Genomic DNA, 54,954 nt, shown 5'->3' with positions numbered 1-54,954 from the left:
CAGGCGCGTGGCCTGCGCATCGCCGACGGCCCCGACGAAGTGCATCGCAACCAGATCGCCCGCCTCGAACTGGCGACACATTGAAAGGATTCCCCCTCATGTACATGCCGCCCGAAACCTGGCTCAAGCTGGACCCACGCGACGAATACACGCACCCGCCCGAGCCGGTGGGCAACTACAACGAGAGCATGTACTTCAATGCCTTCGATTCCGCGCGCCGCATCGGCGCATGGGTTCGCGTCGGCAACCGGCCCAACGAGGGCCATGCGGAGATGACCTGCTGCGTGTACCTGCCCGACGGCCGGGTGGGCTTCATGTTTGCCCGCCCCGGCATCACCGGCAACGAGCGGATGGAAGCCGCGGGCATGAGCTTCGAGGTGATCGAGCCGTTCAAGCGGCATCGCGTGCGCTACGAAGGCGACCTGCTGGTGATGGACGATCCGCTGGCGATGGCCGATCCGAGCGCAGCGTTCAAGCGCTATCCCAAGCGGCCCGCTTCGATTGCGCTGGACTTCGAAGGCGTCTCGCCGATGCATGGCGGCGAGATCGTCGACATGCAGGGGCGCCCGATCGAACTCGACCCCGAGCGCGCGGTGTATCGCGGGCATACCGAGCAGAACATGGCGGTGAACGGGCACATCACCGTGGACGGCGTGAAGCACGATCTCATCGGCGGGACCGGGTATCGCGACAAGTCCTGGGGGCCCCGGCATTGGCACAGCTTCTTTTGGTACAAATGGCTGCCCGTCACCTTCTCGCGCGACTTCGGCATCCTGCTGTCCATCAAGGGGCGCCCCGAGGGTGGGCCGAACCGCATCAGCGGCAACGTGCTTCGCGACGGTGTCTACGAGTCGGTGATCGACGGACGCATCGAGACCGAGTACGACGAGGCATGGATTCCGAAGGGCCTCACCGCATGGGTCACGACCGAGCGCAAGACCTACGTGATGAAGGGCCGGACCGTGACCACCGTGCCGCTGCGGCACCGGAAGGTCGGGGCCAGCGACTTCAAGACCTACACGCGGATCACGGAAAGCATGACGGAGTTCACCTGCGAAGGCCGCACCGTGCTGGGAATGACCGAGTACTGCGACCTGATGAACGACGGCGTGCCGATTTCGGAGCAGCGAGCGGACGCACCGCGATGAGCGTCTTCAACGGCCTCAGGGTCCTCGACGTCGCGAGCTTCATCGCCGGCCCTGCTGCGGCGACGATCCTCGCCGACTTCGGCGCTGATGTGATCAAGATCGAGGTGCCCGAGGGCGACGGCTTTCGCAAGACGGTCCTCAATCCGAATCTCGCGTACTCCGAGCACAACTATCTCTGGATGCAAGGAGCGCGCAGCCGGAGAGCCATCGCGCTCGATCTCAAGAAGCCAGAGGGCCAGGCGGTGCTGCATCGCCTCGTGCGCGAGGCCGATGTGCTCATCACCAACTACCCGCTGCCTGTGCGTGCCCGTCTGGGCCTGGCCTGGGAGACGATTCGCGAGCTCAATCCGCGACTCGTGTATGCATCGCTCACCGGCTACGGAGAAACCGGCCCCGAGGCCGGCAAGCCGGGCTTCGATGCCACCACCTACTGGGCACGCAGCGGTCTGGCAGACCTGACGCGGCCCGACCCCGAAGGGCCGCCCGCGAATCCGGCCAATGGCCTGGGCGACCAGCCCACTGCAGTCACGTTGTTCGCGGCGATCGTCACCGGCCTGTATGCGCGCGAGCGCACCGGCAGAGGCGGCATGGTGAGCACCTCGCTGCTGGCCAACGGCGCGTGGGCCAATGCGATGGCGATCCAGGGCATGCTGGTCGGCGGACGGCTGGTGTACCGGCAACCGCGCAGCCAGCCGCGCAACGCGCTCACCAACTTCTATCGCTGCCGCGACGGCCGCTGGTTCATCCTCAGCCTCGTGACCGAAGAGCGCGACTGGGAGGCCTTTCTGCGTGCGATCGAGCGTCCCGCGCTTGCGCAGGACCCGCGCTTCGCCGCGACGCCGGCGCGACGCGAGAACGCACCGACGCTCGCCGCGCTACTGGACGATGTCTTTCAGGCGCGCGACAGCGCGGAGTGGACCTCGCGCTTCGGCGACGAAGGGCTCACGGTCGGCGTGGTCGCGCGCAGTGGCGATGCGCTTGGTGACGAACAGATGCGCCTCTGCGGCGCACTGGTGCCGGGCGAAGGGATTCCGGGCACTGGACTGACGGTCAGCAGCCCTTTCCTGGTCGAGGGCGCGGACAAGACCTATCCGCGCCATGCGCCCGGCATCGGCGAGCACACCGACGAGGTGTTGAGTGAAGCCGGCTATGCGGAGGACGAGATCGCGCGCCTGCGCACGGGCGGAGCCGTGAAATGAGCGTCGTGCTGCGCGAGCACCACGACGGCGTCGCGCTCATCACGATCAACCGGCCCCAGGCGCGAAACGCGATCAATCGTGGCCGAGGTCGAGCGCGACGCTTCGGTGCAGGTTGCGATCCTGACCGGTGCCGGCGACAAGGCCTTCTGCGCCGGTGCCGATCCCAAGGAACTGGCGAGCGGCTCCGCGCCCGGCGGACGCTCCACATCCGAAGGCGGTTTCGCTGGCTTCGTGCATGCCCGGCGCGAGAAGCCGCGGATCGCGGCGGTGAACGGCGCGGCGGTCGCCGGCGGGTTCGAGCTCGTGCTGGCCTGCGACTTCGCGATCGCATCGGTCGATGCAGTGTTCGCCCTGCCGGAGGTCAAGCGCGGTCTGGCTGCGACCGCAGGTGGCGTGTGGCGGCTGCCGCGCAGCATTCCGCGCGGCGCGGCGCTGGAGATGATCGCCACCGGCGAGCCGATCGACGCCTCCGAGGCACTGCGCCTCGGCCTGGTCAATCGAGTGATGGCGCCTGAACACCTGATCCCCGAAGCGATGCGTATCGCTGCGCTGGCGGCAGCCAATGCTCCGCTGGCGTTGCGCGCCAGCCTTGCGCTCGCGCGCCGCGCCTTCGACCTGAACGATGCCGTCTTGCGGGCCGAAGCCGATGCGGCGGGCCGCCGCGTCGACCCGAATGGCGCACTGGTCGAGCGGGTTCCGATGCCGGATCGCTCCACCACCAACATCTGCTTCGGTGGGGCCGACGGGTGCGACGCGTACATCACGTTGTCGCGCTCGGGGCGCCTGGCCGGCAGGCGCTGGGCCCGCGAGGGCCTTCTCACTCCATCGTGATGCCGGTCGCCTTGATGGCGTCGGTCCAGCGGGTCGTCTCTTCCTGCACGAAGCGGCGGGCGGCGTCGGAGCTGCCGCCCTCGGGCTGGAATCCGTAGGCGAAGATTCGCGCCGATATCTCGGGTGTCTGAGCGATGCGGGTGATCTCGGACGACAGCCGGTCCACGATCGGCTTGGGCGTGCCCGAGGGGACCGCCATCACCGACCAGCCCGAGAGACTCACCGCGGGAAAGCCCAGCTCACCGAAAGTGGGCACGTCCGGAGAGTCCTTCAGCCGGTTGGGCAGCGCGACGGCCAGCAGCTTCATCTGACCCGCCTGTGCCTGGGCGGCGAGGGTGCCGGCCGCGCCGATCACCACCGCGATCTGTCCACCAAGTGCCGCCTGTACGGCCGGCGCCTCGTGTAGCCGTCCGGCGGCGCCTTGGCGACCACGCCATAGGCGATGGTGCCGTTGGCCCCGGCACGGTTGTCGACCACCACCGGCTGGCCGAGTGAACCTGCGAGGCGCTCGGCGATCAGGCGCGCGGTGCCGTCCAGTGCGCCACCCGGCGGCGTGGGGATCACGATGCGCAGCGGCCTGTCGGGCCAGCGGGTGCTGTCCTGCGCGCTGGCAGCGCCGGCGAATGCGAGCGAGGCAGCGGCCAAGGCACACAGGGCCCTGCGTCGGGTGGTGTTATGCATGCTCTGTCTACTTGGAGTTCACGTGCGTTCGGCGGTCCAGGCGGGGTTGTCGATCGCCAATGCTTCGCGCAGGCTTTCGCGCAAATGCCGGACCAGCGCGTCGTCAGTGAGGTCCGCTGCGCCGGACTCGATGCGCCGTGCCAGTTCCGCGCGCAGCGCCGGCAGGTCTTCGTCGTCCGTGTCGAGCAGCGCCTGCAGCCGCGCGTGCTCGGCAGCATCGGCCGCATCGCCCAGCGTGAGTTCGCGTGTGAGCAGTCGCAGCACGTTCACGATGACGCGCGTGCGAAAGCGCGGGAATCCGGCGAGTGCCGGCAGCACATTGCGTTCGAGGTCGTCGGCTGCGGCCTGCAGCAGTGTCGAGGCGGGTGGGACGAAGGCGGGCATGGGGTCGTTCTCCTCAGTCCTTGGCGGTGGCGAGCGTCATGAAGTCCCACAGCGGCTCTTCCAGCCGCCGTCCGATGGCGGCAAGTTCGCTGCTTGCCGGCCGCCCGTCCGCACCGCGCGCCAGTCCGCGCCGCACGCACGAAATGGCCCACTTGAGGTTGGACATGGCCTCCCAGAAGCGCACGCGCCGTGGATCGACCGACACGCCCGAAGCCCGCTCGTAGGCCGTGTACAGATCCTCGCGCGAGCCGAAGCCGCCGACTTCGCCCCTGCCGCCGAAGCGCCAGCTGCGCATGCACAGTACGCCGAGGTCATGCATCGGATCGCCGATGCGTGCGATCTCCCAGTCGAGCACGCAGCGCACCCCGTCTGCCGGATCGACGATCAGGTTGCCGGTGCGGAAGTCGGCGTGCACCACGCGCGCCTGGTCGTCCGGCGGAAGGCGTTCGCCGATCCAGCGCAGCGCGTACGAAAACGCGGGATGCACGAAGGCATGTTCCTTGAGCAAGCCGGAATAGATCGCGAGCTCGTCGGACGGGCTCAGCCGCGACAGAAAAGGAAGCCTGTCCGCGGGTATGCGGTGGATGGCCGCGAGGATCTCGCCACACTGTGCAGCTAGCCGCGGGCGCACGCCGTCGAACTCGGCATCGGCCACGATGCGCTTGCCGAGTGCCTCGCCCTCGATGCGTTCGGTGATGTAGCCGCCGCCCAGTCCGTCCTCGGGCGCGAGCACATGCATGACGCGGGGCGCGGCCACGCCTGCTTCCCGCGCGACGATCATCAATGCGGCGTCCTCCTCGCCCGGGAGTTTGGGCAGGCGGCGCGCGGAGGTCTCCGCGTCCTGCATGCGCCCGGGCGTCTGCTGAAGGATGAGCGAATGACGGCCTTCGTCGTCGACCCAGTCGAAGGACCAAGTCGTCTTGGTCGCGCCGCCGGTGAGCCGCGTCAGCGACTGCACCTCGCCGCGCCGGCCGTTGCGCGCGAGCAGCGCCGCGAGGGCGTCGCGCGTCTGCTCGACGTTCATGCCGCTGCCAGGGCCGCGGCAGCCGCGAGCCGCGCGCGGCACTGCGCGACCATGCGCTCGATCAGCTCGCCGCACGAAGGAATGTCGTCGATCAGTCCGGCCACCATGCCGGCCCAGATCACGCCGTTCGTGGTGTCGCCGCTTTCCAGCGCTGCACGTCCACGCTGCCCGTTGACCAGCGGCCGCAACACCTCGAAGGCGGCGCCGCCCGGACGATGCTCCAGCTCGAGCACTTCCTCCGACACAGGGTTGAGCAGCACGCGCGAGCTGTTGCGCAACGTGCGCATGATCAGGCGAGTCTCGTTCTCGCGCGCCTTGACCAGTGCCTGCTTGACGTTCTCGTGCACCGGTGCCTCGCGCGTGGCGACGAAGCGCGTGCCCATGTTCACGCCCTCCGCGCCGAGCGACAGGGCCGCCGCCATGCCGCGCCCATCGGCGATGCCCCCAGAGGCGATCACCGGAACGTTCAGCGCCGACACCGCGGCGGGAATCAGCACGAGGCCGGGCACGTCCTCTTCGCCGGGATGGCCCGCGCATTCGAAGCCATCGATGCTCACGATGTGCACGCCGCGCTTCTCGGCCGCCAGCGCGTGGCGCACCGAGGTGCACTTGTGCACGATCACGATGCCGGCGGCACGCAGCCGATCGAACACCGCCGCGGGCACGTTGCCGGCCGTCTCCACGATGCGGATGCCGCTTTCCACGATCACGTCGAAGATGCGCTCGTAGGGCGGCGGGTTCACTGTCGGCAGCATGGTGACGTTCACGCCGAAGGGCTTGTCGGTCATCGCGCGGCAGCGCTCGATCTCGCGGGCGAGGTCCTCGGGCGTGGGCTGGGTCAGCGCGCCCAGCGTGCCCAATCCGCCCGCGTTGGACACGGCTGCGGCCATCTCGGCACGGCCGACCCATTGCATGCCACCCTGGACGATCGGGTAGCGGATGCCAAGCAGTTCGGTGATGCGGTTCTTCATGTTCGTGTCAGTCCAGGCGGATGTCGTTCTCGCGCGCGATCCGGGTCCAGCGCTTCAGGTCTTCCTGAAGGAACTGCGCGAACTCCGTGTTGGTGTTGGCCACCGGCTCGTAGCCGAGCTGATAGATCTTTGCCTGCACGTCGGGCATCGCCGTGATGCGGCGGATCTCCTGCACGTACTTCTCCACGATCGGCGCGGGCGTGCCGGCCGGCAGGAACATCGCGCCCCAGCCGGGCAAGTTGATGTCCGGATAGCCGAGCTCGGCGAAAGTGGGCAGGTCCGGAAAGGTCTTCAGGCGATTGGGCGAGGCCACCGCGATCAGCTTGACCTTGCCGGAGGTGATCTGGTTGGCATAGAAGCCCACCGAGCCATAGGCCAGTGCAATCTCGCCGCTCGCCACGTCGGTGAAGGACGCGGCCTCCCCCTTGTACGCCGCATGCTTGATGCGGATGCCGGCGGCCTTGTTGAGTCCTTCGCCGATCAGGTGGGCGCCGGAGCCCACGCCGTAGCTGCCGAAGGTGTATTTCTCCGGGTCCTGCTTCGCGAGACGGATGACGCCCGCCAGGTCGTTGGCGGGTAGCGCGGCGTTGGCCGCGAGGGCGATCGGGAAGCTCGCCACCAGCGACACGGGGGCAAGATCGCTCATCTTGTATTGAGGGTTGGACTGCAACACGAGGTTCTGGATGAAGCCGCTGATGGTGAAGAGCGCGGTGTAGCCATCGGCCGGCGACTTGGCGACGTACGAGGTCGCGAGGATCGTGTTGGCGCCCGGCTTCGGCTCGACGATGACCTGCTGCCCCCAGGCCTCGGTGAGCTTGGCCGCGTAAAGGCGTGCCAGCGCGTCCATGTTGCCGCCCGGTGCCGTGGGGATCACGATGCGGATCGGCTTGTTCGGGAAGGGCGCGTTCTGCGCCGCTGCGGGCAACACCGCGCCAAGCGTCAGGGCGGCGGCAAGGAACGCGCGTCGCGCGCGCGTGAAATGCTTCGGCATGCTTGTCTCCTTGTAGGACCGGGGAAATTCACCAGCTCGGCCGGGCGACGCCCTCGCCGAAAGGCTCGTCGCGCTTGCGCACCGCAGCCTTGAATCCGAACGCGGCGACCTCGGCGTCGAAGTCCTTCTTCGCGCGCGAGAGATGGGCGCGTGCATCCATCTCGGCTGCCAGACGGGGCAGGGTGCCGGCACCGGCCAGTTCGAGTGCGAGGTTGACGATGCGCTTCTGGGTCGCCAGCAGATCGGGGTCGACAGTGGCGAGGCGATTCGCGAGCGTCGACACCTCTTCCTCCAGCCTAGCCGCAGGTGCACTCGCAACCACCAGGCCGATGCGGGCCGCGTCGGCGCCGCTCACCACGTCGCCGCTCAACAGCAGGCGCTTGGCCCACTGCGGGCCGACGTTGTAGATCCACATGTGGTTGGGCGGCGAGCCCATGGCGCGCGTCGCGGGGAAGCCGATGCGCGCGTCGTCTGCCGCGATCACCATGTCGCAGTAGAGCGCGAGGTCGGTGCCGCCCGCCACGCAATGGCCGTGCACCTTGGCGATCACCGGCTTGTGCACCACGAAGGCGGTGTGCAGCAGTTCCTGGAAGCGCTCGAGCTTCCAGACGTCGTCGTCGAAGGAGCCGCTGCCGCTGCGGTAGTCGAGCGCAGCATCGCCTTCGGCGGCGTAGCGTGCGTAAGCCGACTTCATGTCGTAGCCCGCGCAGAAATCGGGACCGGCGCCTTCGAGAACGATCACGCTCACACTGCGCAGGTCATCCGCTTCGAGCAGCGCGGCGCGCAGCTCGGTAAGCAACTCCCACGACAGCGCATTGCGCCGGTCCGGCCGGTTGAGGGTGATGCGCGCGACGCGCTCGCGCACCTCGAACACGAGGTGTTCACTGGATTGCAGCCACTTGCCCATGGACCTGCCCTCAGATCCTGCGCCCGGCGTTCTGCCAGAACGGGTCGCGCAATCGCCGCTTGAAGATCTTGCCGCTGTCCTCGCGCGGCAGCGAGTCGTGGAAGTCGATCCGTTTGGGCACCTTGAACTTCGCGAGCCGTTCGAGCAGGTAGGCGCGGATGTCCTCCGGCGTGACCTCTGCGCCGGGCATGCGCTCGACCGCGGCTGCGAGCGATTCGCCGAAGTCGTCGTCGGGAATGCCGAACACGGCGCAATCCTTCACGCCGGGGCATTGGGTCAGCACCATCTCGATCTCGGCCGGGTAGATGTTGGTGCCGCCGAAGATCACCATGTCCGATCGGCGATCGCACAGGTAGAGGCGGCCTTCCTTCATGTAGCCCACGTCGCCCAGGCTGATGAGGCCGTCCCGCTCCACGCTCTTGCGCTTCTCCTCATGGTTGAGATAGGTGAAGTCGGCATAGGCGGGGACGCGGGCGAAGATCTCGCCGGTCTCGCCCTCGGCCAGGCGCTGCCCCGCCTCGTCGTAGAAGGCCATGCGCGTGCCGGGCGTCGGCATGCCGACGCAGCCGGGATGTTCCAGCCAGTCCTGAGGCGTGGCGAGCGTGGCGGTGCCGACTTCGGTGCCGCCGTAAGTCTCGTAGACCACCGGGCCCCACCAGTCCATCAGCTCCTTCTTGACTTCGCGCGGACACGGTGCGCCTGTGTGCGTGACCCATCGCAGCGAGCGCACGTCGTAGCGGTTGCGCACCTCGGGCGGCAGCTTCAGCATGCGCACGAACATCGTGGGCACCATCACCGCGTTGTCGATGCGGTGCTTCTCGATCAGCGAAAGCGTCTCTTCCGGATCGAACTTGGACTGCAGCACCAGCACGTCTGCTGTCATCAGCGCCTGCCGGCCGTAGGCGTTGGGGGATGCGTGGTAGAGCGGGCCACTCACCAGCGCGCGTACCCCGGGCTTGAGTCCGTACACGCTGGCGAACAGCTCGACATAGGCCTTGCTTTCCTCGGGCGTGGCGGGCTCGCGCTTCACGCCTTTGGGATGCCCGGTGGTGCCGGAGGTGTAGATCATCGTCGCGCGGGCGCGGCGCGGCGGTGCCTGCAGCGGCTCGAAGCGCTCGGCCCATTCGCGCCACACCGTGTCGCCCGGCAGGGGCCGCGCGAGTTCGGCCGGGACGCCATAGCGCTGCTGGATCTCTTCGGGTGTCGGCACCACGAAGACCCGGATGCCTGCGGGCACGAGTGCGCGGATCGGTGCAAGCAGGTCGGCATGCGCGACCAGCACCTTCGGCTTCGCGTCTTCCAGCACGTAGATCACCTCTTCCGTGCGGCCATGCCAGTTGAGCGGCACGCCGTAGGCGCCGACTGCTGCTGCGGCCTGCTGCACTTCGAAGAAGGCGAAGTCGTTGCGCAGCAGGAGGGCGACGGTGTCGCCCTCGCTGACGCCAAGCTCGTCGAAGCCGGTGGCTGCCTGCTGCGCCACGCGCAGCACCTCGTCGCGCGTCACGCCGCGGCCGTCGAGGTAGATCATGGGAGTGATGCTCATCGGTGTAGATCTCAATGGAAGGCTGCCGCGAGGCGCGCGGCATGGGCGTCGGCGTCGCCGAACATTTGATCGAGCACGTGGATGCGCCGCAGGTAGTGCCCGACGGCGTATTCCTCTGTCATGCCGATGCCGCCGTGGAGCTGGATTGCGCCGTGCGCCACGTTGCGTGCGTTGCGGGCGACGGACAGCTTCGCGCGGTGCAGGTCGAGGGCGCTGTCTACCGCGCCGGCATCGTCTGCCGCGACGGCCGCCGCCATGGCCATGCTGCGCGTCATTTCGAGGCTGACCAGCATCTCGGAAGCGCGGTGGCGCAGCGCCTGGTTCTCGCCGATCAGGCGGCCGAACTGCTTGCGCGTGCGCAGGTAGTCCATCGCGAGTTCGAAGGCCGCCTGTGCGGCCCCGCTCATGTCGGCGCACACTGCGGCGATGCCTGCGGCCACGGTGCCTTCGATCGCAAGACGGGTGCGAGCCGAGTCTTCGTGGTTGGCCAACGGTTGTGCTGCGGCCTGCTTCAGCACCAGTTCGCTCGCCATCGTGTCATCGACCAGGCGGAACTCGCGCAGCGCGACGCCCGCGTCCTTCGCATCCACGAGGAACAACGCGCAGCCATTCGCGTCGGCCGGCGCACCGGCGACGCGCGCGCTCACGATGAGGTGCCTCGCCAGTCCTCCGGCCAGCACGTTCGACTTGATGCCATCGAGCTTCCAGCCGCCGTCCTTGCGTTCAGCACGCGTCTCCACCCACAGCGGCGCGTGCCGGCCGGCGGGTTCGTCATGCGCCCAGGCCGACACGAGCTCGCCGCTGGCCATGCGGGGGAGCAGTTGTGTCTGTATCGCCTCGTCGGCACCGAGGCGCAGCGCGGTGCCTGCGAGCACGGCGCTGGCCAGGAACGGCTCCATCGAGAGTGAGCGGCCGAAGGCCTGCATCACCGGCAGCAGGTCGCGCGCACGGCCGCCGAAGCCGCCAAGTGCCTCGGGTACCGGCAGTGCCGTCAGGCCCAGCTCGGCCAATCCAGCCCAGGTCTTCTCGTCATGCGCCGCGCCCGAGGCCGTGAGCGCACGACGCTTCTCGAAGCCATAGCGGTCGGTCAGCAGGCGCGCAAGGCTCTCGGTGAGCGCCGCCTGTTCCTCGTTCAGTTCGAAATTCATGTTTGCCTTATCCGACGATGGCCTTGGCCAGGATGTCCTTCTGCACTTCGGTCGTGCCGCCGTAGATGGACGCTGCGCGCGAATAGAAATAGCGCGGTGTGATCGGACCGTGTGCGACCTCGTCCGCGGAACGGCGCTCCAGCCCGCCCGGCCCGGCGATGCGTGCGAGAAGCGCATTGATCTCCTGCTGCAGCTCGGTGCCCTTGAGCTTGAGCACCGACGCGAAGGCGGGCAGGCGCCGCTGTTCGCTGTCGGTGAGCAGGAAGCGCCAGTTGGTGATCTCCAGTGCGCGCGTCTCGGCCTCGAGCATGGCGATGTCCGCGCGCAGCTTGGGGTCGTCGAGCAGCGGCTTGCCGGCCTGCGTGTAGCGTCCGGCGAGTTCGCGCGCGTAGTCGAGTCGTTCGCGGCAGAGGCCGACGTTGGCGATGCCGGTGCGTTCGTTCGACAACAGGAACTTCGCGCAATCCCAGCCTTTGTTTTCCTGGCCGACCAGATTGGCAACGGGCACGCGCACTTCGTCGAAGAAGACTTCGTTGAGATGGTGCTCCCCGTCGATCGAGTAGATCGGCCGGATCGTGATGCCGGGGGTTCGCAGGTCGATCAACAGGAACGAGATGCCCTCCTGCTTGCGGGCTTCGGGATCGGTGCGCACCAGGGCGAATACCCAATCGGCGAGATGCGCGGTGGTGGTCCAGATCTTCTGGCCGTTGACGAGGTAGTGATCGCCTTCGCGGCGCGCGGCTGTGCGCAGCGACGCGAGGTCGGAGCCGGAGCCGGGCTCCGAGAAACCCTGGCAGAACCAGATATCGAGATTTGCCAGTCGCGGCAGGAAGTAGTCGCACTGTGCGGGCGTGCCGAACTTCATCAGCACCGGCCCCAGCATGCCGACGTTGAACACCTGCGGCAGCGGAGCGGGGGCGCGATAGGTTTCGTCGAGCAGGATCAGCCGTTCCATCGGGCCGAGGTCGGCGCCACCGTAGCGTTTGGGCCAGTGGGGCGCGGCCCAGCCGCGCTTGTTGAGGATGCGCTGCCAGGTCACGGTGTCCTGCTTGCGCGGCGGATGGCCGGCGCGCAGGCGTTCGCGGATCTCCGAAGGCAGGTTTTCGCGGATGAAGGTGCGCACCTCGTCACGGAAGGCGCGCTGTTCAGGTGTGAGTTCCAGGTCCATGGCGAATCATCTTATGGTTCAACCAATGAATATGCAATACTGCGGAACCCTCAAAAGGATCTTTCATGACAAACGAATCGCTCTTCCAACCCGTGCGCACGCGCCGTGGCTTCGAGGCCGTGTGCGACCGCATTCGTGAACAGTTGATGAGCGGCGAACTGAAGCCGGGCGATCAGCTCCCCGGCGAGCGCGAGCTGGCCGAGCGCTTCGGCATCGGCCGCGCGGCGGCACGCGACGCGTTGCGCAGCCTGGAGGTCTCGGGCGTGGTGGAGGCGCGCAAGGGCATCCAGGGCGGCTTCTTCATCAGGAACGGCGGCAGCGGCGGGCTTGCACAGACGGTGCAGGACATGGTGTCGCTCGCGCAGGCCTCTCTGGAGAACGTGATGGAGGCGCGCACCGAGATCATCTGCGTGGCGATCCGTCTCGCCTGCCCGCGCGCGACCAACGAGGAGTTCGACGCGATCCAGCGCGACATCGACCTGCACGCCGATCTGTTTCGCCTGGGGCGCGCGTCGCGCAATACGCAGTCGGTGATCGAGTTCTACCGGCTCATCGCGCAGGCCACGCACAACCCGCTGGTGCTGATGATGGTGGATGCCCTGTCGGAGGTGTACCGGGGGATGCTGGCCACCGTGGACCCGCGCCCCAACAAGGACATCATGGTGGTGCGCCAGCGCGTGCTCGACCTCATGCGAAAGCGCAATGCGCAGGCAGCCTCCGACGCTATGGCAGAGCATCTGCGAAGGGTGACGGAATATCTCATCAGCGAGCGCGACAAGAAACACAAGCGCCCCCCGACGCGAGCTGCCAAATAGCGGTCAGCCGGTGACCAGCACCACCTTGCCGGTGGTGCCTCGCGAGGTGATGCTGCGCATCGCCTCCACTGCGCGTCCTAGCGGGTAGCTGCCAGAGACAAGTGGGCGCACGCAACCCTGCTCGTAGTAGTCCAGCACCTGCTGCAGGTTGGCGCGCGCCTCGGTCCAACTGCCGTCGCGCCACACGTCGTAGCGCACGCCGAGGATGTCGAAGCCCTTCACCAGCGGGTAGTTCACCTTGATGTCGGGGATGCGGCCGGAGGTGAAGCCGATCACGAGGTAGCGCCCGTCGAAGGCCATGCAGCGCACCGCCTCATCGAAAGCATCGCCGCCCACCGGGTCGTAGGCCACGTCCACGCCGCGTCCGCCGGTGAGCGCCTTGACCTCTTCGCGCCAATCGGTCCGTGTGTAGTCGATGGCGTGTTCGGCGCCGTGCTTGAGGCACAGGGCGCGCTTCTCGGGCGTGCTGGCGGCGGCGATCACACGCGCGCCCATGGCTTTGCCGAGCTGCACGGTAGCGAGGCCGACGCCGCCGGCCGCGCCCAACACCAGAAGCCATTCACCGGGGGCGAGGCGACCGCGTTGCTTGAGCGCGTAGAGCGTGGTGCCGTAGACGACTGGCGTCGCAGCCGCTTCCTCGAAGGTCATGGCGGAGGGCAGCGCGAACACGCGTGCCGCATCGAGCACGATCTGTTCGGCGAAGCCGCCGCCGCGTGCGTCGGACACGCCCATCACGCGGTCGCCGGCCTTGACCGATCGGACGTCCGCGCCGACTGCCTCGACCACGCCACCCGTCTCGCTGCCGGGCACCCAGGGCAGCGGCGGCTTGATCTGGTGCAGGCCCTCGACCTTCAGCGAATCGGGGAAGTTGACGCCAGCGGCATGCACGCGGACACGCACTTCGTGCGGCAGCAGCGGGCGGGCGGGGATCTCGGCGTAGTCGAGCTGGTCGACAGGCCCGAAATTGCGGCAGACGATGGCTTTCATGGCTGGCATTGTGATGTAAATGGTAGAACCATACAATAATGCGACCAAAATAGGCCGCCAGTCATGTCGACTCACATTCTTTGCCTCGCCGGCGACGCCGCCGTTCACGCCGCATTGCCTCGCCTGCCGGATGCGCAGGCGCACATCTACCGCGTGCTGCGGCACATCCCGACCGATTCGGTGACCGAGGACCAGGCGCGTCGGCCTATCGTGCCGGACGCCGAGCGCATCCACACCATCGTCGAATCCAGCTTTGCCGATCCGGCCGCCCAGGCCCGGGCGCAAGCCGGAGCGCAATGGCGCGCTTTCATGGCCGCAGTCGAAGAGTCGGGCGAGCGCCTGTATGCGTTCGATGCTTGCTCCAACGTGCCGATTGCACCGGTGCATGGCGCAATCGAAGGCGGCTTCCGCCGCTGGATGCTGCTGCGCCGTGCGGCGGCCAGGCCTGACGCCTTCCGCGACGCGTGGTTCGGACGGCATGCCGATCTGGTGAAGCAACTGCCGCGGGTCGATGGCTATGTCCAGAACCTGGTGACGGCACGCTTCGGCGCCGACGGCCAGCCAGCGGAATATGACAGCCTGCAGGTCGACGGCATCGCCGAGGTCTGCTTCGCCGGCGAGCGCGCGATGCTGGAATCCTATTCGACCGACGCGCGTCTGCCGCTCCGCGACGATGGCCGTGCGCTCCTGGCGGGCATCGTCACGCTGCTGGTGCAGGGCACCCGCGCATCATGAATGAGCATCTCGACGAAGTGGACGTGGTGGTGGTCGGCAGCGGTGCCGGCGGCCTGGCCGCAGCCGTGGCCGCGAAGAAGCTCGGGCTGGAAGTGCTGGTCATCGAGAAGGAGCCCTGCTACGGCGGCACGACGGCGCGATCCGGCGGTGTGCTGTGGATTCCGAACAACCCGATCTCCACCTTCAGGCCGGAGCCGGATTCGCCGGAGGATGCGCGCACCTATCTTCGCCACGAGTGCGGTGCGTACTACGACACCCCGCGTGTGGATGCCTTCCTGACGCACGGTCCGCGCATGGTGGACTTCTTCGTGCGTCACACGGACGTGCAACTGATTCCGCTGCCCGATTACCCGGACTATCACGCCGAGAGCCCGGGCGGCCGCACGGCGGGGCGCTCGATCATGGCGGCGCCGATGGATGGCCGGGAGTTGGGCGATCGCGTCCGGCAGTTGCGGCCGCCGCTACGCGAGATCACGTTCGTCGGGATGATGTTCAACTCCAGCGCGGAGATCTCGCACTTCTTCAACGTGACCCGCTCGCTGCACTCGGCCGCGTACGTGGCCCGACGTCTGCTCACGCATGCGAAAGAGATGCTGGTGCACGGCCGTGCGATGCGGCTGACCAATGGCAACGCGCTCGCCGCCCGCCTGGCCAAGAGCGCGTTTGCACTGGATATCCCGCTGTGGCTGCAATCGCCTGCCGTCGCGTTGCTTCGCGACGGCGAGCGCGTCAGCGGCGTGATGGTGGGGCGCCGCGACGGACAGCAGGTGCAGGTGCGCGCGCGCCGCGGCGTAGTGCTCGCAGCCGGCGGCTTTCCGCAAGACGTGGCTCGCCGGGCCGAGTTGTTCCCGCATGCGCCCACCGGCCACGAGCATCATTCCCCCGCACCGCCCGGCAACACCGGCGATGGCCTGCGGCTTGCCGAATCGGTCGGCGGACAAGTCGCGCGCGACCTGCCGAACGCAGGGGCATGGATTCCGGTTTCGCGGGTGCCGCACAGCAATGGCATCACGGGCGTGTTCCCGCACCTCATCGATCGCTACAAGCCGGGCGTGATCGCGGTCAACCGCCGTGGCCAGCGCTTCGTCAATGAAGCCGACTCGTACCACGACGTGGGCGTACAGATGCAAAAGGCCTGTGCAGACGGGGCCGAGGTGGAAGCGTGGCTGATTGCGGATCACCGCACGATCCGCCGGTATGGGCTGGGCTTCGTGAAGCCCTTCCCGCTCCCGCTCGGTTCGCACCTGCGCTCGGGCTATCTGCTTCGCGGCGCCACGCTGGCCGAGCTGGCGGCAAAGGCGGGCATCGATTCGGCGCAACTGCAGGAGACGGTGGCCACCTACAACGCCGGTGCCGTCGACGGCAAGGACCTGCAGTTCCGCCGTGGCTGGCGCGTCTACAACCGCTTCCTCGGTGACCGCACACATCAGCCCAACCCCTGCGTGGCACCGGTCGTAGAGGGGCCGTTCTATGCAGTGAAGATCGTGATGGGCGACCTGGGCACCTTCGCCGGCATTCGCACCGACGCGCATGCACGGGTGCTCGACGGGCAGGGCCGCCCGATCGAGGGCCTATTCGCTGCAGGCAACGACAACGCCAGCGTGATGGGCGGTGGTTACCCGGGCGGCGGCATCACGCTCGGTCCGGCAATGACCTTCGGCTTCGTCGCTGCCGAATTCATGGCGGGACGCACCGGCGCGTCAACGGTGGCGCCGGGCGAGGCCGCGGTGCTCAGTCCATCGTGATGTTGTTGTCCTTCACCACCTTGGCCCACAAGGTGTGGTCGGACACGATGATGTCGCCCAGCGCCTTCGTGCCGCTCTTCGGGACCACGTAGACCGCGCGGAACTTCTCCTGCATGTCCGGCTGCGCGAGCACCTTGGCGATTGCGTCAGCCATCTTCGAGATCACTTGCGGCGGTGTGCCGGTACGCGCGACAAGGCCGAACCACGTCTGGGTGTCGTAGCCCGGAACCACTTCCGAGATGCTGGGCACGTCGGGCAGCAACGGACTGCGCTGGGCGGTCGACACGCCAAGGATGCGCATCTTGCCGTCCTTGACGAACCCGGAGGTCACGGACGACGGGGTCGAGAGCATGTATTTGGTCTGGCCGGCGAGAAGCGCCTGGGCGGACGGCCCCGCGCCGGGGTAGGGCACCATCACCATCTTGTGGATGCCGGCTGCCTCGTGGAAGGCCTCCATTGCAAGCTGGCCGACGCCGCCCAGCGCCGAGGCGCCCCACTCGAGGGAACCCGGGGTGGCACGAGCCTGCTGCACGAATTTCGCAAGTGTGTCGGGCATTGATGGATTCGTCATCAGCACCATTGGCGAGGTGCCGAGCAACGTGACCGGCACGAAGTCCTTTAGCGCGTCGTAGCTCGGTTTGCGCTGCACGAGAGGGACCGTCACGAGGCCGCTGCCATGCAGGAGGAAGGTGTAGCCGTCGGCCGGTTGCTGTACGACATACTGCGAGGCGATCGCGCCGCCGGCGCCGGGCTTGTAATCCATCACCACGGGTTGGCCGAGCAGCTTCTGCAGGGGCTCCTGGATATAGCGGCCGAGCACGTCGTTGGTGCCGCCCGCGGCGGCGGGCACGATGAACTTGATGGGACGATCCGGCCAGCGATCCTGGGCCAGTGCGGGCGCGCTTGCGGCCACGGCGGCGAGCAGGGCGCCCGCGATGAGGGTTCGGCGATACATGACTCAGTCTCCTTGTGGGGCGGGATGATCGGCCGAATTGGCCTAAATGTCTATAGGTCTTACCAAAAGACCACGGGCGGCGTATGATCGAGCCGATGAATACACCCCCCGCCACCCGCACCGTGGCTGAGCGCCAGTTCGATGTCGAGGACGCGCGCGGCCGGACCTACCGTGTGACCCGCTACGTGTGGGAGGAAGAACGCGACGGCGCCTGGATCGAGCTGTGGGACATGCTGCTCACCGCGACCGGCGGCCTGCTGGATGAGCTGCCCGATGGCGGCTATTGCGTCGACGGCACGGGCACTTTCGTGCGCGAAGTGCCGGGCAGCACCCGCACCCGCGCGTCGCGGCAGATGGAGACCATCGTGCCGGCCGGCGCCACCGGGGCGCATTGATGGCGGTCGCGCGACAGGGCCCCCTGGCAGGCTTGCGGGTCGTGGAAATGGCGGGCCTCGCGCCCGGCCCCTTCGCCGCGATGATGCTGGCCGACATGGGCGCAGAGGTGCTGCGCATCGATCGGCCCGACCCTGCCGCGCGTCCCATGCCGCAGCAGTATTGGTTCACCGATCGCAACCGGCGCTCGATCGCGCTGGACCTCAAGACCGAGGATGGGGTGAATCTGGCGCGGCGGCTCATTGGCGGGGCCGATGCGCTGATCGAAGGATTTCGTCCCGGCGTGATGGAGCGGCTGGGGCTGGGGCCAGACGAATGCCTGGCACTCAATCCGCGCCTGGTCTACGGCCGCATGACCGGCTGGGGGCAGGAGGGCCCACTCGCGCAGGCGCCGGGCCATGACATCAACTACATCGGACTGGCCGGCGTGCTCGGTGCCATCGGCCCTGCCGATGGCCCACCCGTCTTGCCGCTGAACCTCGCGGGCGACTTCGGCGGCGGCGGCATGTACCTCGCCTTCGGCATTGCCTGCGGACTGATCGAGGCCGCGCGATCGGGCAAGGGCCAGGTCGTCGATGCCGCGATGGTCGATGGCGCCGCTTCGCTGATGACCTACTTCTACGGCTACATGGCCGGCGGCAAGTGGCCAGGCCGCGGGCGCTCGACGCTCGGCGGCGCGGCGCCGCACTACGGCGTGTACGAGACAAAAGAGGGCAAGTACGTTTCCGTCGGCTCGGCCGAGCCGAAGTTCTATGCGGAGCTGCTGCGTCTCACCGGACTGGACCGGGACCCGGTGCCGGACCGCGCGGATCCCGCGAACTGGCCCGAACTGCGCGAGCGGTTGGCCGCCATCTTCCGCACACGCACCCGCGACGAATGGAGCGCGCTGCTGCAATCGGCCGAGGTCTGCTATGCGCCCGTGCTCGACCTGCGCGAGGCCGCGGCGCATCCGCACAACGTGGCGCGTCGCACCTTCATCGAGATCGATGGGCATGTGCAGCCTGCGCCTGCCCCGCGCTTCTCGCGAACGCCGAGCGCCACGCCGGAGGCTGGCGTCGCGCCAGGGGTGGACGCAAAGGCTGCGCTTCGGGGCTGGGGCCTGTCGGCGGAAGAGGTTGATGCGCTGGTTGCGCGCGGCGTGATTTCCTGAGGCGCCTCAGTCCGTATCGAGCCAATCAGGCGTTGCCTGCCGTTGGCCCTTCAGGGCCGGCGGCTGCGATGCATCGACAGGATCGATGCGCAGCCGGGTGAGGCGCAGGAAGCTGATCTTCCATTCGCCGTCGACCTCGCGGTACTCCTCTTCGTAGTGACCGTAGCCGCGAAACCCGCGGCTGCCCGGCGCCTCCTTCACGGTGCTGCCGTCGGTCCAGTCGACGTAGTCCTCCATCGCCCAGATCACCCGCGCATGAGCGGGCCCCAGCAGGCGGATCTCCGGCATGTGGCAGTGATGCACGGAGATCGTGTTCGCGAGCCGCGTCGACACGCCCTGCACGAATGTCGCCACGTCCGCGCCGGCGGGGGCGGAGCCAAGTCCTTCGAAGCGGCAGTCGGGCATGAACAGCGAGGCGAGCCGCGACCACTGCTTGGTGTCGATGTACCGGCAATAGCGTGCCTTGGTCTCTGCAATGGCCTGCGCGGCCATCAGGCGTTGAAGCGACGGATCGGTCTCTGGCATGCGTGCTCCTTCGATGAATGCGATGAATGCGTTGACGCTTTGAGAATTGCGTAAGTATAATGGTCTTACCAATGATACTTTAGGGTCGCCCTCATGTTCGAACGCCTCGAAAACGACTTCCCGGTTCACACGCCACGCCCTGCCGATGCGCCCGTGGCGCTGGAGGGCATCCGCGTCATCGACTTCAGCCACTTCCTTGCAGGTCCTTTCGCCACCATGATCCTTGGCGACATGGGCGCGGATGTCATCAAGGTGGAGACGCCCGGACGCGGGGATGAATTCCGCCACTACCCACCGGTTCCCGCCGAGGCACCGGCGCAAGGTGCGCCCTATGCATGGGGCAACCGCAACAAGCGCAGCGTGGCGCTCAATCTCAAGAGCCCGGAAGGCGTGGCCGTCGTGAAGGAACTGATCGCGCAGGCCGACGTGCTGTGCGAGAACTTCTCGACGGGCGTGATGGAACGTTTCGGACTCGACTACGCCAGCGTGAAGAAGATCAATCCACAGATCATCTATTGCTCGGTCTCGGCGTATGGCCGCGAGGGCGCCTTCAGCGATCGCCTGGGCTTCGATCCGATCGCGCAGGCGGAAAGCGGCTTCATCTCGATGAACGGCTATCCCGACCGCCAGGGCGTGCGCACGCTGTCGCCGGTGGTCGACATCAGCACCGCGATGATGGCCTGCAATGCCATTCTGGGCGCGTTGCTGGCCCGTGCGCGGACGGGGCAAGGGCAGCAGATCGAGATCGCGCTGTTCGACAACGCGGTGCTGATGACGGGCTACGCCGCCATGCAGCACCTCTACACCGGCGCGCATCCGCAGCGCCACGGCAACACCAGCCCTGACACTTGCCCCTCGGGCGTGTTCATGAGCCAGGACAAACCCTTCTACATCAACTGCGGCAACGACAAGATCTTCCATCGCCTCGCGGCGCAGGTGCTTGAGCGGCCGGACCTGGCGAACGACCCCGTCTACTCGGATCGCAACGGCCGCATGGGCAAGCGCGACGAGATCTTCAAGCTGCTGGAGGAACTGTTCGTGCAGCATCCATGGTCGTACTGGCAGCCGCGCATGCGCGCCGCGCAGATTCCCTGCGGCGAGGTGCGCAGCGTCGGTGATGCACTGCGCTCGCCCGAGGCGAAGGAGCGCGGCCTCGTCACGCGCGTCGAGCATCCAACGCTGGGTTGGATTCCCAACGTACGCCTGCCGATCCTCTACTCGGGCACACCACTGGCGGACCCGAAGGCCGCGCCCGCGGTGGGCCAGCACACGAACGAGGTGCTGACTGAAGTGCTCGGCTACGACGACGCGCGCATCGCGGCGTTGCAGGCCAGTGGCGCGCTGGAACCTGCCGTGGCGCGCCGGCCCGCGCCGGCTACCGCGGAGGCGACCGCGGGATGAAGCAACTCTCACCCGCAGCACCGCGCGCATTGCTGCACACGCGCCGGGTGGAGTGCACGGGGTGGGAGCGCGAGGACGGCCTCTTCGACATCGAGGGTCGCCTGTCGGATGTGCGCGAGTTCGCCCAGGACGGTTCTCGTGGCAATGCGCCGCGCCAGGCTGGCGATCCGGTTCACCTGATGTCGCTGCGCATCACGCTGGACGATCGCTTCACCATCGTGGCGGCGGAAGCCTGCTCGCATCAGGTGCCCTATGCGGACTGCAGCGGCATCAATGCCGCCTACAAGCAATTGGTCGGGCTGCAGATCAAGGGCGGCTTCACCAAGGCGGTGAAGTCGTTGTTCTCAGGCGAGCAAGGCTGCACGCACCTGACCGAACTGCTCGGCCCCATGGCCACGACCGCATTCCAGGCGATCAATCCGGCGCTCGAACGCCGCCGCGTGCAGCGCGGAGAGCCGATCGAAGACCCGAAGTCCGCCGATCGCCTGTTGGGTTCCTGCCACGGCCTGCGCCGCGGTGGTGAGCCCGCGATCATTCGCTGGGGCGACCGCGGCGCCTGAGCGCCGCGGGCCGCAGGTCTCATTCCGGCTGGATGCCCTTCGCTTGCAGCAAGGCCCCGAAGCGTGCGCCTTCCTTGTCGACCAGCGCGCGGAACTGCTGCGGCGTGCTGAACTTCGGTTCGTTGCCCGAGCGCTGCAGGGCTTCGCGGACGGCGGGGTCCTCCAGCGCCTTGCCCATCGTCTCGTTGAGCTTCATCACCACTGCATGGGGTGTTCCGGGCGGCGCCACGAGACCGAAGAACACTTCCGTCGTCATGCCGGGGTAGCCTTGCTCGGCCATGGTCGGTACTTCGGGAAGTTCCTTCTCGCGCTGGGGTCCGGTCACGGCCAGCGCCTTGAGCTTGCCCGAGCGCACGAGCGGAATGTTGGACGACAACGCGTCGAACAGGAACTGGATGTTGCCGCCCAGGATGGCGCTCGCCGATTCCGCCCCACCCTTGTAGGGCACATGCAGCGCGTCGAAGCCGGCCTCGCTCTTGAGCAACTCGGCCAGCAGATGCAGGCTGCCGTTGACGCCGTTGGAGCCGAAGCTGAGTTGTCCGGGATGCGCCTTGCCGTAAGCCACGAGTTCCTTCACGTTGTTGACGCCGAGCGTCGGCGAAGCGACCAGGATGAAGCCCGAGGTGGTGGCCTGTCCCACCGGGATCAGCGTCTTCACGTCGTAGCCGGGGTTCTTGTAGAGATAGGGCGAGATCGCCATCACGCTGTTGCCGACCCACACCAGCGTGTAGCCGTCGACCGGCGCACGCACCGTCTGCGCCACCGAGAGCGTCCCCGAGGCGCCTGGCTTGTTGTCGATCACCACGGGTTGACCGAGCAGCTTGCCCATCTTGTCACCCACGAGGCGCGCGGTGATATCCGTGGTGCCGCCGGCGCCGGCGCCCACGAGGATCTTGATGGGGCGCGACGGGAACGGCTCCTCCGCCCAGAGTGGCCGGGCAGCAATGGCGGCGGCGCCGGCGGCAAGCAGTGTGCGGCGCCGGATGCGGCACTCGGTCATGGGTGTCTCCTTCGTTGAATGGGTGAATGGGCCCGCGGATAACGTCGGCCGAACCGGGCTGGTTTGACTCGGTCAGGAAATATCATTATATTGGTCCTACCATTCAAATATGCAACCAATAATCGAATCCACGATGCACTCCACGCCCGCCCAGGTGCTGGATTCGCTGCTCACGCAGCGACACAGCTGTCGCGCCTTCCTGCAGAAACCGGTGGAGCGCGCCACCATCGAATCGGTCCTGCGCACCGCGCAGCGCGCCGCCTCGTGGTGCAACTCGCAGGCCTGGCAAGTCAGCGTGACCTCGGGCGAGGCAACCGAGCGCCTGCGTGCAAAGTTGCTCGCGGCGGAGCGCGCAGGCGGGGGCGGCGGCACCGACTTTCCTTTTCCTCAGGAGTACCGCGGCGTCTACCTGGAGCGTCGGCGCGAATGCGGCTTCCAGCTCTACAGCGCGGTCGGCGTCGAGCGCGGGGACAGGGAAGGCTATGCGCGCCAGACACTCGAGAACTTCCGGCTCTTCGGTGCGCCGCACGTCGCCATCCTGACCAGCGACCCGGGCCTTGGTGTCTACGGTGCGGTCGATGTGGGCGGCTATGTGCAAGTGGTGCTGCTCGCGATGCAGGCCCATGGGCTGGCGGCGATTCCGCAGGCCGCGCTCGCGCACCAGAGTGCACTCGTCAAGCAGGAACTGGGGATCGCGAAGGAACGCCTGATGGTGTGCGGCATCTCTTTCGGCTACGAGGACACCGCGCATCCTGCCAACAGCTATCGAACCTCACGCGCGACGGTCGAGCAGGCGGTCCATTTCGTGGACGCGTGATGGCATGAAGTCACTCGCAGACCGCAGCATCGCGATCGTCGGCTACGCCGAAACCAGGCTGGTGCGCCGCAGCGGACGCACCGCGCTCTCGCTGGCAGGCGAAGCCGTCGACCGGCTGATCGCGCAGACCGGCATCGAGCGCGCAGGCATCGATGGCTTTGCCACCACGCTGGCCATGAGCGAAGGCGGCAACCCGTTCTACAGCAACCTGCTGGCCGAAGGGCTGGGCCTGTCGGTCACCTGGTGCCAGGCGACCGAGATCGGCGGCGCATCCTCGGGCGGCAACATCGCGCGCGCGGCGGCCGCCATCCAGGCGGGGCTGTGCGACATCGTGCTGTGCCTTGCATCGGACGCGGTGTCCACCGTCGACCGTTCGGTGCAGTCGGGCCATCGCACCGAGTACTGCGACCCGGCGGGCTATGCGGGACCGTTGTCGGCCTTCGCGCTGCTGTCCAGCGTGTACGACCAGCGCTACGGATTGCCGCACGACGCATTGGCGAAGCTGGCAGTGACCCAGCGCGAGGGCGCGCTGCTCAATGAGAACGCCTGCGACGCGCTGCGCCGTCCGTTGACGGAGCAGGAGTACCTTGATTCAAAGATCGTGTCCGATCCATTGCGCATCCTCGACTGCGTGATGCGCTGCGACGGCGCGAGCGCGGTGCTGGTGATGTCCACGCGCCGTGCCCGAGAGATGGGCTTCCAGAAGCTGGTGCATCCGGTCGCGTACGCCGAGCGCATCAACTTCGATCCGACCGAGGCGTCTGGCGACATGCTGCGCACTGGCTTCACCGATGTCGCGCCGCGTGCATTCAATGCGGTGGGATGGAAGCCCGCCGATGTGAAGATGCTGCACTGGTATGACGATTTCCTGATCGCGCTGATCCTGCAGTTGGAACAGACCGGCTTCTGCGGCCCGGGCGAGGGCGGCGCGTTCGTCAAGGCGCACGACATGACCTGGCGTGGCGAGTTGCCGCTGAACACGGGCGGCGGCCAGATCTCTGCAGGCCAACCTGGACTTGCCGGAGGCGGTGTCAACCTGGTCGAGTGCCTCCGCCAGATGTTCGGCGAGGCCGGCGAGCGACAGGTCCGCGATGCCAGCAACGCGATGCTATCGGGCATCGGTGTGATCCAGTACGCCCGTACCTGGGGCACCAGCACGGTGATGCTTCTGGAGCGAAGCCGATGAGCACGACCATGACCGACCTGCCCCCAGATGTGGGCGCTCCGTTCATCGAAGGCCTGCGCGACGGCCGCCTGATGCTGCAGTTCGATCGCAGCAACGGACGCGCGCAGTTCTATCCGCGTCCGCAAAGCCTCTGGAGCGAAGCCGGCACCGAATGGCGCGAGGCCAGCGGCCGCGGCGTGATCTTCGCGCTCACGCTGAGTCGCGTCGGTCCGCCGCATCTGGCCGGCGCGGTGCCCTACCCGATGGCGCTGGTGCAGCTGGCCGAAGGCCCGCGCATGCTCGCCCGCATCCATGCGCGCTACGACGACCTGGCCATCGGCCAGGCGGTGGAGGTGGACTGGAGCCACCCCGACTCGCGGCGCGCCTTCCCGGTGTTCAGGCCGTCGAGCTGAACGGCGCGCCGCTTTCGCGTTTCTTCATTACACGATCCCAGGAGACAAACCATGATGTTCCGACGCCAATGGCTGGCCATGTCGGCGCTCGCGCTTTCCGCGTTGGCGCTGGGCAGCGCGCAGGCCGACACCTTTCCGAGCCGGCCGATCAAGATCATCGTGCCCTTCGCCGCGGGCGGCACCGGCGACGTGCTCATCCGTACGCTGCAGGAGCCTCTGCAGCGACGTCTCGGGCAACCGATCATCGTGGAGAACCGCCTGGGTGCAAGCGGCTCGATGGGCACGGTGTTCGTCAAGAATTCGCAGGCCGATGGCTACACGCTGCTGCAGGTGGGCAACTCGACCGTTACCACGCCGATGCTGCAGAAGGCGGCCAACTACGACTCGCAGAAGGATCTCGCGCCAGTGGGGCTGATTGCCACCACGCCGATGGTGTTCCTTCTCAACCCGGTCGTGCCGGCCACCAACATCAGGCAACTCGTCGACTACGCGAAGGCCAATCCCGGAAAGCTGGAGTTCTCGTCGGCCGGTCGCGGGTCGCTGGCGCATCTGGCGACGGAATCCTTCAATCAGGCGGCCGGACTGAAGATGGTCTTCGTGCCCTACCAGGGCGCGTCGCAGGCGGTCAACGCGGTGCTCGCGGGCGACGTGAAGGTGGCGCTGACCACGCCGTCGGATGCGATCAATGCCTTTGTCAGTGCGGGCCGCGTGCGCATGCTCGCGGTGTCGAGCGAAAAGCGCAGCCCGCTGCTGCCCGATGTGCCCGCGATCTCCGAGACCCTACCCAACTTCGCAGTGAACGCCTTCTTCGGCTTGTCGGCACCGGCGGGAACGCCTCCCGCAGTGATTGCGAAGCTCAACGACGCGCTGAACAAGTCGATCGCCGAGCCCGCGGTGCAGGACAAGCTCAAAGTGCTGGGCATGTTCCCGCACCCCGGCGACTCCGCGAGCTTCGGCGACATGATGGCGCGCGATCATGCACTGTGGACTGCCGTGATCACCAAGGCAGGCATCGAGGCGGAATGATGATGAGCAACACCCTCGACGACTACTCGCCCGAGCGCATCGCCGATCGCATGCAGATCCAGGACTGCATGTACCGCTGGTGCCGCGCAGTGGACCGGCTGGACTTCAGCGGCATCCGCGATGTCTTTCATCCCGACGCGACGGACATGCATGGTGCCTACGACGGCCCGGTGGATGGGCTGATCGACTGGATTCGAAGCCGCCATGCGGCCATTCCTTTCTCGATGCATGCGGTGAGCAACCTGCTGATCGAGTTCGCCGGCCCCGACCTCGCCTTGGTGGAGACCTACGTTCGCACCACCCAGCGCTACCCGGCCGAGGCGCGCGCTGCGCTGGACCAGCTCGCCGGCGGCAAGGCAGGCGCCGATGGTGGCGGCATGGACCTCATGACCTGCTCGCGCTACGTCGACCGTTTCGAGCGGCGCGAGGACCGTCGCTGGAAGATCGCGCGACGCACGCTGGTCGCGGACTGGAAACAGTTCGTGCCGGTGCCTGCCAATCAGCCGAACCCGCCGGCCTCGCAACAGACGGGCCGCCGCAACCAGGACGACTTCATCTTCCAGGAACGCCAGGCGTTGGGGATTCGACCATGAACCGAAAGGAATTCCTTCGCTTCGGCCTTGGTGCGCTGGCTGCCGGAGCCGCGTGGCCCGCGCTGGCCGCCTATCCCGACAAGCTGGTCATGTTGATCGTTCCCTATCCGCCGGGCGGCATGGGCAGCACCTTCGGCAACATCGTCAGCGAGGCGCTCACTCCCAAGCTGGGCGAGAACGTCGTGGTCGACTACAAGGCCGGCGCCAACGGCGCGCTCGGCGCTGCCTACGTGGCCAAGGCGCAGCCGGACGGCTACACACTGCTGATGGCGGTCAACAGCACCATGGCCATCAATCCGCATCTGTATTCGAAGCTGCCCTTCGATCCGGTCAAGGACTTCGCGCCGGTGTCGATGATCTTCACCAACGCGAACGTGCTGGTGGTCAATGCGTCGAGCCCGGTGCGCTCGGTGAAGGACCTGATCGCCTACGCCAAGGCCAATCCGGGCAAGGTGAACTACGGCTCGGCCGGCAACGGGTCCACGCCGCACCTCTCGGGCGAAATGTTCCGCCAGCTCACCGGTGCGCCGGTGGTGCACGTTCCGTACAAGGGCGCCGGTCCGGCCATCGTGGATCTGCTTGGCGGGCAAATCGACTTCCTGTTCGTCGACACCTCGGTGCTGCCGCAGGTGCGCAGCGGCAAGCTGCGTGCGCTGGCCGTCACCGGCCGCACCCGCCTGGGCGCTGCACCCGAGCTGCGGACGATGGAGGAGGAAGGCGTGAAGGGCTTCGTGGTCGATACGTGGTACAGCATCTGCGCGCCTGCAGGCACGCCGCCCGAAGCGGTGCAGCGGCTGAACACGGAGATCGCGAAGATGCTGGCCGACCCCACGGTGCGCCGGCGAATGCGCGACGTGGGCGTCGATCCAGCCGAGGACACTAGCGCGGCCTATCTGCAGAAGACGATCCAGGCCGACAGCGCGCGCTGGAAGAAGTTCATCCAGTCGACGAACATTCACCTCGACTGAGGCGGTGGGCTCTGCGGCTCAGATCACGCCGTCGCGCTCGAAGGCGCGGATCTCCGCGCTCGCATAGCCGAGGAGCTCACCGAGCACGTACTCGTTGTCCTCGCCATAGACGGGTGCGCCGCGTTGCGGCAGGCCGCCGACATGGGTGGGCGTTCTCGACAGCCGTGCAGGCAGTTCGGTGATCGGCCAGGTGCCGATGCGCGGCGCCGTCACCTCGGTCATCCACTGTTGCTGCGCGAGCTGCGGGTCGAACTCGCAGCGGTCTTCCGCGGTCTGGCACACGCCCGCCGCGACGCCGTGCGATTGCAGCAGCGCCATGCAGGCGTAGCGCTCCTGCGTGCGGGTCCAGTTCTCGACCGCTTCGTCCAGCGCGTCCTGATGCGCAATGCGAGATGCAAGCGTGGCGAAGCGGGGGTCACGCAAGGCCTCGGATTCGCCGGCGGCGCGCACCAGAGCTTGCCAATCGCGATCGTCGAAGCAGGCAATCGCGATCCATCGGTCCTCGCCCGCGCAGCGATAGGCACCATGCGGCGCCGCGGGCACGTAGGGCGAGCGATTGCCGGTCCGCGTGAAAGGCTTGCGATGCAGCGCCCACTCCAGGCACTGCACGCCGGTGAGCATCAGCCCGGACTCGCATTGCGAGGCATCGATCCATTGACCCTGCCCCGTGCGCTCGCGGTGCACCAGGCCGGCGAGGATGGCCTGCGCGAAGCCATAGGCGCCCATCCAGTCGAGGTACGAATAGCCCCAGCCCGCCGGTGGCGCGGGCTCGGGAAGGCCGGACATCTCGCTGATGCCGGTGAACGCGGCAGCGATCGGGCCGACAGTGCGCATGCGGCCATAGCGTCCATGCGCGCCCATGCCCGACTGTTGCACGTAGACGATGTCCGGGCGAATGCGCTTCATCGCCTCGTAGCCCAGCCCCCAGCGGTCCATGACGCCGGGCGAGAAGCCTTCGGCCACCACATCGCTGACTGCCACCAGCTTCCGTGCGATCTCCAGTCCTCGCGGGTCGCGAATGTTGAGCGAGAGGCCGCGCTTCCCGGCGTTCTTGTGGTTGTAGTGGCCGCCCATGGTCGGGTCGTCGACGCCTTGCAGCGGGCTTGTCGCATGCCGGCGTGCCTCGCGACCGCCGACCGGCGCCATCGCGCCCAGTCGGCTGTCGAGGTTGTCCTTCCACTCGACCTTGATGCATTCCGCGCCGAGCGCCGTCACCATGCGCGTGCCGCCCGCGGATGCGAGGAACCAGGAGAAGTCGAGGATGCGGATGCCCTGCAGTGCGAAAGGCCTGCCGCGCGCGGAGCGTTCGCTTCGCCCGTCGGTCGTCGGGGCCTTGCGACCAGGCTCCGGTTCGTCCTTCGGGGTCGGAGCTTGCGAGCGCCGCTGCTCGCCGGGTTGCGGTGCTGCGCGATCGGCCACCCATGCGGTGGTCGATCCGATCCACTTGCTGCGCGGATAGGGCAGCCCGTCGATCCATGCGTAGGTGCCGCGCGCGGCCCAGTGCGGGTCGTCGAGGTTCTCGTGCGGCTTGCGAAGTGGTGCCCACATCAGGCCATGCGCCTGCGCCGCTTCCCAGGGCAGGTCGCGGAAGCGGAAGCTGCGCACGAAGCGCTGCACCACTTCGAACACATGGGCCTTGTGTTCGTCGAAAGCCGTGGCACCCGGCACGTCGCGCTTCTTCGGATCGCGCGTCGGGTCGGGGCCCGTGAGGTCGTAGGCCATATCGCGGGACGCGAGGAACTCCACGAGCTTCTTCTCGTCCGCCGCAGTCACCATCCAGCCGAGGTTCCAGCGTCCGTCCTTGGTCTGCGCAAGCGGCGTGGTGATGTTGGGCAACTCGGCGGAGTGCCGGCAAGTCTGTCGCTGCTGGTGCGCGGCGCGCATGACCCAGGACATCAGGTCCATCTCGGTGGAGACCGACACCGCGGTGTGTATTGCGCAACTCACGTCCTGGCCTTCGCCGGTACGTTCGCGATGCATCAAGGCGCCGAGGATGCCGATCAGCGTCTGTTCGCACGCGATGTGCCCGGCGTGAAAGGCCTGCGGCGTGATGGGAGGCAGGTCGTAGCGGCCTTGCGGATCGGGGTCGTAGCCCGTGTTCATCATCACGCCGCCCAGCGCCAGGTGGATGAGATCGCTGCCGCGAAAGTCCTTCCAGGGCCCGTCGTCGCCGAACGGGGTGATGCGCGCGGTGATCAGAGCGGGGAAGCGGCGGGCGATTTCCGCCAGCGCAAGGCCCGTGGCGGATTCCAACTGAGACAGGCTGCCGCAGAGGAACACATCGGCCTCCTCCAGCAGCGCCAGCAGCGAAGCACGTGCGGGCGAGCCGGGCAGGTCCAGCAGCACGGAGTCCTTGTCACGGTTGTAGGCATGGAAATAGAGCGAACGCCCCTCCTGCGACAAGGGCGGCATGCACCGCGAGGCTGCGCCCGCGAGGGGTTCGATCTTCGTGACGTGGGCACCGAGCCCGGCCAAGAGCAGGCCGCAGTACTCGGCCTCCGGTTCGCACAGTTCGAGAACGCGCAGGCCCTCGATCAGGCCTGGATTATCTGAATGATTGAATGGTTGGACCATTTAGAATATTATAGGGACACGCGCACCTTTTGCCAGTGAGAACCAGGAGACATACCCCATGAAGACCGCCCGCCTTTTCGCCGCCGCCGCGATGCTCGTGGCCGCAGCGACCTCGTTCGCGCAGGGCCCCGACGCCTATCCCTCCAGGCCCGTGACGATCATCGTGCCGTTCTCCGCTGGCGGTGCCACCGACCTGTCTGCGCGCATGATCGCCACGCTGCTGTCGAAGCAGCTCGGCCAGCCCTTCGTGGTGGAGAACCGCGCCGGCGCCGGCGGCATGATCGGGATGAATGTCGTCGCGCGCGCCCAGCCGGACGGCTACACGCTGGGCTGGGGCGGCAACAGCCCGATGAGCGTCACACCCCACGTCACGAGGAACCCGCCCTACGACCCGCGCAAGGCGTTCGCGCCAGTGAGTCTGGCAGCGATCTCGTCGTGGACGCTGACCTCCAGGGCCGACCTGCCCGCGAAGGACTTCGGCGATCTGGTGAAGCTGGCGAAGTCCTCGCCGGGCAAGATCAGCATCGCCTCTTCGGGCAACGGGAGCGCACCGCACCTGCTGGCCGAGATGCTCAAGCAGTCTGCCGGCATCGACCTGCTGCATGTGCCGTACAAGGGCGAGATCGAGGGCGTCAATGCGCAGCTCGGCGGGCAGGTCGATCTCATGTTCACTTCCACATCGGCTGCCACGCCGCAGGTGAAGGCGGGCAAGCTCAAGGGCTACGCGGTGACCACGCCCAAGCGCGAGCCGGCGCTTCCGCAGTTCCCGACGATGGCCGAGGTCGGTCAGCCTGACCTCACGATCGAGATCTTCTTCGGCCTGGTCGCGCCTGCCGGCACACCCAAGCCATTGCTGGACAAGCTTGCCGCGGCCATGAAGGTCGCGGTTGCCGACGCCAACTACCGCGAATCCATGGAGAAGGCCGGCGTCACCGCCACCAGCAGCACGCCAGAGGAATTCGCGGCCCTCCTGGCCCGACACAACGAGCGCTGGCTCAACGTCATCAAGCGCAACAACATCACCCCCGAATGAGCTCGAACACCCCCGTCATGGAACCGAACGCCGTTGCCTCCGACACCTACGCCTTGCGCGAGCTGACCTTTCCGAAGGTGCTCGCCCGATTCGCGCAACGATCGCGCGACAGGGTGTTCCTGACCGAGACGGCCACCGGCCGCACCTTTACCTATGGGCAGCTCGACGCGTGGACCGGCCGCGTCGCGCACGCGTTGCAAGACTTCGGGGTGCGGCGCAGTGGGCACACGGGCCTGCTGATGGGCAACTCCGCAGAGCATCTGGCGGTGTTCCTCGCCATCGCCAAGATCGGCGCGGTGTCGGTGCCGGTCAACACTGCCGCGCGCGGCGAGCTGCTGCGCTACTACCTCGGGCAGTCCGATTGCGAAACCGTGATCGTCGATGCGTCTCTGGCCTCGCGCCTGCAGGAAGTGCTGCCGCAGCTGCCGCAGCTCAAGCGCGTGGTCGTCGTGCGCACAGGAGAAGAAGGCGAGGGCGGCGCCGTGGAGATCGAGCGGACGGCTGCGCTCGAGGTCGAAGACTTCCATGCACTCGTCGAGCGCGCCCCGGCCACGCCCTTCGTTCCTGCCATCGAACCACGCTTCTGCGATCTGGTGCTGATCGCCTACACCTCGGGCACCACAGGGCCGTCGAAGGGCAGCATGCTCTCCCAGGCCGCGGCGCTCACCTACGGCACCAGCGCGGCCGAGGCGCAGGGCTACCGCGCCTCGGATATCTTCTATGTGTGCCTGCCACTGTTCCACAACAACGCACTGCTGGCGGCCACGGGCGCAGCACTGGTGTGCGGTGCCTCGGTGGTGATGTCGCGGCGCTTCTCGGTGTCGAGGTTCTGGGACGAGATCCGCGAATCGAAAGCGACGATCACCAACTTCCTCGGTGCGATGTCGAGCTTTCTCTGGAGCCAGCCGCCGTCGCCGGCTGACGCCGACAACTGCCTGCGCCTGGTCAGCATGGCGCCGACGCCGAAGTACGCGGCCGAGTTCGAGGAGCGCTTCGGCCTGCGGGCGATGAACAACTACGGCCTGTCTGACTACGGCATGGTCACTTCCTTCACGCAGTGGGACCCGCGCGAGAAGCTCGGTTCCATTGGCCGCCCAAGGCGCGGGGTGCAAGTGCAGATCGTGGACGACGACGACTTCGAGCTGCCGCCTGGCGAGCCCGGAGAGATGGTGCTGCGCTTCGACGAGCCATGGCGCGGCACCATGGGCTACTACAAGATGCCCGAGGCCACGCTCACGTCGCGCCGCAACCTGTGGTTTCACACCGGCGACCGGGGCATGCGCGACGCCGATGGCTATCTCTACTTCGTGGATCGAAAGAAGGACTGCATCCGCCGCCGCGGCGAGAACATCTCGGCCTTCGAAGTCGAGCAGATCATCGCCACGCATCCGGGCGTGGCCGATGCCGCGGTCTTTCCGGTGGCGACGGCGACCAACGACGAGGAGGTTGCGGCGGTGATCGTCACCAAGCCCGGCGCGAACCTCGACGAATTGCAGCTCGTCGCGCATTGCCAGCGCAACATGGCCTATTTCATGGTGCCGCGCTACATCCAGTTCCGCGATGCGCTTCCCACCACCATGAGCCAGAAGGTGGAGAAGTTCAAGCTGCGCCAGGAGCTCGAGGCCGGGCTTTCGCAGGCTTGGGATCGCGAGGCGGCCGGGGTGGTGCTGGCGCGGTAGTTCCGGGTGCCACGGCATTCACCATGTAGCCGCGATGAAGCTTGGTCAGGGCCGAGCTCATCTCGGCCACCGCCTTCTCCGTGTCGCGCGCGCGCAGGTGCTTGAGCAGGCGCTTGCGCGAAGGGTGCGTGTAGTCCTGCTGGTCGGTCGGGCCGATCGCCTTCACGAACTGGCGAGTGATCTCCATGATTCCTTCGGTCGTCGCGATCAGGACGGGGTTGTGCGTGGTCCGCGCGAGCATCACGTGGAAGGCCTGGTGGTGGCGGGTGCGCTCTTCGAAATCGCCGGCTTGCTTTGCCTGTGCGGCGGCCGCCACGTTGGCTTCCAGCGCATCGATCTCCTCATCGGTGATGCGTTCGCATGCGACGCGGATCACCGCGGCGCTCACCGCGATGCGTGCCTCAGTGAGGTGCTGCGGCGTGATCGCGCCGAGGAAATAGAGATCTCGCATGCCCGCCACCACGGCGTTGGAGCTGCCCGGCAGCACGAACGCACCGCCGGTCGCACCGAGGCGCAGCTCGATGAGTCCGCTGAGTTCCAGCGCGCGCAGAGCTTCGCGCATGGTGTTGCGACTGACGCCGAAGCGCTTGGCCAGTTCCCGCTCGGGCGGGAGCTTGTCGCCCGGACGCAGCTTTCCTTCGGAGATCAGCCGTCGCAACTGGTTGGCCACCTCCTGGAAGATGCGTTGCGGATTGATGGGGACGACGTCGAAGTCGCCGCGGTCGAGGGGGCTGGGCATGGGGCGGATCGTAGCGGCAACGAGCCTGTTCGCGTCAAAATGACTTAATGGTTGGACCAATAATATGATGAACTCAATGAAGAACGCTATCGGTTCCGCGCTGCAGGGGCAGGTGGCCATCGTCACGGGCGCGGCGCGTGGCCTCGGGCGAGGCTACGCACTTCGCCTGGCGCAACTCGGCGCCGACGTGGTGATCGCCGACATCGACCTTTCCTCGGCTCGCGAGTTCGGCGAGACGCTTTCGGCAGCGAGCGTGCCGGAGGAGATCCGCGCCCTCGGCCGCCGCAGCATCGGTGTGCAGGGCGATCTATGCCGGCGCGAGGGTGCGCGTGCCCTCGTCGAGAGAACGATGGCCGAGCTCGGTCGCATCGACATCCTGGTCAACAACGCGGGCGGAGCCTTCACGCCGGTGGAGCGCAGCACGGCCTCACGGATGCCTGACGAGGACAGCGAAACGATGCTGGACGTCAACTATCGCAGTGGGCTCTTCTGCAGCCAGGAGGTACTGCCAGCGATGCGTGCGCAGGGCGGTGGTGTGATCGTCAACATCGCCACCCTGGCCGCGCTCGATCCATCGCGCGCCGCAGGGCGTCTCGCACCTTACGCGGTCGCGAAGGGCGCGGTGCTCACACTGACGCGCTATCTCGCCTACGAACTGGGTCCGGAGGGCATCCGCGTCAACTGCATCGCGCCGGGCTCGATGTTGACCGAGCGCATCCGCAAGCAAGCTGCCGAGCGCGGCATGCAGAACGAGAAGGAAATCAAGCGCATCCCGCTGCGACGCTTCGGCGAGGTCGAGGACTGTGCGAACGTCCTGGAGTTCCTGGTGACGCCGTTGTCGTCCTACGTGACGGGGCAATGCATCTCGGTATGCGGCGGGCAGGTTTTGACGCCGTCGTGAGGTTGCCCCTGCGCCGTGTCAGGCCATGAACACGCCGCCGTTCACGTCGACGCATGCACCGGTGACATAGGACGCCGCCTCGCTCGCAAGGAAGAGCACGGCAGCCGCGACTTCGTCGGTCGTCCCCAGTCGCCCCATCGGTATGGCTCGCGTCGCCGCCGCGATGACCTCAGGACTGGAAAGCGATGAAAGCGCGGTCTCGATCCGGCCCGGTGCCACGCAGTTGACCGTGATGCCGTCCGGCGCATAGGTGCCGGCAAGATGCCGCGTGAGGCCGATCAGCGCCGCCTTGGAGGCGGCATAGTCGACGCCGGCCGGTGCGACGAAAGTGCGCCCGGCGCGCGAAGCGATATTGACGATGCGCCCGAAGCCCCGCTGCCGCATGCCCGGGATCAGCTCCCGAGAGAGCAGGAAGGGTGCAGTGAGATTGACGCCCAACACGCGCTGCCAGTCGGCAGTGGTCACCTCGGTGGGCGGAACCGGCTGGCCGTTGCGCTTGCTCGAGATGCCGGCGCAGTTGATCAGGATGTCGCATCCGCCGAACAGATCCTGCAGGCGCGCCGTGACGCGAAGCACCTGTTCTTCATCGCCAACATCGGCCAGCTGCGAATGCACCGGTGCCTGCGGCGTCGACAGCCGTTCCGCGGCGGCGTGAACGGTCTCGCTCACATCGGCCAGCAGCACGCGGTGCCCAAGCCCCGCAAAGCCGCGAGCGATGGCCAGGCCGATGCCGGCCGCACCGCCGGTGACAAGTACGGATCTCTGGATGGGCATGGATTGCGGACTCCTTCGCAAAACGGTGAATGAAGAGCGCGCGAGTATATGGACTGTGATAGCATTGGTCCAACCATTTAACATTTAGATGTTTTGAGCATGGACAACCGAACACTGCGCGGTCGCGTCGCCATCGTCGGCATCGGCGAGACGACCTACTACCGCCACGGGCAGTCGCCCGATGCCGAGTTCAAGCTGGCGCTCAAGGCGATCCTCGCCGCTTGCCAGGATGCGGGAATGGACCCGCGCGACATCGATGGCTTTGCTTCGTACAGCAACGATCGCAACGATCCCTCGCGGCTGGCTGCGGCGCTCGGGCTGCGGCAACTGCGCTCCACCACCATGCAGTGGGGCGGCGGCGGCGGGGGCAACTGCGCGGCGATTGCCAATGGCGCTGCCGCCGTGGCGTCGGGCCTGTCGGATTGCGTGGTCGCCTTTCGTGCGCTGGCGCAGGGGCAGTTCGGTCGCTTCGGACAGGCGCCTACCGCGCCCACCATTTCCGGCGACATGGCCTGGCAGGCTCCTTATGGCGTGCTTTCGCCCGGTCAGAAGTTCGCGATGAAGGCACGTCGCTTCATGCATGAGCACGGCGTGAAGCAGGAGGCGCTGCGCGCGATTGCCATGGCCTCCTATGCGCATGCACAGCGCAATCCGCGTGCGGTGATGCACGGCAAGCCGTTGACCGAGGCGCAGTACGACGATTCGCGCTGGATCGTCGAGCCCTTCCACCTCTTCGACTGCTGCATGGAGAACGATGGTGCGGCCGCAGTGATCATGATTCCGGCAGAGCGGGCGAAGGACTTCCCCAACAGGCCGGTGTATGTCCTCGGTGCGGCCACCGGATCGGACGAACGCGTGGCCGCGGTGCCGCACAACACGCCGAACTACGCGAGTTCCAGCTTCGCTACGGTGGCGCCCAATCTCTACCGGATGGCCGGCGTCACCCCCAAGGACGTGGGCGTTGTGCAGAGCTACGAGAACTTCACTGGCGGGGTGCTGATGGCACTCGCCGAGCACGGCCTCTTCCATCCGGACGAAGCCAACGATTTCCTGCGACTCGAAAACCTGCTGGCGCCCGACGGCAAGCTGCCGCTCAACACCAGCGGCGGCAACCTCGCCGAGTGCTACATGCACGGCTTCGAGCTCGTCCTGGAGGCGGTGCGACAGGTGCGCGGCACCTCGACCGCACAAGCGCCGCGCAACGATGTGGCGCTGGTCATCGGCGGACCCATGGTCACGCCCGTCAGCAACCTGATGCTCGGATCGGAGGCTGTGTTGTGAGAACCGAAACCTACCTGCCGCCCGGCTTGCCGATCCCGGTGCCTGAATCCGACGGCCTTTCGAAGCCCTACTGGAGCGGCCTGCAGGACAACCGCTTGCAGGTGCAGCGGTGTGGCGCCTGCGGCACTTGGCAGTTCGGCCCGGAATGGCTCTGCCACCGCTGCCATCGTTTCGATCCAGATTGGGTCGAGGTCGCGCCGCGCGGCCGCATCTACAGCTGGGAACGTGTCTGGCACCCGGTGCATCCCTGCCTGAAGGGCGCGGGACCGTACCTCGTGGTACTGGTAGAACTGCCACAGGCCGGTGGTGTGCGCATGCTGGGCAACCTGCTCGGCGATCCCATGCAGGAAGTGGTGATCGGCGCGGAGGTGGAGGGCGTCTTCGAGCACCATCCGCAGGCCGAGCCGCCGTATACATTGATGCAGTGGCGCTGCGTGGCCTAGATTCGAACGGCTTGCCGCTCGGACTGATCGTCGCGCTCGCGATCGGGCATGCGGCGTTCTCCGGCAACCGCTTCACGATCACGCTGCATGCGGTCGCGCTGCATGCTTCGCCACTCGCGATCGGCACCCTCCTGGGGCTCGTGATGATCGTGCCGATGCTGGCCGCGGTGAAGATCGGACGCTGGTCCGACCGCATCGGCTATGTGCCCTTCGCGGCCGGCGGGCTCGCGCTGCTGTTGGCGGGCGGCCTGCTGGTTGGCGCATGGCCTTCGATGCCTTCGCTCTATGCCGCGAGCGTGCTCACGGGCACGGGCTATATGTCGGCGCACGTCGCGATCAACCTGGCGATCGGGCGTGCCAGCACGCCGGAACGCCGCACCGATGCTTTCTCCGCGATGGCCGTCGCGTTCTCGCTGTCGGGTCTCACGGGGCCGATGCTCGCCGGCGTGGTCATCGACCACGCCGGGCATCGATGGGCCTTCCTGGCCCTGTGTGCCTTTTCGTTCGCGAGCATGGCGCTGTTGCGCCGGGCAGCAAGCCGGTATCGACTGGCGTCGACCGTCGATGACGCAAAAGCGCGGCCACGACTTGTCGATCTGCTGGCCCACCGGCCGCTGCGGGCCGTGTTCCTCGTCAGCGGCCTGCTCTCGATGGGTTGGGACCTGTTCACCTTCCTTGCGCCTCTGCAGGGGGTGCGGGCCGGACTGAGCGCGACCAGCACGGGCGTGCTGATGGGCGCCTTCGGCGTCGGGACCTTTGCGATCCGCCTGCTGCTGCCGCGCATCTCACGCGGCGCCGGGGAATGGGCCACCATGGGCGGCGCGCTCTTCGTCACGGCGCTGGGCTACCTGGCGTTCCCGCTCCTGGGCGCCTTCGGACCGCTGCTGCTGGCCTCCTTCCTGCTCGGAATGAGTCTTGGCTGTGGCCAGCCCGTGTCGATGGCACTCGTGCACAGCCACTCGCCCGAGGACCGCGTCGGAGAGGCGGTCGGCGTGCGCTCCACCATCACCAGCGCGAGTCAGACCTTCCTGCCGATGCTGTTTGGCGCGCTGGGCTCGGCCGTCGGGATGATCACGGTGTTCTGGGCCGTGTCGGTGCTGCTGGCGGCGGGCGGTGCCTTTGCGATCAGGCGACGCTGAGGCGCCGCCGAAGCAGCGCGGCAAAGCCGGTTCCCACAATGGCGAGGGCTGCCGCAGGCACCAGCAGGAGGGCCGCATACGCGTGCAGGTCGACCGTGCCACCGAAGGCCACGACGCCGAGCGACTGTCCGGCGAACAGGCTGAACGAAAACAGTGAGACCGCACTCCCGCGCGCTTCCGGTGCCATCTGCGTGGCATGGGTTTGCAAGGTGTTGTGATACAGGTAGGTGCCGAATCCGAGCAGCACCGACAGTGGCGCGGCGGTCGACCAGTGCGGCAGCAGCCACAGGCCGACGAGCGCCGTGGCCATCAGCAGGCCGCCGGCCGCGGCCATCCGGATCTCGCCGAGCGTGCCGACGACACGGCGCGCACAGATCGCGTATGCGAGTCCGCCCACTGCGTAGAGCGCTGCGACGGCGGACGCAGCGGCGAGGGTCAGGCCCTCGCGCGCATGCAGGTAGGTCGGCAGGTAGCTCAGCGCGCCCAGCAGGAAGACGCCTTCGACGAAGACCGCGACGAGCACGACGCGAGCCCACGGCTGCGCGATCACGACGCCGATGCCGCCGCGGCTTGCAGCGGGCGCACGCATCGTCTTCGTTCGCGCCGCGTCGCGCCATAGAAGCCCGCCCACGACCCAGTAGCCGACGCTGAGCACCCCGAAGGCGCCGCGCCAACCCAGCGCCGTCTCCGCGAACAGCCCGCCCAGCAGCTGGCCGATCACCATGCCCGACAGCGTGCCGAGCAGCAGGCGAGCCAGCGTGGCCTGGCGAGCCTCGTAGGCGACCGCGTCGCCGATCCAGGCCATCGCGAGCGGCACGATGCCGGCTGCGGCCATGCCCCACAGTGCGCGCCAGGCCAGCAGCGTGTCGAACGAGCCTGCGAGCGAGGCTGCTGCCGAAGCAAGACCACAGCCAGCGAGCGCGAAAGTCATCAGGCGCTGCTTGCCGAAGCGGTCCGCGAGCGGACCCGACAACAACTGCATCAGTCCATAGGCAACGGCGAAGGCGACGATCAGGCGGCCTGCTTCGCCCGGGCTGCGCTGGAACTCAAGCGCGAAGCGCGGCAACAGCGAATCGCACACTCGAAGTGCCGCAGCGCTGAAGAAGGCGGCTGCCGCGAGCAGTCGGACCGGCGCGCCCGGCGCGGCGCTCATTGCCAGCGTGCGCGCACGTCGGCCAATGGCGTCGGCTGTTTCGGCGCCGGTCCCTGGATCTGCGAAGGCGTGCGGGAGAAGCGCGGCGCGGGCGCGGGCTGGCGCACGCCCTCGACCTCGACGAAGGTGTTGCGCGCGCGGTTGTGCGGATGCGCCTGCGCCCGCGACAGGGGCAGCACGGGAGCGAAGCACACATCGGTGCCCCCCAGTGCGGCCGTCCATTCCGCCTGCGTCTTCTGCCGGAAGATGCGGGCGAACTCATCGTGCAGCCGCGGCCATTGCGCACGATCGTTCTGCGCGCGATGCAGCTCGGACGGCACGCCCACGCGCTCGCAGAACTCCGAGAAGAACTGCGGCTCGATGGCGCCCAGGGTGACATGCTCGCCGTCGGCGGTCTCGTACACGCGGTAGTAGGGCGCGCCGCCGTCCAGCAGGTTGCTGCCCCGCGTTTCGCCGAACACGCCGCGCATCTGCTGGCTCACGAAATTGGTCATGAGCGAGGCCGCTCCGTCGGACATCGCTGCGTCCACCACCTGGCCTCGGCCGGAAAGGCTTGCTTCGCGCAGCGCGGCCAGCACACCGACGATCAGGTAGAGGCTGCCGCCGCCGTAGTCGCCGATCAGGTTCAGCGGCGGCACGGGCGCACCGTCCTTGGGGCCGATCGCGTGCAACGCACCGCTGATGGCGATGTAGTTGAGATCGTGCCCCGCAGCGTGCGCGAGCGGCCCTTCCTGGCCCCAGCCCGTCATGCGGCCATAGACGATGCGCGGATTGCGCGCGAGCACGGCATCGGGGCCGAAGCCGAGGCGCTCCATCACGCCGGGGCGATAGCCTTCGATCAGCACGTCGGCCTTCTCCAGCAACTGGAAGACCTGCTCGTGCGCGGTGGCGTCCTTCAGGTCGGCCAGCACCACGCTGCGTCCACGGCCGGTGATGTTGTGCGGCTCGCCCAGCTTCTTGCCGGGCCGGTCGATGGTGACGACATCCGCGCCCATGTCGGACAGCAGCATGCAGGCAAACGGGCCGGGGCCGATGCCGGCGAATTCGACGACACGCAGGCCGCGCAAGGGGCCGGAAGGGGATTCGGGCTTCATCCAGTTTCTCCAGGGGTTGGAAAGTTCAGGCCAGCAGCAGCAAGGCGGCCTCGCGGGCGGACTGCCCGACACGCACGCCCTTGTCGCGGGCGATGCGGTTGGCGGCGCTGATCACGCCGTCGAAATACGTGCTCTGGCCGTCGCCCATGCGTGCGGTGAGCGCACTCACGCTCGCGCCGGCGATGCCGTCGGGTTCCACAGCTTCGAGCGCACTCAGGCCGCTGTCGTTCTTGCCGCCGCCGCCGTCTGAGCAGATGAAGGCCCACGGGCGGAAGTCGCGGAAGTAGCCGACGACGCTGCGCCCGGTGTGGCCGGCGGTGCACAGCACATTGCGCTCGCGGTCCTCCGGCAGCGCATAGGCGATGGAATCGGTGCACACGATGCTGCGGCCGCTGTCGGCCGTATGGACCACCAGGCGACGCGCGGGATCGAAGGCCGCGGGCTTGTTCTCGCCCGTCAGCATGCACCGCGCTGCATCGCGCACCGCCATGCCCGGCACGATGCCCAGCGCCTGCGCCGCGTCGTTCGCGCGGCTGACGACGCCGTGGTCGTACAGGTCGGCGCCATTGCCCATCTCGGCGGTCATCACGTCGGCTGCGGCAGCGGGCACGCCGAGCGCCTCGTAGTACCAAAGGCCCGCGATGCCTGCGCCGTCCTTGCCGATGGCGCAGTCCAGCCCGATGACGGCCTGCGGCCGCGCGAGCATCACCATGCGTGCGCACAGCACGCCGCTGTACGAGGCGTTGACGACCACGTCGCCGCCGGTGTCGGGTGCGTGGGCCACGTGGCTTTCGACATAGGTGGCGGAATCAAAGACCAGCACGCGGCCGGCGGGAGTCTGGTGGATCTGGGGAGGGGTGGCCATTAGTGGAGTGTAATGGTCAGTCCATTGCAAGTCCATGAGATTGAGCAGTCCGGCCCTTGGTGTCCTTGGGCTATCCTCGGTCAACACAACTATGTCGAGCCCAGTCATGCAACCCATTCCGCAGCTGTCCTTCCAGGAGGTGAAGACGCGCCGCGTCTTCGAGGAGATCTGCGAGCAGATCCGAAAGCGCCTCGCTTCCGGCGTGCTCAAGCCCGGCGACAAGCTGCCGGCCGAACGCGACCTGGCGGTGGAGTTTCAGGTCAGTCGGCCGGCGGTGCGAGAGGCGTTGCGCACGCTCGAGATCTCCGGCGTCGTTTCCCTGCAGAAGGGTGTGAAGGGCGGCGCTTTCATCCGTGACGGCAACCCGGCGCTGCTCACCCAGTCGCTGCAGGACCTGATGATCCTCGGCCGCGTGTCGCTGGCTGGCTTGGCCGAAGCGCGGCGGCTGATCAATGGCATGGTGATCGAGCTGGCCTGCGAGCGCGCCACAGAGGAAGACTTTGCCGCCATCGAGCAGAACATGACGGAGATCGAGAAGAGCGAGGACCTTCTCCAGCGCGCCGACGAGGGCGTGCGCTTCTTCGGCCTGATCGCCCGCGCCACGCGCAACGAGGTGCTCGCGATGCTGGTGGATTCGCTGTCGGACATCATCCGCTACGTGATCGACCGCACCGGGCGCAAGGCGCGCCCTGAACTGGTCCCGGTGCGCCGCCGCATCCTCAAGGCGATGCGGGCGCGCGACGCGAAGGCCGCGGCCAAGGGCATGGACGAATACCTGACGATCGTGCAGGAGGGCATGGACGCCGTGCCCACTGCAGAGCCGGCGCCGGCTCCCAAGAAGACACGCTGATTCCGGCCCGCTTTACGTGGGCTCGCCTCGCTTCGGGGCTTGACAGGGGTTTTTCGCTGTTTAGAATGGTCAAACCATTCAAATCTAGTGGTTCAACCTTCCACACAATCCCACCGAGGACCCCCGTCATGACCGAGATCGTCGTCAACGAAGCCAATCAATGGCGCCTGAACACCCCCGGCTCCGCCGGCTGGGAGAAGTCGCCTCAGCCCGGAGCCGCCAACAAGTACCTGATGATCTCGGCGGACACGCATGCCAACGAGCCGGGCAACCTGTGGGCCGAGCGCATCGATGCCAAGTACCGCGACCGCCTGCCCAAGGTGTGGATCGACGAGAAGGGCGTGCAGTGGCGCAAGATGGAAGCGTCGGAGCAGCCCGATCGCCTGATCCTTGCCAAGCTGGAGGGCGAGGACCTGGCCCGCTCCAAGGCAGGCGCCACCGCATCCGAGCGCGGTCCGAGCGTCGAGCAGCGGCTGCACGATCTGGAGCTCGACGGCATCGACGGCGAGATCATCTTCCCGGGCAAGGGCCTGGGCATGTGGTACACGTTCGACCCTGACTTTGCCCATGCGCAGTGCGAGGTCTACAACACCTGGGCCTGGGAGAACTTCGGCCCCCACGTCGAACGCCTGTCGCCCGCCGCGGCGCTGGCCACCGGCAACATCGAGGCGACGCTCAAGGAAATCGACCGTTGCCTGAAGCTCGGTTTCCGTCACTTCACGCTGCCTTGCAAGCCGCTCTTCGGCCCACCCAAGACCAACGAGCTCAACTACAACAAGGTCGAATTCGACCCGATGTGGGCCCGATTCGTCGAGGCGGGCGTGCCGGCCACGTTCCACGTTTCCACCGGCAAGGACCCGCGCACCACGCGCGGCAATGGCGGTGCGGTTGTGAACTACGTCGTGCACTCGCTGTCGCCGACGCTGGAACCGCTGGTGAACATCTGTGCCTCGGGTGTTGCGGAGCGCTTCCCCGAACTGCGCTTCGGCAGTGTCGAGGCCGGGATCGGCTGGGTGCCATGGATGCTCGACGCAATGGACGAGGCCTATCTGAAGCACCACTTCTGGGTCCGCCCGAAGCTGAAGATGCTGCCTTCCGACTACTTCAAGGCGCGCGGCTTCGCGACCTTCGGCGAGGACCGCGCAGGCCTCGGCCTGATGGAGGAGCACGGCCTGCAGGACAACTTCATGTGGGCCAACGACTATCCGCACCACGAAGGCACCTGGCCGCACTCGGCCCAGGCCATCGAACGGCAGATGGGCCATATGAGCGAGGTGTCGCGCCGCAAGGTGCTGGGCGAGAACGCCGCGCGCGTGTTCGGCTTCAAGGAAGTCGCCGCCAAGTACGGCTACCAGTTCTGACCGGGCGATGACGGCCTTCACGCCCTTCCATCCCGGGCACGATGGGCTGGCGACGGATGCTTCACGCTATGTGGACGTGGCGGGCCTGCCCTGGAAGCCCACACCCACGCCCGGCATCGAGATGAAGGTGCTGATGCAGGACGACGCCAGCGGCCTGCTGACGGCGCTGTTCCGCTGGCAGCCGGGCACGCAGTTGCCGCTGCACGAGCATGTGGAGGTCGAGCAGACCTACGTGCTCGAGGGCAGCATCGTCGACGACGAGGGCGAGGTGCGCGAGGGCGACTACGTCTGGCGTCCCAAGGGCAACCGGCACCTGGCGCGTTCGCCCGGCGGCGCGCTGGTGCTGTCTTTCTTCCTCAAGCCCAATCGCTTCCTCGAGGGGGAGCATGCGGGCAAGGAACTCAAGTGACGGTCTATCGATGTGCGTTGTTCAGCCGGCGAGCGGACGTGACGCCATCGCAGTTCGCGAGCCACTGGCTCGGCGTGCACGGGCCGTTGGCGGCCAAACTGCCCGGGCTTGGCACCTATCGTCAGAACCACATCCGCGAGCGGCTGCATGAGGCGCCGGACTCGCCCGTGCAGGCGATCGACGGCATCGCGCAGCTCTCCTTTCCGAGCATCGCGGCGATGGAGGTGTCCGACGCCTCGGCGGAGTACGCGGCCTGCAAGCTCGACATTCCAAAGTTCCAGGGCGGGATCACCATCCTGGTGATCGAAGCGGATGAACTGATGTCGGGCTCCGTCGCGCCGACCAAGCTGATGTGGGTTTCGACCCGTCGCGCCGATGTCCCGTCCGCCGGCTTGCGTGAGCGCTGGCTGGCAACGAACCGTGACGCCGCCCGCGATCTGCCCGGCGCTTGCCGCTTCGTTCAGAACTTCGTGGTGGACCGCGCCCATCCCGTATCGGCTGGCGTGCCGTCGGGCGATCCATCCGGTGCCGAAGCGGTGAGCGAGCTGTGGTTCGACGATGAGGCCTCGGCGCGCGCGGCATTGGCTTCGGCCGCGGGGCACCGGCTGGTTTTCGAAGACCCGCTGCTCGCGCCAGTGGGCGTGTACATGATGCAGGAAGTGAAGATCGTGTGAGCGGGCCGTCCTCTCGCCAAGGGGGCGATGTCGAGGCGGCCGATGTCGTCGTGATGGGCGGCGGCGCCTCCGGCCTCTCGGCTGCCATCGAGGCTGCAGCCGCGGGCGCCAGCGTGCTGGTGCTTGAGAAGAACGCGATCCCGGGCGGCAGCAGCCGGCTGTCCGTTGGCTCCATCAATGCGGCCGGCTCCCGCCTGCAGCAGCGAGCCGGTATCGTCGATTCGCCCGACGAACACTTCGAGGACATGGACCATTTCATGGGCCCGTTCGCCTCTCAGGAGAATCGTGCGTTCCGGCGTCTGCTCGTGGACAACGCGGCCGATACGCTGCACTGGCTGATGTCCCTTGGGTTGAGCTTCTACGGGCCCACCGCCGATCCGCCGCATCGCCATCCGCGCATGCACAACGTGCTGCCAAACTCGCGGGCGTATCCGTACTACCTGTCGAAGGAAGCAAAGCGCCGCGGCGAGCGAGTACTGCTCGGCGCAGAGGTGACCGAGTTGCTCCGCGCGGAAGACGGCGGAGTGCGCGGCGTCGAAGCGCTGGTCGGCGGCCGGCGCACGAAGATCGCCGCGCGGCGTGGCGTGGTCCTCTGCTCGGGCGACTACAGCAACGGCGCTGCGCTGAAGGCACGCTTCCGGCCGGAGCTCGAACACATCCCGGGTGTCAACCCGACCGCGACCGGCGACGGCCATCGACTGGCCGAAGCGATCGGCGCGCGCATCGTCAACGGCGAGGTGGTCTTCGGCCCCGGCCTGCGTTTCGGCGCGCCGGCGAAGCCGAGCCTCGTGCAGCGGCTGCCGCCTTCATGGGCGCTCGGCAGGCTCATGGCGCTGGCGCTTGCGACGCTGCCGCCCGCGCTCTTCCGTCCCTTCGTCATGTCCTTCATGACCGCGTCGCTCGGGCCGGAGGCAAGCCTGCTGCGCAGCGGCGCCCTGCTGGTCAACCGCGATGGCGAGCGTTTCGTGGATGAACAGCAGGCACCTGGCCTCGCCATTGCCGCGCAGCCGGGTGGGCAGGCGTGGCTGCTGTTCGACGATGCGCTCGCGCGCAAATTTTCGGGGCCGCCGCACCATGTCTCGACCGCTCCGGGCGTGGCCTTTGCGTACCTGGCGGACTACCGGCGGCATCGCAAGGACCTCTATCGCACTGGCGCGACTCCAACGGCCCTGGCCCGTTCGATGGGCCTGCCGGCTGATGCGCTGGAAGGCACCCTGCGGGACAGAGGGTGGCAGTCACCGCTGCATGCGCTCGGCCCACTGGAAGCGAGGATCGTGATCACCGATGGTGGGCTGGCGGTCAATACCTCGCACCAGGTGCTGCGATCGGATGACAGCGTGATCCCCCGGCTCTACGCGGCGGGTGCCACAGGGCAGGGCGGCGTGCTTCTGGCCGGCAACGGCCATCACATCTGCTGGGCGGTGACGTCGGGGAGGCGGGCGGGACGATTCGCGGCGACCGCAGCCGCGTGACTTACTGCTTGCGCGAGTTCCAGAGTTCCATGTAGTTCGCCTGCAGGCGTTCCAGGAACTTGTTCATCTCGGCGACCGCTGCATCGGCGTCGCGTGCACGAAGGTGCTTGATCAGCCGGCGGCGCGAGGGCAGGGTATAGGGGTTGTCGCTTGGGCCGATGGCCTTGACGAACTCGCGCATCACCTCCATCACGCCTTCCATCGTGATCTCGATGATGGGGTTCCGGGTGGCGGCGGCCAGCAGGTTGTGGAACTCGCGGTGCAGGTCCGCGCGTTCCTGGAAGTTACCGGCCTTGTCGGCCTTGGTGGCCTGCGCCACGTTGGCTTCGAGTGCCTTCAGGTCCTCTTCCGTCAGGCGCTCGCAGGCCACGCGCACCACGATCTCGCTGAGCCACACCCGCGCTTCCGTGAGGTGCTCGGGCTTGATGGCGCCGAGGTGATAGAGATCACGCAGGCCATTGACGACGACGCCGGAGTTGCCCGGAAGCACGAAGGCGCCGCCGGCGGCGCCCTTGCGCAGTTCGATCATTCCGCTCAACTCGAGGGCGCGCAGCGCCTCGCGAAGGGTGTTGCGGCTGACCTTGAATTTGGCGGAAAGATCGCGCTCGGCCGGGAGGCGATCGCCGGGCTTGAGCCGGCCGGTGGCCACCAGGTCGCGGATCTGCGCCGCGATCTCTTCGAACGCGCGCGAGGGTGCGATGGGCTCGAACCCAAGGGAGGATTCGAAGGCTTCTTTCGTGCGGAGGTCGGCGTGGCTCACGGCGCGGATTCTAGCCCCTCGCCCCGTTCAACCGGCCAGCGGCAACGCGGCCGCGAGCAGTTCGTTGGCGATCCTGACGACCGCCGGGCCGTCCTTGTCGGACTCGGCCACCGCCTTGTGCCAGGCGGGGTCGGCACGGAAGGCCGCCCATGCGCGGTCGCGCTCCTCGTGCGATTCCCACTGGAGCACATACTTGACCTGCATGTTGTCCTCGCCGACAGCCACGGTGAAGACCGGCGTCACCCGGCGGATGCCGTACTTCTCGAACAGCCCGAGGGTGGTCGTCTCGAAGCGCTTGAGGACGGCGGGCAGCTTGCCCGGAGCGCAGGTATAGGTTCGGAATTCGTAGAACAAGGGACAACTCCTTTTGCTAGAGCGGACGCGAGGCGAGCAGCGGCCCGTCCTCGTACTGCAGGACGACGAGCTCGATCGGCATGCCGCACTCGAACGGCTTGCCCTCGCGTTCGACGAGTCGGGTGGCGATGCGCAGGCCGATGTCGAGGTCGACCACGCAGACGGCATAGGGCGCTTCGTCCACGAACACCTTGGGTGCGGCATGGATGCGCGTCCACGAATAGAGCGTGCCGCGCTGTTCCAGCTCTTTCCATTGCATCCGCGGCGACCAGCAATGCGGGCACACCGGCTTCGGCGGGAAGGTGAACTTGCCGCAGGCTTCGCAGCAGGTGCTCTGCCAGCGGCCGTCGCGCAGGCCTTCCCAGAAGGTCTGCGTGAAGGCCGACACGCGCGGTGGATAGGCGCGCGCACGCGCCACGGGGATCATCTCGAGCGTCATCGTTGGGCCTCCATCACGTGGACAAGGGCGGCGTTGTAGTTGCCGAGTTCGCCGGTGGTCAGGCCCAGTCGCGCGTTCGCGACCTGGCGTTCGCCGGCCCGGCCGCGCAGCTGGTCTGCCATCTCGCAGTAGTTGTAGAGCGAGGTGACGTACGCCGGATGGCCGCGCGAGGTCAGTCCGCCGGAGGTCGAGATCGGGATCTGCCCGCCCAGCTTGGTGCGGCCGTCGGCGGCGGCCGGTGCACCTTCCCCGCGCCCAAAGAAGCCCACCGCCTCGCTCACCAGCACCTCGACGATGGTGCAGGGCGCATAGAACTCGGCGAGGTCGATGTCCTTGGCGGAGATTCCGGCCTGCGCATATGCAGTGGATGCCGCCTGCTTGGCGGCAATCAGCTCGGTCATGTCGTTCGGCACCTCGTTGATCTGGTGCGAGCCGTCGTGGCAGAAGCCGCGCCCGCGCACCAGCGCATAGGGGCGGCCCAGCGACTTCGCGACTTCCTCCGAAGCCAGCACCAGGCAGGCCGCGCCGTCGCTGCGGCCTGGTACGTCGTAGAGGCCCAATGGCTCCACGATCGGTCGCTGGTCCAACACCTCCGGCAGGGTGATCGGCTTGCGGTACTGCGCCAGGCGGTTCATCGATGCATGCCAGCGGTTCTTGACCGCGACCGCGCCGAGTTGCTCGCGCGTGGCGCCGTATTCGTGCATGTAGCGCATGGCGTCCATGGCGTACCAGCTGATCGGGATGAAGCCGCCTGAGGCATGGAAGTCCACGTCGCCCGTGGTTCGCATGCTGCTCATCGCATGCTCGGAGGCCGGCGTGGCCGCCTCCATGTTGACGCCCAGCGCGAGTGCGACCTCGGTGCGGCCGAGCAGGATTTCGTCGCAGGCCCGGTCGAAGCAGACGGCGCCTGTCATTCCATTGCCCATCACCTCCAGCACGCTGCCGGTGCATTGCAGGCGCAGGTGGCTGACCAGGAAGGTGGAGAAATACTTCTGCAGCGTGTAGGGCCTGGGCAGCGTCAGCACCAGGCTGCCGATGTCCTTCTTATCGACGCCGGCATCCGCGACCGCCTCGACCACCAGCTTCGTCATGATCTCCTGCTCCAGCACCTGCAGCGGCTCTTCCGCCTTGGTCTGGTGGCGGCCGACCGGGATCGCGCTGGTGCCGATGATGGCAACTCGACGAGTCATTGGGTGGGTCCCCTTGGTTGTAATGGCAGGCCAGTATATCTATAATGGTCTAACCATTCAACTTTTGGAACGACACGTGATGATTCCGAACCTCGCGTCCACCGAGACACAGAACGCCTTCGACGTGCGGGCCTTCCGCAGCGCGCTCGGCAGCTTCCCCACCGGCGTGGCCATCATCACCACGACGGGCCCCGACGGAAATCCGATCGGGCTCACCTGCAACTCGTTCAGCTCCGTATCGCTGGAACCACCTCTTGTGTCCTGGGGGCTGCGGCTGGCCAGCAAGAGCCTGGAGGCCTTCCGGCAGAGTGGTGCCTTTGCCATCAATGTCCTGGCCGAAGACCAGAAGGAGCTGTCGGCACGCTTTGCCAGCGGTGCCATCGCCGATAAATTCGAGGGCGTGGCGTGGGCGCCGGGCCACCGCGGGCTGCCGGTGATCGCCGGCAGCGTCGCCACGTTCGAGTGCGACAAGTTCGCCGAGCATCTCGCGGGCGATCATGTGCTCTTCCTCGGCCAGGTGGCGAAGTTCGACCATGGCCGGCAGGAAGCCTCGCTGGTGTTCTACAAGGGCGCCTACATGATGCTGGCGCAGTCGCTGCGCGAGCTGGCCGCCAGCGGACAGCTCGATTCGCTCCACCTCGACCAGGCGCGGCGACTGGTCAACTGCATGCTGCTGCGCCTGGCCTGCCAGAACGGTGCAACGGAAGACTTCGACGCCATCGAACGCAACATCGCGGAGATCGAGAACTATGCCGACGCGCCGCATCGCGCACAGGCGAGCATCGAGTTCTTCCGCCTGGTGACCAAGGCGGCGCACAACGACGTGCTGGTGGTCGTGGCTGAGACGCTCACGACGCTGCTGCGCCATGTGCTGCAAACCGATTCGACGCTCCGGGCCCGTCCCGAGCTGGTGCCGGTGCGCCGGAAGATCCTCACGCACATGCGCGAGCGCGATCCAGATGCGGCGGAAGCCGAAATGAGCAACTACTTCGATCAACTTCGCCGCGGTGCAGTGGCGCAGGAGGCCAGCGCATGAACATGAATGAACTGCCCACGACGGAATGCGATGTGCTGGTGATCGGCGCTGGTGCCGGTGGCCTCTCGACCGCGATCACCGCCAGGAAGAACGGCCTGGATGTCGTCGTCGTCGAGAAAGAGCCGGTGTTCGGCGGCACCACGGCCTTTTCCGGCGGCGTGCTCTGGATCCCGCTGTCATCGACTGCAAAGAAGGCCGGCTACGCCGACACGCGCGAGGCCGTCATCCGCTACATGAAGGCCGAGACCGGGCGCTGGTACGACGCGCCTGCGGTGGAAGCCTTCATCGAGAAGGGTCCCGAGATGGTGGACTTCTTCGAGCGCGAGACGGAGGTGCGCTTCATCCCCACGCTCTACCCCGACTACCACCCTGATGCCGATGGCGGCGTGGATATCGGCCGCTCGATCCTCGCCGCGCCCTACGACATCCGCGGGCTCGGGCCGGAAATGGCGCGGCTGCGGCGACCGCTTTCGACCATCACCTTCATCGGGATGATGTTCAACTCCTCGAACGCGGACCTCAAGCATTTCTTCGGTTTCACCAAGTCCTTCACTTCGTTCAGGTACGTGGTCAAGCGCCTGCTCAACCACGTGAAGGAGTTGGCGCTCTATCGGCGCGGCATCAACGTGACGAGCGGCAATGCACTGGCCGCGCGGCTGGCGAAATCGGCGCTCGACCTGAAGATCCCGATCCGCACGAGCACGCCTGCGCAGGAGCTGATCACCGACAACGGGCGCGTCGTCGGGGCTCTGGTGAAGGGGCCGGAAGGACTGCAGCGCATCATCGCCCGCAAGGGCGTGGTGCTGGCCGGCGGCGGCTTCTCGCACGACCGACAGCGCATCGCGCAGGCCTATCCGCACGTGCGTGCGGGAGGCGAGCATTTCTCGCCTGTGCCCCGCGGCAACACCGGCGACGGCGCACGCATGGCCGAGAAAGTGGGCGGGCGCGTGGAGATCCGCTTCAGTTCCCCCGCGGCGTGGATGCCCACATCGAAAGTCCCGCTGGGCAACGGCGAGTACGGCGCCTTCCCGCATCTGCTTGACCGCTACAAGCCCGGCATCATCGGCGTGCTGTCGAACGGCAGGCGGTTCACCAACGAATCGAATTCGTACCACGACGTGGGCGCAGCGATGGTCGCCGCGGGGCAGGAGGCGGACGCCGGCATGTGGCTGATCTGCGACCAGGCCACGATCGGCAAGTACGGCTTGGGCTATGCCAAGCCGGCGCCGATGCCGCTCGGGCCGCTGGTGCGCAACGGCTACCTGGTCAAGGGCGCGACGCTGCGCGATCTGGCACAGAAGGCCGGCATCGACCCGGCCGGCCTGGAGCAGACGGTGCGCGAGTACAACGAGGGCGCGGTGCGCGGCGAGGACCGGCAGTTCGGCCGCGGCACGACCTCTTTCAACCGCTACCTCGCGGACCCGGACAACAAGCCGAATCCCTGCGTCGCGCCGCTCGGCCAGGGACCTTACTACGCGCTGCGAGTGGTGATGGGCGACCTGGGCACCTTCGACGGCATCGGCACTGACGTGGTGGGGCGCGTGCTCGATGCGCAGCGCCAACCGATCGAGGGCCTCTACGCGGTAGGCAACGACCGCGCCAGCGTGATGGGCGGCAACTATCCGGGCGCCGGCATCACGCTGGGGCCGATCATGACCTTCGGCTACATCACCGGCCGCCACCTGGCTGGGCTGGAGCCGGCGCTTTCTTCTGCGACCCACACCACCACTGCAAGACAAGCCGATGTCATTCCCGCCTAAGCCACTGGTCGATCAGCGCATCTACACGATCCGGCTGCGCAAGATGCCGGAGTTCCTCGAGGTCTTCAACCGGATGGCGCTGCCGTTCCTGATGGAGACGCTGGGCACGCCGCTGGGCTTCTACGTGAGCCATGTCGGCCCGCTCAACCAGTTTGTTCACCTGTGGGGTTATGACGATCTCGCCGACTACGAACGGCGCTGCCAGGCGCGCGATGCGCACCCGGCCTTTCCAGCCTATCTGAAGGCGTCCGAGCACCTGATCACCGCACAGGAGACGCGGCTGATCAAGGCGGTCCCGATGCCCGGCTGGAGATCGCCCACCTGAAGGTTGTGCCGTGCGTGCGTGCGTGTGTGCGTGTAGGAACTCAGCGAAGATTTCAGTGGCTCCCCTAGCAGGCTGCTGAAATACTTCGTTCAAAGGTCCCCCGTCGGTGGATGTGGCGCGTTGTTTTTGCAGACCCACGAGACCCTTTCCGATGCGCGGCGCTGACACATTCACCGAAGGTTTGTTCACGATGCGACGGCTGGACGATTTCGTTCCAGCCGATCACCCGCTGCGTCGCATCCGAGTGATGGTCAACGAGGCGCTGGCCAAGATGGACGAGCTGTTCTCTCGGATGTACGAGGCCGACATCAAGGGCGGCCGCCCGAGCATCGCGCCGGAGAAGCTGCTGCGCGCGATGCTGCTGCAGATCTTGTTCAGCGTCCGCTCGGAGCGCCAGCTCATGGAGCAGACGCAATACAACATGCTGTTTCGCTGGTTCATCGGCCTGGCGATGGACGACGCGGTGTGGGTGCCGACGGTGTTCAGCAAGAACCGCCAGCGACTGATCGAACACGACGCGGTGGTCGCCTTCTTCAACGAAGTGCTGGAGACGGCCGAGAAGAAGGACTGGTTGTCGGGTGAACACTTCAGCGTCGATGGCACGCTGATTCAGGCCTGGGCCGGACACAAGAGCTTCGTTCGCAAGGACGGTGACGACGATGCCGGCGGCGGCGGGGACTTCAAGGGGCAGCGCCGCAGCAACGACACGCACGAGTCGAAGACCGATCCCGACTCGAAGCTGTATCGCAAGGGCAAGACCGGCAGCGAGCTGCGCTACATGGGGCACACGCTCACCGACAACCGTCACGGCCTGGTGGTCAACGCCATGGTCACGCAGGCCGACGGCTTTGCCGAACGGGAAGCGGCCAAGTCCATGATCTGGGACGCACGTCAGGCAACGGCGAGTGCGGACGCCGAGGTCACGCTGGGCGCGGACAAGGGCTATGACGCGGGCGAGTTCATCGAGGAGCTGCATCGCATGAAGGTCACGCCGCATGTGGCGCAGAACAAATCGGGGCGTCGCTCGGCGGTGGCCGACGAGATCGCACAGAGCGAGGGCTATGCGATCTCCCAGCGCAAGCGAAAGCTCATCGAGCAAGGCTTCGGCTGGGCCAAATTCGTTGGTCCCATCCGGCAGGTCATGGTGCGCGGCATCAAGAAGGTCGACCAGTTGTTCGTGCTGACGATGGCAGCCTACAACCTCGTGCGCATGCGGACCTTGGCAGAAGTCCGTCCGTTGGCCGCGTAGAGGGTCACAGAGAGCCCCAAATGCGCCTCAAAGCGATGAAAACCGCGTTGGACGCGAACTCAGAACGTCGAAATCACAAAACCGTGCGCAGGATGCCTTCGGCATGCTCAGTACTTCAGCAGCCTGCTAGGAAGCGCGTGTCTGGATCAAGCTACTTTTCAGTGGTTTGGCTCAGGATAGATTTCAGTTTCCTACCAGCGGAGTCGACCGGAGCCAACATACGGCTCGGTCTGGGAAGTTCGAATCCTGTACGTCCTACCGGCCGATAGTCACCGTTTATCGACCCCAAAACGGAGGCCGTCGATGCAACTCCACGCCAGCGGCGTCCCAGCGCCCATTCCAAGCCCCAAGCGCCGCGGTCCGCACGGCGTGCAGCTCGAACAGGTTTGTGAAGCCGCCGATGCGCTGCTCGCGCGAGGGCTGAAACCCACCATCGAGCGCGTGCGCCAGCACCTCGGCGGCGGCTCGCCCAACACGATCAGCCCGTTGCTCGACGACTGGTACGTGGGGCTGTCCGCGCGGGTCGCGGGTGTCGCGGTGCCGGCCGACGACGACCTGCCGACGGATCTGCGCAGCGCCTGGAACCACGCCAAGCACGAAGCGCACACCCTCGCAAACCAGGCTTTGCAGGAAGAGCATTCAAGGCTGGAGCAGGGCATGGCGAAGCTCGTTGCGGACGAGGCAGCGTTGGCGGCGCGCGAAAAAGAGTGGCTCGGCAGCAAGGACGCGATTGAAAAAGCGTTGAACGAGACACGGGAGGTCTCGGAAGCGCTTCGTTCTGAGCTCGCGGCGGCCCAGAAGGAACTCGCCGATCTGCGCGCACGCACGACGCAGCAAATCGATCAGCTGCGCGACGAGGTGGCCAAGACGAGCCATGCCCAAGGGGCCCTGCGTGATGAACACGCTCGTGTGCTCGAGGCGCGAGATGCGGCATGGCGAGAAGAGCGCGAACGCGTTCAGGCGCGCGAGGCGGCGCACGAAAAGCGCTTCCTGGCTGAGGTCGATCGCGCGCGTCAAAGTACCAAGGCGCTTGAAGCGGAGATGGCCAAGGAGAAGAAGCGGCGCGTGCAGCTCGAGGATGCATCGGCTGCGGAGCGTGCGTCCCTCGGCGCTGCGTTGCAGGAGGCGCGGAGCGTGGAGCGGGAGCTGCGAAAGGAGTTGCAGGGGAAGGGCGAGGAGCTTTCGAGAGCGCAGGCGCTTTGCCAAGGCCTTGAGGAAAGGTTGGGGGCGGCAACCCAGCAGCTGACCGAAGAAAAGGCCGCGCATGGTGCAGCGCGCGTCGCGCCATCAAGAGCAATTGCCGCGATGGGGGAGAGAGTCTCAAAGCGCTCCGCGAGATCCAAATCCAGACCTGCCTGACGGCCGTGCGCCGTTGGCGATCGAGGAGGGGTCTCGTCTTCGCCATGGCGCTCTGTCCCCAAAGTGCGCTTCAGACTGGACTGGTAGCGGGCATTCAACCGGGCGTTCACCAGTGACGGGTTCGGAACGGAATGCTGTCCTCCAAAAGAAGGATTGCCGCAAAGGCATGTGACATCCGCCGAGCCGAGCCGATGCGATGTGATTTCTTCACGTAGCGGTTGCGAGTTCCGGCACAGCCGTGAATAGATCGGCCACGAGGCCGTAGTCGGCCACCGAGAAGATCGGGGCTTCCTCGTCCTTGTTGATCGCGACAATGACCTTGGAGTCCTTCATGCCTGCCAGATGCTGGATCGCGCCGGAGATGCCCGCTGCGATGTACAGCTGCGGCGCCACGATCTTGCCCGTCTGGCCCACTTGCCAGTCGTTCGGTGCGTAGCCGGCGTCCACGGCGGCGCGGCTGGCACCCAGTGCTGCACCGAGCTTGTCCGCCAGCGGTGCCATCACTTCGGTGAACTTCTCGGCGCTGCCGAGAGCCCGGCCTCCGGAGACGATGATCTTGGCGGCGGTCAGTTCGGGACGCTCGCTCTTGGTGACTTCGCGGCCCACGAAGGCGCTCTTGCCGCTGTCGGCGACGCCTTCTGCGTTCTCGACGGCTGCGCTGCCGCCGGTGGCTGCTGCAGCATCAAAGCCGGTCGTGCGAACGGTGATGACCTTGATCGCATCGCTGCTCTGCACGGTGGCAATGGCGTTGCCGGCATAGATCGGGCGCTCGAAGGTGTCGGCGCTGTCCACCTTGGT

General features: G+C 67.0%; 57 protein-coding genes and 1 pseudogene (1 of these 58 only partly in view). 33 read left to right on the top strand and 25 right to left on the bottom strand.

The features are described 5' to 3' along the window. The 4 genes and pseudogenes from BLW05_RS24480 to BLW05_RS24465 form a co-directional block, all read left to right on the top strand. Positions 1–84 (top strand): annotated as a pseudogene (locus BLW05_RS24480) (acyl-CoA dehydrogenase family protein) (its annotated part extends 39 nt beyond the left edge of the window); the annotation flags it as partial. Between the two features lie 14 nt (positions 85–98). Further along, positions 99–1,148 (top strand): DUF7064 domain-containing protein, encoded by a 1,050-nt coding sequence (locus BLW05_RS24475; protein WP_093166168.1) that lies wholly within the window; start codon positions 99–101, stop codon positions 1,146–1,148. After that, complete coding sequence (locus BLW05_RS24470; protein WP_093166167.1) at positions 1,145–2,347, top strand: CaiB/BaiF CoA transferase family protein; 1,203 nt, start codon at positions 1,145–1,147, stop codon at positions 2,345–2,347. The genes BLW05_RS24475 and BLW05_RS24470 overlap by 4 nt, the downstream gene beginning before the upstream one ends. A gap of 78 nt (positions 2,348–2,425) precedes the next feature. After that, complete coding sequence (locus tag BLW05_RS24465) at positions 2,426–3,178, top strand: enoyl-CoA hydratase-related protein (protein WP_143044909.1); 753 nt, start codon at positions 2,426–2,428, stop codon at positions 3,176–3,178. Here BLW05_RS24465 and BLW05_RS36055 read toward each other — a convergent pair. The 10 genes from BLW05_RS36055 to BLW05_RS24415 are packed head-to-tail and all read right to left on the bottom strand — an operon-like array spanning position 3,165 to position 11,995. Then, positions 3,165–3,536, bottom strand: coding sequence for a Bug family tripartite tricarboxylate transporter substrate binding protein (locus BLW05_RS36055; protein WP_177142787.1), 372 nt, complete (start codon positions 3,534–3,536; stop codon positions 3,165–3,167). The two genes, BLW05_RS24465 and BLW05_RS36055, sit on opposite strands and share 14 nt — an antisense overlap. Then, the gene (locus BLW05_RS36050; protein ID WP_093166165.1) at positions 3,530–3,859 is read right to left on the bottom strand and encodes a tripartite tricarboxylate transporter substrate-binding protein; all 330 of its coding nucleotides are present in this window, start codon (positions 3,857–3,859) and stop codon (positions 3,530–3,532) included. Before BLW05_RS36050 ends, BLW05_RS36055 begins: the two co-directional genes overlap by 7 nt. 18 nt (positions 3,860–3,877) lie before the next feature. Next, complete coding sequence (locus tag BLW05_RS24450; RefSeq protein ID WP_093166164.1) at positions 3,878–4,243, bottom strand: DUF6285 domain-containing protein; 366 nt, start codon at positions 4,241–4,243, stop codon at positions 3,878–3,880. 13 nt (positions 4,244–4,256) lie between these two features. Then, complete coding sequence (locus BLW05_RS24445) at positions 4,257–5,267, bottom strand: phosphotransferase family protein (protein ID WP_093166284.1); 1,011 nt, start codon at positions 5,265–5,267, stop codon at positions 4,257–4,259. Then, positions 5,264–6,238, bottom strand: coding sequence for an NAD(P)H-dependent flavin oxidoreductase (locus BLW05_RS24440; protein ID WP_093166163.1), 975 nt, complete (start codon positions 6,236–6,238; stop codon positions 5,264–5,266). The genes BLW05_RS24445 and BLW05_RS24440 overlap by 4 nt, the downstream gene beginning before the upstream one ends. A 7-nt stretch (positions 6,239–6,245) precedes the next feature. Next, entirely contained in the window at positions 6,246–7,229 is a 984-nt protein-coding gene (locus BLW05_RS24435; RefSeq protein ID WP_093166162.1) for a Bug family tripartite tricarboxylate transporter substrate binding protein, read from the bottom strand. A 28-nt stretch (positions 7,230–7,257) separates the two neighbouring features. Further along, on the bottom strand, positions 7,258–8,136 hold the full coding sequence (locus tag BLW05_RS24430) for a crotonase/enoyl-CoA hydratase family protein (protein WP_093166161.1): 879 nt from the start codon (positions 8,134–8,136) through the stop codon (positions 7,258–7,260). A 10-nt stretch (positions 8,137–8,146) separates the two neighbouring features. Next, the gene (locus tag BLW05_RS24425) at positions 8,147–9,679 is read right to left on the bottom strand and encodes an acyl-CoA synthetase (protein ID WP_093166160.1); all 1,533 of its coding nucleotides are present in this window, start codon (positions 9,677–9,679) and stop codon (positions 8,147–8,149) included. A gap of 11 nt (positions 9,680–9,690) precedes the next feature. After that, positions 9,691–10,827 (bottom strand): acyl-CoA dehydrogenase family protein, encoded by a 1,137-nt coding sequence (locus tag BLW05_RS24420; protein WP_093166159.1) that lies wholly within the window; start codon positions 10,825–10,827, stop codon positions 9,691–9,693. Positions 10,828–10,834: 7 nt separating this feature from the next. Then, a complete protein-coding gene (locus tag BLW05_RS24415; protein ID WP_093166158.1) occupies positions 10,835–11,995 on the bottom strand; it encodes an acyl-CoA dehydrogenase family protein in 1,161 nt (386 codons plus the stop codon). A 65-nt stretch (positions 11,996–12,060) separates the two neighbouring features. On the opposite strand from BLW05_RS24415, the gene BLW05_RS24410 reads away from it, so the two are divergent. Continuing rightward, complete coding sequence (locus tag BLW05_RS24410) at positions 12,061–12,810, top strand: FadR/GntR family transcriptional regulator (protein ID WP_093166157.1); 750 nt, start codon at positions 12,061–12,063, stop codon at positions 12,808–12,810. Between the two features lie 3 nt (positions 12,811–12,813). Here the strand turns inward: BLW05_RS24410 and BLW05_RS24405 are convergent, their stop codons facing one another. Then, positions 12,814–13,797 (bottom strand): NADPH:quinone oxidoreductase family protein, encoded by a 984-nt coding sequence (locus BLW05_RS24405; protein WP_093166156.1) that lies wholly within the window; start codon positions 13,795–13,797, stop codon positions 12,814–12,816. A gap of 63 nt (positions 13,798–13,860) precedes the next feature. Between BLW05_RS24405 and BLW05_RS24400 the strand changes: the two genes are divergently transcribed. Together BLW05_RS24400 and BLW05_RS24395 are read left to right on the top strand one after the other, a co-directional pair. Then, entirely contained in the window at positions 13,861–14,532 is a 672-nt protein-coding gene (locus tag BLW05_RS24400; RefSeq protein ID WP_093166155.1) for an EthD domain-containing protein, read from the top strand. Further along, positions 14,529–16,277: an FAD-dependent oxidoreductase gene (locus BLW05_RS24395; protein WP_093166154.1), complete on the top strand. Its 1,749-nt coding sequence runs from the start codon at positions 14,529–14,531 to the stop codon at positions 16,275–16,277. The genes BLW05_RS24400 and BLW05_RS24395 overlap by 4 nt, the downstream gene beginning before the upstream one ends. On the opposite strand, the gene BLW05_RS24390 is transcribed toward BLW05_RS24395, so the two are convergent. Then, the gene (locus BLW05_RS24390; RefSeq protein ID WP_093166153.1) at positions 16,264–17,232 is read right to left on the bottom strand and encodes a Bug family tripartite tricarboxylate transporter substrate binding protein; all 969 of its coding nucleotides are present in this window, start codon (positions 17,230–17,232) and stop codon (positions 16,264–16,266) included. The genes BLW05_RS24395 and BLW05_RS24390 overlap by 14 nt on opposite strands. A gap of 95 nt (positions 17,233–17,327) precedes the next feature. On the opposite strand from BLW05_RS24390, the gene BLW05_RS24385 reads away from it, so the two are divergent. After that, the gene (locus tag BLW05_RS24385; RefSeq protein WP_143044907.1) at positions 17,328–17,627 is read left to right on the top strand and encodes a hypothetical protein; all 300 of its coding nucleotides are present in this window, start codon (positions 17,328–17,330) and stop codon (positions 17,625–17,627) included. Then, entirely contained in the window at positions 17,627–18,775 is a 1,149-nt protein-coding gene (locus BLW05_RS24380) for a CaiB/BaiF CoA transferase family protein (protein ID WP_093166283.1), read from the top strand. The genes BLW05_RS24385 and BLW05_RS24380 overlap by 1 nt, the downstream gene beginning before the upstream one ends. Before the next feature lie 6 nt (positions 18,776–18,781). Here the strand turns inward: BLW05_RS24380 and BLW05_RS24375 are convergent, their stop codons facing one another. After that, a complete protein-coding gene (locus BLW05_RS24375) occupies positions 18,782–19,300 on the bottom strand; it encodes a nuclear transport factor 2 family protein (protein WP_093166151.1) in 519 nt (172 codons plus the stop codon). Positions 19,301–19,393: 93 nt separating this feature from the next. Between BLW05_RS24375 and BLW05_RS24370 the strand changes: the two genes are divergently transcribed. Both BLW05_RS24370 and BLW05_RS24365 read left to right on the top strand, forming a co-directional pair. Further along, entirely contained in the window at positions 19,394–20,701 is a 1,308-nt protein-coding gene (locus tag BLW05_RS24370; protein ID WP_093166150.1) for a CaiB/BaiF CoA transferase family protein, read from the top strand. Beyond that, complete coding sequence (locus tag BLW05_RS24365) at positions 20,698–21,261, top strand: DUF2889 domain-containing protein (protein ID WP_093166149.1); 564 nt, start codon at positions 20,698–20,700, stop codon at positions 21,259–21,261. Before BLW05_RS24370 ends, BLW05_RS24365 begins: the two co-directional genes overlap by 4 nt. 19 nt (positions 21,262–21,280) lie before the next feature. On the opposite strand, the gene BLW05_RS24360 is transcribed toward BLW05_RS24365, so the two are convergent. Further along, the gene (locus BLW05_RS24360; protein ID WP_093166148.1) at positions 21,281–22,261 is read right to left on the bottom strand and encodes a Bug family tripartite tricarboxylate transporter substrate binding protein; all 981 of its coding nucleotides are present in this window, start codon (positions 22,259–22,261) and stop codon (positions 21,281–21,283) included. A 133-nt stretch (positions 22,262–22,394) separates the two neighbouring features. Between BLW05_RS24360 and BLW05_RS24355 the strand changes: the two genes are divergently transcribed. From BLW05_RS24355 to BLW05_RS24330, 6 genes are read left to right on the top strand one after another with little or no spacing between them, the layout of a single operon-like run. Further along, positions 22,395–23,078: a nitroreductase gene (locus BLW05_RS24355; protein ID WP_256330474.1), complete on the top strand. Its 684-nt coding sequence runs from the start codon at positions 22,395–22,397 to the stop codon at positions 23,076–23,078. Positions 23,079–23,082: 4 nt separating this feature from the next. Beyond that, positions 23,083–24,264, top strand: a complete 1,182-nt coding sequence (locus tag BLW05_RS24350) for a thiolase family protein (protein ID WP_093166146.1) — start codon at positions 23,083–23,085, stop codon at positions 24,262–24,264. Then, positions 24,261–24,656 carry a Zn-ribbon domain-containing OB-fold protein gene (locus BLW05_RS24345; protein ID WP_093166145.1) on the top strand — a complete coding sequence of 132 codons (396 nt, stop codon included), beginning with the start codon at positions 24,261–24,263 and terminating at the stop codon, positions 24,654–24,656. Before BLW05_RS24350 ends, BLW05_RS24345 begins: the two co-directional genes overlap by 4 nt. Before the next feature lie 51 nt (positions 24,657–24,707). Then, positions 24,708–25,682 carry a Bug family tripartite tricarboxylate transporter substrate binding protein gene (locus BLW05_RS24340; protein WP_093166144.1) on the top strand — a complete coding sequence of 325 codons (975 nt, stop codon included), beginning with the start codon at positions 24,708–24,710 and terminating at the stop codon, positions 25,680–25,682. Between the two features lie 2 nt (positions 25,683–25,684). Further along, positions 25,685–26,275 carry a nuclear transport factor 2 family protein gene (locus tag BLW05_RS24335; RefSeq protein WP_093166282.1) on the top strand — a complete coding sequence of 197 codons (591 nt, stop codon included), beginning with the start codon at positions 25,685–25,687 and terminating at the stop codon, positions 26,273–26,275. Then, positions 26,272–27,243 (top strand): Bug family tripartite tricarboxylate transporter substrate binding protein, encoded by a 972-nt coding sequence (locus BLW05_RS24330; RefSeq protein ID WP_093166143.1) that lies wholly within the window; start codon positions 26,272–26,274, stop codon positions 27,241–27,243. Before BLW05_RS24335 ends, BLW05_RS24330 begins: the two co-directional genes overlap by 4 nt. A gap of 18 nt (positions 27,244–27,261) precedes the next feature. On the opposite strand, the gene BLW05_RS24325 is transcribed toward BLW05_RS24330, so the two are convergent. Further along, complete coding sequence (locus tag BLW05_RS24325; protein WP_177142793.1) at positions 27,262–29,817, bottom strand: CaiB/BaiF CoA-transferase family protein; 2,556 nt, start codon at positions 29,815–29,817, stop codon at positions 27,262–27,264. Positions 29,818–29,875: 58 nt separating this feature from the next. Between BLW05_RS24325 and BLW05_RS24320 the strand changes: the two genes are divergently transcribed. Together BLW05_RS24320 and BLW05_RS24315 are read left to right on the top strand one after the other, a co-directional pair. Further along, positions 29,876–30,850: a Bug family tripartite tricarboxylate transporter substrate binding protein gene (locus BLW05_RS24320; protein WP_093166142.1), complete on the top strand. Its 975-nt coding sequence runs from the start codon at positions 29,876–29,878 to the stop codon at positions 30,848–30,850. A 17-nt stretch (positions 30,851–30,867) separates the two neighbouring features. After that, a complete protein-coding gene (locus BLW05_RS24315) occupies positions 30,868–32,529 on the top strand; it encodes an AMP-binding protein (protein WP_177142792.1) in 1,662 nt (553 codons plus the stop codon). Here BLW05_RS24315 and BLW05_RS24310 read toward each other — a convergent pair. After that, the gene (locus tag BLW05_RS24310; protein ID WP_177142791.1) at positions 32,450–33,268 is read right to left on the bottom strand and encodes a FadR/GntR family transcriptional regulator; all 819 of its coding nucleotides are present in this window, start codon (positions 33,266–33,268) and stop codon (positions 32,450–32,452) included. The two genes, BLW05_RS24315 and BLW05_RS24310, sit on opposite strands and share 80 nt — an antisense overlap. 76 nt (positions 33,269–33,344) lie before the next feature. On the opposite strand from BLW05_RS24310, the gene BLW05_RS24305 reads away from it, so the two are divergent. Further along, positions 33,345–34,169, top strand: a complete 825-nt coding sequence (locus BLW05_RS24305) for an SDR family NAD(P)-dependent oxidoreductase (protein WP_177142790.1) — start codon at positions 33,345–33,347, stop codon at positions 34,167–34,169. Positions 34,170–34,187: 18 nt separating this feature from the next. On the opposite strand, the gene BLW05_RS24300 is transcribed toward BLW05_RS24305, so the two are convergent. Continuing rightward, positions 34,188–34,943 carry an SDR family NAD(P)-dependent oxidoreductase gene (locus BLW05_RS24300; protein WP_093166139.1) on the bottom strand — a complete coding sequence of 252 codons (756 nt, stop codon included), beginning with the start codon at positions 34,941–34,943 and terminating at the stop codon, positions 34,188–34,190. Positions 34,944–35,042: 99 nt separating this feature from the next. On the opposite strand from BLW05_RS24300, the gene BLW05_RS24295 reads away from it, so the two are divergent. Genes BLW05_RS24295 through BLW05_RS24285 form a run of 3 tightly spaced genes read left to right on the top strand, consistent with a single transcriptional unit; the run spans position 35,043 to position 37,806 of the window. Beyond that, positions 35,043–36,224, top strand: a complete 1,182-nt coding sequence (locus tag BLW05_RS24295; RefSeq protein WP_093166138.1) for a thiolase C-terminal domain-containing protein — start codon at positions 35,043–35,045, stop codon at positions 36,222–36,224. Then, complete coding sequence (locus BLW05_RS24290) at positions 36,221–36,667, top strand: Zn-ribbon domain-containing OB-fold protein (protein ID WP_093166137.1); 447 nt, start codon at positions 36,221–36,223, stop codon at positions 36,665–36,667. The genes BLW05_RS24295 and BLW05_RS24290 overlap by 4 nt, the downstream gene beginning before the upstream one ends. Positions 36,668–36,678: 11 nt before the next feature. Continuing rightward, the gene (locus tag BLW05_RS24285) at positions 36,679–37,806 is read left to right on the top strand and encodes an MFS transporter (RefSeq protein ID WP_177142789.1); all 1,128 of its coding nucleotides are present in this window, start codon (positions 36,679–36,681) and stop codon (positions 37,804–37,806) included. Here BLW05_RS24285 and BLW05_RS24280 read toward each other — a convergent pair. From BLW05_RS24280 to BLW05_RS24270, 3 genes are read right to left on the bottom strand one after another with little or no spacing between them, the layout of a single operon-like run. Continuing rightward, positions 37,793–38,965, bottom strand: a complete 1,173-nt coding sequence (locus BLW05_RS24280; RefSeq protein ID WP_093166279.1) for an MFS transporter — start codon at positions 38,963–38,965, stop codon at positions 37,793–37,795. The two genes, BLW05_RS24285 and BLW05_RS24280, sit on opposite strands and share 14 nt — an antisense overlap. Further along, positions 38,956–40,053, bottom strand: coding sequence for a CaiB/BaiF CoA transferase family protein (locus BLW05_RS24275; RefSeq protein ID WP_093166135.1), 1,098 nt, complete (start codon positions 40,051–40,053; stop codon positions 38,956–38,958). The genes BLW05_RS24280 and BLW05_RS24275 overlap by 10 nt, the downstream gene beginning before the upstream one ends. Before the next feature lie 25 nt (positions 40,054–40,078). Beyond that, a complete protein-coding gene (locus BLW05_RS24270; protein ID WP_093166134.1) occupies positions 40,079–40,918 on the bottom strand; it encodes a hypothetical protein in 840 nt (279 codons plus the stop codon). Positions 40,919–41,024: 106 nt separating this feature from the next. On the opposite strand from BLW05_RS24270, the gene BLW05_RS24265 reads away from it, so the two are divergent. The 5 genes from BLW05_RS24265 (at position 41,025) to BLW05_RS24245 (ending at position 45,684) form a co-directional block, all read left to right on the top strand. After that, on the top strand, positions 41,025–41,768 hold the full coding sequence (locus tag BLW05_RS24265) for a FadR/GntR family transcriptional regulator (protein ID WP_177142788.1): 744 nt from the start codon (positions 41,025–41,027) through the stop codon (positions 41,766–41,768). Between the two features lie 128 nt (positions 41,769–41,896). Next, positions 41,897–43,129, top strand: coding sequence for an amidohydrolase family protein (locus BLW05_RS24260; protein ID WP_093166132.1), 1,233 nt, complete (start codon positions 41,897–41,899; stop codon positions 43,127–43,129). 7 nt (positions 43,130–43,136) lie between these two features. Then, positions 43,137–43,538, top strand: coding sequence for a cupin domain-containing protein (locus tag BLW05_RS24255; protein ID WP_093166131.1), 402 nt, complete (start codon positions 43,137–43,139; stop codon positions 43,536–43,538). Positions 43,539–43,576: 38 nt separating this feature from the next. Further along, positions 43,577–44,212: an EthD family reductase gene (locus BLW05_RS24250; RefSeq protein WP_143044905.1), complete on the top strand. Its 636-nt coding sequence runs from the start codon at positions 43,577–43,579 to the stop codon at positions 44,210–44,212. Further along, positions 44,209–45,684, top strand: coding sequence for an FAD-dependent oxidoreductase (locus BLW05_RS24245; RefSeq protein ID WP_093166129.1), 1,476 nt, complete (start codon positions 44,209–44,211; stop codon positions 45,682–45,684). The genes BLW05_RS24250 and BLW05_RS24245 overlap by 4 nt, the downstream gene beginning before the upstream one ends. A 1-nt stretch (position 45,685) precedes the next feature. On the opposite strand, the gene BLW05_RS24240 is transcribed toward BLW05_RS24245, so the two are convergent. From BLW05_RS24240 to BLW05_RS24225, 4 genes are read right to left on the bottom strand one after another with little or no spacing between them, the layout of a single operon-like run. After that, on the bottom strand, positions 45,686–46,444 hold the full coding sequence (locus BLW05_RS24240; RefSeq protein WP_093166128.1) for a FadR/GntR family transcriptional regulator: 759 nt from the start codon (positions 46,442–46,444) through the stop codon (positions 45,686–45,688). A 27-nt stretch (positions 46,445–46,471) separates the two neighbouring features. Further along, positions 46,472–46,798 carry an NIPSNAP family protein gene (locus BLW05_RS24235; protein ID WP_093166127.1) on the bottom strand — a complete coding sequence of 109 codons (327 nt, stop codon included), beginning with the start codon at positions 46,796–46,798 and terminating at the stop codon, positions 46,472–46,474. Between the two features lie 16 nt (positions 46,799–46,814). Then, positions 46,815–47,237, bottom strand: a complete 423-nt coding sequence (locus tag BLW05_RS24230; RefSeq protein ID WP_093166126.1) for a Zn-ribbon domain-containing OB-fold protein — start codon at positions 47,235–47,237, stop codon at positions 46,815–46,817. Beyond that, positions 47,234–48,427, bottom strand: a complete 1,194-nt coding sequence (locus BLW05_RS24225; protein ID WP_093166125.1) for a thiolase family protein — start codon at positions 48,425–48,427, stop codon at positions 47,234–47,236. The genes BLW05_RS24230 and BLW05_RS24225 overlap by 4 nt, the downstream gene beginning before the upstream one ends. Positions 48,428–48,506: 79 nt before the next feature. Between BLW05_RS24225 and BLW05_RS24220 the strand changes: the two genes are divergently transcribed. From BLW05_RS24220 to BLW05_RS24200, 5 genes are all read left to right on the top strand, one after another. Then, a complete protein-coding gene (locus BLW05_RS24220) occupies positions 48,507–49,463 on the top strand; it encodes a flavin reductase (protein WP_093166124.1) in 957 nt (318 codons plus the stop codon). A 2-nt stretch (positions 49,464–49,465) separates the two neighbouring features. Further along, positions 49,466–51,223, top strand: a complete 1,758-nt coding sequence (locus tag BLW05_RS24215) for an FAD-dependent oxidoreductase (RefSeq protein WP_218135223.1) — start codon at positions 49,466–49,468, stop codon at positions 51,221–51,223. Continuing rightward, complete coding sequence (locus BLW05_RS24210; protein WP_093166123.1) at positions 51,207–51,548, top strand: NIPSNAP family protein; 342 nt, start codon at positions 51,207–51,209, stop codon at positions 51,546–51,548. Before BLW05_RS24215 ends, BLW05_RS24210 begins: the two co-directional genes overlap by 17 nt. A gap of 151 nt (positions 51,549–51,699) precedes the next feature. Next, the gene (locus BLW05_RS24205) at positions 51,700–52,797 is read left to right on the top strand and encodes an IS5 family transposase (protein WP_093166122.1); all 1,098 of its coding nucleotides are present in this window, start codon (positions 51,700–51,702) and stop codon (positions 52,795–52,797) included. A 303-nt stretch (positions 52,798–53,100) separates the two neighbouring features. Further along, positions 53,101–54,156: a DNA-binding protein gene (locus BLW05_RS24200; RefSeq protein ID WP_093166121.1), complete on the top strand. Its 1,056-nt coding sequence runs from the start codon at positions 53,101–53,103 to the stop codon at positions 54,154–54,156. 207 nt (positions 54,157–54,363) lie between these two features. On the opposite strand, the gene BLW05_RS24195 is transcribed toward BLW05_RS24200, so the two are convergent. Beyond that, a partial coding sequence (locus tag BLW05_RS24195) for an electron transfer flavoprotein subunit alpha/FixB family protein (RefSeq protein WP_218135219.1) occupies positions 54,364–54,954 on the bottom strand: 591 nt, incomplete at its 5' end.

It is taken from the genome of Variovorax sp. YR216, assembly GCF_900107745.1.
In the GTDB taxonomy this organism is placed as follows: Bacteria; Pseudomonadota; Gammaproteobacteria; order Burkholderiales; family Burkholderiaceae_C; genus Variovorax.
Note: the sequence above shows the minus strand (reverse complement) of the source record. Positions and strands in the feature narration are given on the sequence as shown.

Coding starts and splice junctions, on each gene's coding strand:
- BLW05_RS24260 (WP_093166132.1), top strand. CDS start 41,897: ATGACCGAGATCGTCGTCAACGAAGCCAATCAATGGCGCCTGAACACC.
- BLW05_RS24230 (WP_093166126.1), bottom strand. CDS start 47,237: ATGACGCTCGAGATGATCCCCGTGGCGCGTGCGCGCGCCTATCCACCG.
- BLW05_RS24265 (WP_177142788.1), top strand. CDS start 41,025: ATGCAACCCATTCCGCAGCTGTCCTTCCAGGAGGTGAAGACGCGCCGC.
- BLW05_RS24365 (WP_093166149.1), top strand. CDS start 20,698: ATGAAGCAACTCTCACCCGCAGCACCGCGCGCATTGCTGCACACGCGC.
- BLW05_RS24470 (WP_093166167.1), top strand. CDS start 1,145: ATGAGCGTCTTCAACGGCCTCAGGGTCCTCGACGTCGCGAGCTTCATC.
- BLW05_RS24415 (WP_093166158.1), bottom strand. CDS start 11,995: ATGGACCTGGAACTCACACCTGAACAGCGCGCCTTCCGTGACGAGGTG.
- BLW05_RS24445 (WP_093166284.1), bottom strand. CDS start 5,267: ATGAACGTCGAGCAGACGCGCGACGCCCTCGCGGCGCTGCTCGCGCGC.
- BLW05_RS24420 (WP_093166159.1), bottom strand. CDS start 10,827: ATGAATTTCGAACTGAACGAGGAACAGGCGGCGCTCACCGAGAGCCTT.
- BLW05_RS24355 (WP_256330474.1), top strand. CDS start 22,395: ATGCACTCCACGCCCGCCCAGGTGCTGGATTCGCTGCTCACGCAGCGA.
- BLW05_RS24450 (WP_093166164.1), bottom strand. CDS start 4,243: ATGCCCGCCTTCGTCCCACCCGCCTCGACACTGCTGCAGGCCGCAGCC.
- BLW05_RS24435 (WP_093166162.1), bottom strand. CDS start 7,229: ATGCCGAAGCATTTCACGCGCGCGCGACGCGCGTTCCTTGCCGCCGCC.
- BLW05_RS24215 (WP_218135223.1), top strand. CDS start 49,466: ATGAATGAACTGCCCACGACGGAATGCGATGTGCTGGTGATCGGCGCT.
- BLW05_RS24255 (WP_093166131.1), top strand. CDS start 43,137: ATGACGGCCTTCACGCCCTTCCATCCCGGGCACGATGGGCTGGCGACG.
- BLW05_RS24340 (WP_093166144.1), top strand. CDS start 24,708: ATGATGTTCCGACGCCAATGGCTGGCCATGTCGGCGCTCGCGCTTTCC.
- BLW05_RS24360 (WP_093166148.1), bottom strand. CDS start 22,261: ATGACCGAGTGCCGCATCCGGCGCCGCACACTGCTTGCCGCCGGCGCC.
- BLW05_RS24225 (WP_093166125.1), bottom strand. CDS start 48,427: ATGACTCGTCGAGTTGCCATCATCGGCACCAGCGCGATCCCGGTCGGC.
- BLW05_RS24475 (WP_093166168.1), top strand. CDS start 99: ATGTACATGCCGCCCGAAACCTGGCTCAAGCTGGACCCACGCGACGAA.
- BLW05_RS24330 (WP_093166143.1), top strand. CDS start 26,272: ATGAACCGAAAGGAATTCCTTCGCTTCGGCCTTGGTGCGCTGGCTGCC.
- BLW05_RS24390 (WP_093166153.1), bottom strand. CDS start 17,232: ATGTATCGCCGAACCCTCATCGCGGGCGCCCTGCTCGCCGCCGTGGCC.
- BLW05_RS24375 (WP_093166151.1), bottom strand. CDS start 19,300: ATGCCAGAGACCGATCCGTCGCTTCAACGCCTGATGGCCGCGCAGGCC.
- BLW05_RS24275 (WP_093166135.1), bottom strand. CDS start 40,053: ATGAAGCCCGAATCCCCTTCCGGCCCCTTGCGCGGCCTGCGTGTCGTC.
- BLW05_RS24440 (WP_093166163.1), bottom strand. CDS start 6,238: ATGAAGAACCGCATCACCGAACTGCTTGGCATCCGCTACCCGATCGTC.
- BLW05_RS24380 (WP_093166283.1), top strand. CDS start 17,627: ATGGCGGTCGCGCGACAGGGCCCCCTGGCAGGCTTGCGGGTCGTGGAA.
- BLW05_RS24315 (WP_177142792.1), top strand. CDS start 30,868: ATGGAACCGAACGCCGTTGCCTCCGACACCTACGCCTTGCGCGAGCTG.
- BLW05_RS24305 (WP_177142790.1), top strand. CDS start 33,345: ATGAAGAACGCTATCGGTTCCGCGCTGCAGGGGCAGGTGGCCATCGTC.
- BLW05_RS24345 (WP_093166145.1), top strand. CDS start 24,261: ATGAGCACGACCATGACCGACCTGCCCCCAGATGTGGGCGCTCCGTTC.
- BLW05_RS24370 (WP_093166150.1), top strand. CDS start 19,394: ATGTTCGAACGCCTCGAAAACGACTTCCCGGTTCACACGCCACGCCCT.
- BLW05_RS24410 (WP_093166157.1), top strand. CDS start 12,061: ATGACAAACGAATCGCTCTTCCAACCCGTGCGCACGCGCCGTGGCTTC.
- BLW05_RS24320 (WP_093166142.1), top strand. CDS start 29,876: ATGAAGACCGCCCGCCTTTTCGCCGCCGCCGCGATGCTCGTGGCCGCA.
- BLW05_RS24295 (WP_093166138.1), top strand. CDS start 35,043: ATGGACAACCGAACACTGCGCGGTCGCGTCGCCATCGTCGGCATCGGC.
- BLW05_RS36050 (WP_093166165.1), bottom strand. CDS start 3,859: ATGCATAACACCACCCGACGCAGGGCCCTGTGTGCCTTGGCCGCTGCC.
- BLW05_RS24405 (WP_093166156.1), bottom strand. CDS start 13,797: ATGAAAGCCATCGTCTGCCGCAATTTCGGGCCTGTCGACCAGCTCGAC.
- BLW05_RS24400 (WP_093166155.1), top strand. CDS start 13,861: ATGTCGACTCACATTCTTTGCCTCGCCGGCGACGCCGCCGTTCACGCC.
- BLW05_RS24395 (WP_093166154.1), top strand. CDS start 14,529: ATGAATGAGCATCTCGACGAAGTGGACGTGGTGGTGGTCGGCAGCGGT.
- BLW05_RS24325 (WP_177142793.1), bottom strand. CDS start 29,817: ATGGTCCAACCATTCAATCATTCAGATAATCCAGGCCTGATCGAGGGC.
- BLW05_RS24205 (WP_093166122.1), top strand. CDS start 51,700: ATGCGCGGCGCTGACACATTCACCGAAGGTTTGTTCACGATGCGACGG.
- BLW05_RS24200 (WP_093166121.1), top strand. CDS start 53,101: ATGCAACTCCACGCCAGCGGCGTCCCAGCGCCCATTCCAAGCCCCAAG.
- BLW05_RS24310 (WP_177142791.1), bottom strand. CDS start 33,268: ATGCCCAGCCCCCTCGACCGCGGCGACTTCGACGTCGTCCCCATCAAT.
- BLW05_RS24425 (WP_093166160.1), bottom strand. CDS start 9,679: ATGAGCATCACTCCCATGATCTACCTCGACGGCCGCGGCGTGACGCGC.
- BLW05_RS24220 (WP_093166124.1), top strand. CDS start 48,507: ATGATTCCGAACCTCGCGTCCACCGAGACACAGAACGCCTTCGACGTG.
- BLW05_RS24335 (WP_093166282.1), top strand. CDS start 25,685: ATGAGCAACACCCTCGACGACTACTCGCCCGAGCGCATCGCCGATCGC.
- BLW05_RS24350 (WP_093166146.1), top strand. CDS start 23,083: ATGAAGTCACTCGCAGACCGCAGCATCGCGATCGTCGGCTACGCCGAA.
- BLW05_RS24430 (WP_093166161.1), bottom strand. CDS start 8,136: ATGGGCAAGTGGCTGCAATCCAGTGAACACCTCGTGTTCGAGGTGCGC.
- BLW05_RS24385 (WP_143044907.1), top strand. CDS start 17,328: ATGAATACACCCCCCGCCACCCGCACCGTGGCTGAGCGCCAGTTCGAT.
- BLW05_RS24270 (WP_093166134.1), bottom strand. CDS start 40,918: ATGGCCACCCCTCCCCAGATCCACCAGACTCCCGCCGGCCGCGTGCTG.
- BLW05_RS24210 (WP_093166123.1), top strand. CDS start 51,207: ATGTCATTCCCGCCTAAGCCACTGGTCGATCAGCGCATCTACACGATC.
- BLW05_RS24300 (WP_093166139.1), bottom strand. CDS start 34,943: ATGCCCATCCAGAGATCCGTACTTGTCACCGGCGGTGCGGCCGGCATC.